This window comes from Protofrankia sp. Cas8 (genome assembly GCF_963555845.1).
Lineage (GTDB): Bacteria > Actinomycetota > Actinomycetes > Frankiales > Frankiaceae > Protofrankia.
In genome coordinates, this window is sequence record NZ_CAUVXI010000005.1 from 11606 (window position 1) to 56192 (window position 44587).

General features: G+C 67.9%; 46 protein-coding genes. 30 read left to right on the forward strand and 16 right to left on the reverse strand.

What is annotated here, in order from left to right; translation table 11 throughout:
• The first annotated feature begins 150 nt into the window (after nt 1-150).
• Nucleotides 151-369 carry a hypothetical protein gene (locus U9977_RS01855; RefSeq protein ID WP_322747446.1) on the forward strand — a complete coding sequence of 73 codons (219 nt, stop codon included), beginning with the start codon at nt 151-153 and terminating at the stop codon, nt 367-369.
• A 4-nt stretch (nt 370-373) separates the two neighbouring features.
• Here U9977_RS01855 and U9977_RS01860 read toward each other — a convergent pair whose 3' ends face one another.
• The 4 genes from U9977_RS01860 to nadA form a co-directional block, all read right to left on the reverse strand.
• Nucleotides 374-1351 carry an aldo/keto reductase family protein gene (locus tag U9977_RS01860; protein WP_322747388.1) on the reverse strand — a complete coding sequence of 326 codons (978 nt, stop codon included), beginning with the start codon at nt 1349-1351 and terminating at the stop codon, nt 374-376.
• A gap of 92 nt (nt 1352-1443) precedes the next feature.
• Nucleotides 1444-2487, reverse strand: coding sequence for a polysaccharide lyase family 1 protein (locus U9977_RS01865; RefSeq protein WP_322747389.1), 1044 nt, complete (start codon nt 2485-2487; stop codon nt 1444-1446).
• A 268-nt stretch (nt 2488-2755) separates the two neighbouring features.
• On the reverse strand, nt 2756-3394 hold the full coding sequence (locus tag U9977_RS01870; protein WP_322747390.1) for a DUF3043 domain-containing protein: 639 nt from the start codon (nt 3392-3394) through the stop codon (nt 2756-2758).
• Nucleotides 3394-4599 carry a quinolinate synthase NadA gene (gene nadA, locus U9977_RS01875; protein WP_322747391.1) on the reverse strand — a complete coding sequence of 402 codons (1206 nt, stop codon included), beginning with the start codon at nt 4597-4599 and terminating at the stop codon, nt 3394-3396. Before nadA ends, U9977_RS01870 begins: the two co-directional genes overlap by 1 nt.
• Before the next feature lie 495 nt (nt 4600-5094).
• Between nadA and erpA the strand changes: the two genes are divergently transcribed.
• Nucleotides 5095-5478 carry an iron-sulfur cluster insertion protein ErpA gene (erpA, locus tag U9977_RS01880; protein ID WP_322747392.1) on the forward strand — a complete coding sequence of 128 codons (384 nt, stop codon included), beginning with the start codon at nt 5095-5097 and terminating at the stop codon, nt 5476-5478.
• Between the two features lie 176 nt (nt 5479-5654).
• Here the strand turns inward: erpA and U9977_RS01885 are convergent, their stop codons facing one another.
• A complete protein-coding gene (locus U9977_RS01885; RefSeq protein ID WP_322747393.1) occupies nt 5655-5966 on the reverse strand; it encodes a sulfurtransferase TusA family protein in 312 nt (103 codons plus the stop codon).
• Nucleotides 5963-7111, reverse strand: a complete 1149-nt coding sequence (locus U9977_RS01890) for a cysteine desulfurase family protein (protein WP_322747394.1) — start codon at nt 7109-7111, stop codon at nt 5963-5965. Before U9977_RS01890 ends, U9977_RS01885 begins: the two co-directional genes overlap by 4 nt.
• Nucleotides 7112-7402: 291 nt before the next feature.
• Here U9977_RS01890 and coxB point away from each other — a divergent pair, with 291 nt between their 5' ends.
• From coxB to U9977_RS01905, 3 genes are read left to right on the forward strand one after another with little or no spacing between them, the layout of a single operon-like run.
• Entirely contained in the window at nt 7403-8293 is an 891-nt protein-coding gene (coxB, locus tag U9977_RS01895; RefSeq protein WP_416210444.1) for a cytochrome c oxidase subunit II, read from the forward strand.
• Nucleotides 8290-9966 (forward strand): cytochrome c oxidase subunit I, encoded by a 1677-nt coding sequence (gene ctaD / locus U9977_RS01900; protein WP_322747396.1) that lies wholly within the window; start codon nt 8290-8292, stop codon nt 9964-9966. The genes coxB and ctaD overlap by 4 nt, the downstream gene beginning before the upstream one ends.
• 36 nt (nt 9967-10002) lie before the next feature.
• Nucleotides 10003-10404 (forward strand): cytochrome c oxidase subunit 4, encoded by a 402-nt coding sequence (locus U9977_RS01905; protein ID WP_322747397.1) that lies wholly within the window; start codon nt 10003-10005, stop codon nt 10402-10404.
• Between the two features lie 52 nt (nt 10405-10456).
• Here U9977_RS01905 and trpD read toward each other — a convergent pair whose 3' ends face one another.
• Both trpD and U9977_RS01915 read right to left on the reverse strand, forming a co-directional pair.
• Complete coding sequence (gene trpD / locus U9977_RS01910; protein WP_322747447.1) at nt 10457-11524, reverse strand: anthranilate phosphoribosyltransferase; 1068 nt, start codon at nt 11522-11524, stop codon at nt 10457-10459.
• A 74-nt stretch (nt 11525-11598) separates the two neighbouring features.
• Nucleotides 11599-12021 (reverse strand): hypothetical protein, encoded by a 423-nt coding sequence (locus U9977_RS01915; protein WP_322747398.1) that lies wholly within the window; start codon nt 12019-12021, stop codon nt 11599-11601.
• A gap of 330 nt (nt 12022-12351) precedes the next feature.
• Between U9977_RS01915 and U9977_RS01920 the strand changes: the two genes are divergently transcribed.
• The 3 genes from U9977_RS01920 (at nt 12352) to U9977_RS01930 (ending at nt 14044) form a co-directional block, all read left to right on the forward strand.
• The gene (locus U9977_RS01920) at nt 12352-12774 is read left to right on the forward strand and encodes a Fur family transcriptional regulator (protein ID WP_322747448.1); all 423 of its coding nucleotides are present in this window, start codon (nt 12352-12354) and stop codon (nt 12772-12774) included.
• Between the two features lie 83 nt (nt 12775-12857).
• On the forward strand, nt 12858-13304 hold the full coding sequence (locus U9977_RS01925; protein WP_322747399.1) for a rubrerythrin family protein: 447 nt from the start codon (nt 12858-12860) through the stop codon (nt 13302-13304).
• Between the two features lie 143 nt (nt 13305-13447).
• A complete protein-coding gene (locus U9977_RS01930) occupies nt 13448-14044 on the forward strand; it encodes a DUF3501 family protein (RefSeq protein WP_322747400.1) in 597 nt (198 codons plus the stop codon).
• A gap of 62 nt (nt 14045-14106) precedes the next feature.
• Here the strand turns inward: U9977_RS01930 and U9977_RS01935 are convergent, their stop codons facing one another.
• Nucleotides 14107-15198, reverse strand: a complete 1092-nt coding sequence (locus tag U9977_RS01935) for a cytochrome c oxidase assembly protein (protein ID WP_322747401.1) — start codon at nt 15196-15198, stop codon at nt 14107-14109.
• A gap of 105 nt (nt 15199-15303) precedes the next feature.
• Here U9977_RS01935 and U9977_RS01940 point away from each other — a divergent pair, with 105 nt between their 5' ends.
• The 6 genes from U9977_RS01940 to U9977_RS01965 all read left to right on the forward strand — a co-directional run bounded on the left by U9977_RS01940 (nt 15304) and on the right by U9977_RS01965 (nt 21381).
• The gene (locus U9977_RS01940; RefSeq protein ID WP_322747402.1) at nt 15304-15942 is read left to right on the forward strand and encodes a heme-copper oxidase subunit III; all 639 of its coding nucleotides are present in this window, start codon (nt 15304-15306) and stop codon (nt 15940-15942) included.
• Between the two features lie 5 nt (nt 15943-15947).
• Nucleotides 15948-16751 carry a c-type cytochrome gene (locus tag U9977_RS01945; RefSeq protein WP_322747403.1) on the forward strand — a complete coding sequence of 268 codons (804 nt, stop codon included), beginning with the start codon at nt 15948-15950 and terminating at the stop codon, nt 16749-16751.
• A complete protein-coding gene (locus U9977_RS01950; protein ID WP_322747404.1) occupies nt 16748-17893 on the forward strand; it encodes a ubiquinol-cytochrome c reductase iron-sulfur subunit in 1146 nt (381 codons plus the stop codon). Before U9977_RS01945 ends, U9977_RS01950 begins: the two co-directional genes overlap by 4 nt.
• Nucleotides 17890-19506 carry a cytochrome bc complex cytochrome b subunit gene (locus U9977_RS01955; protein WP_322747405.1) on the forward strand — a complete coding sequence of 539 codons (1617 nt, stop codon included), beginning with the start codon at nt 17890-17892 and terminating at the stop codon, nt 19504-19506. The genes U9977_RS01950 and U9977_RS01955 overlap by 4 nt, the downstream gene beginning before the upstream one ends.
• A gap of 191 nt (nt 19507-19697) precedes the next feature.
• Nucleotides 19698-20549, forward strand: a complete 852-nt coding sequence (locus U9977_RS01960; RefSeq protein ID WP_322747406.1) for an ABC transporter ATP-binding protein — start codon at nt 19698-19700, stop codon at nt 20547-20549.
• The gene (locus U9977_RS01965) at nt 20506-21381 is read left to right on the forward strand and encodes an ABC transporter permease (protein WP_322747407.1); all 876 of its coding nucleotides are present in this window, start codon (nt 20506-20508) and stop codon (nt 21379-21381) included. Before U9977_RS01960 ends, U9977_RS01965 begins: the two co-directional genes overlap by 44 nt.
• Nucleotides 21382-21415: 34 nt before the next feature.
• Here the strand turns inward: U9977_RS01965 and U9977_RS01970 are convergent, their stop codons facing one another.
• Nucleotides 21416-22201: an SDR family oxidoreductase gene (locus tag U9977_RS01970; protein ID WP_322747408.1), complete on the reverse strand. Its 786-nt coding sequence runs from the start codon at nt 22199-22201 to the stop codon at nt 21416-21418.
• A 100-nt stretch (nt 22202-22301) separates the two neighbouring features.
• Entirely contained in the window at nt 22302-24077 is a 1776-nt protein-coding gene (locus tag U9977_RS01975; RefSeq protein ID WP_322747409.1) for a DEDD exonuclease domain-containing protein, read from the reverse strand.
• A 341-nt stretch (nt 24078-24418) separates the two neighbouring features.
• Between U9977_RS01975 and U9977_RS01980 the strand changes: the two genes are divergently transcribed.
• From U9977_RS01980 to U9977_RS02025, 10 genes are all read left to right on the forward strand, one after another.
• Nucleotides 24419-24814, forward strand: coding sequence for an HIT family protein (locus U9977_RS01980; RefSeq protein WP_322747410.1), 396 nt, complete (start codon nt 24419-24421; stop codon nt 24812-24814).
• Nucleotides 24815-24993: 179 nt separating this feature from the next.
• Complete coding sequence (locus U9977_RS01985; RefSeq protein ID WP_322747411.1) at nt 24994-25230, forward strand: hypothetical protein; 237 nt, start codon at nt 24994-24996, stop codon at nt 25228-25230.
• On the forward strand, nt 25227-26546 hold the full coding sequence (locus tag U9977_RS01990; protein WP_322747412.1) for an NYN domain-containing protein: 1320 nt from the start codon (nt 25227-25229) through the stop codon (nt 26544-26546). The genes U9977_RS01985 and U9977_RS01990 overlap by 4 nt, the downstream gene beginning before the upstream one ends.
• 624 nt (nt 26547-27170) lie before the next feature.
• A complete protein-coding gene (locus tag U9977_RS01995) occupies nt 27171-28040 on the forward strand; it encodes a hypothetical protein (RefSeq protein WP_322747413.1) in 870 nt (289 codons plus the stop codon).
• A gap of 42 nt (nt 28041-28082) precedes the next feature.
• Nucleotides 28083-29210, forward strand: a complete 1128-nt coding sequence (locus U9977_RS02000) for a glycosyltransferase family 4 protein (RefSeq protein WP_322747414.1) — start codon at nt 28083-28085, stop codon at nt 29208-29210.
• A gap of 132 nt (nt 29211-29342) precedes the next feature.
• Nucleotides 29343-30110, forward strand: a complete 768-nt coding sequence (locus tag U9977_RS02005) for a metallophosphoesterase family protein (protein WP_322747415.1) — start codon at nt 29343-29345, stop codon at nt 30108-30110.
• A gap of 220 nt (nt 30111-30330) precedes the next feature.
• A complete protein-coding gene (locus U9977_RS02010; RefSeq protein ID WP_322747416.1) occupies nt 30331-30765 on the forward strand; it encodes an SRPBCC family protein in 435 nt (144 codons plus the stop codon).
• Nucleotides 30766-30780: 15 nt separating this feature from the next.
• Nucleotides 30781-32031: an ArsA family ATPase gene (locus U9977_RS02015; RefSeq protein ID WP_322747417.1), complete on the forward strand. Its 1251-nt coding sequence runs from the start codon at nt 30781-30783 to the stop codon at nt 32029-32031.
• Complete coding sequence (locus U9977_RS02020; protein WP_322747418.1) at nt 32028-32582, forward strand: hypothetical protein; 555 nt, start codon at nt 32028-32030, stop codon at nt 32580-32582. The genes U9977_RS02015 and U9977_RS02020 overlap by 4 nt, the downstream gene beginning before the upstream one ends.
• Nucleotides 32579-33568: an ROK family glucokinase gene (locus U9977_RS02025; protein ID WP_322747419.1), complete on the forward strand. Its 990-nt coding sequence runs from the start codon at nt 32579-32581 to the stop codon at nt 33566-33568. The genes U9977_RS02020 and U9977_RS02025 overlap by 4 nt, the downstream gene beginning before the upstream one ends.
• Before the next feature lie 83 nt (nt 33569-33651).
• Here U9977_RS02025 and U9977_RS02030 read toward each other — a convergent pair whose 3' ends face one another.
• The 3 genes from U9977_RS02030 to U9977_RS02040 all read right to left on the reverse strand — a co-directional run bounded on the left by U9977_RS02030 (nt 33652) and on the right by U9977_RS02040 (nt 36451).
• On the reverse strand, nt 33652-34908 hold the full coding sequence (locus U9977_RS02030; RefSeq protein WP_322747420.1) for a TIGR00300 family protein: 1257 nt from the start codon (nt 34906-34908) through the stop codon (nt 33652-33654).
• A gap of 100 nt (nt 34909-35008) precedes the next feature.
• Complete coding sequence (locus tag U9977_RS02035; RefSeq protein ID WP_322747421.1) at nt 35009-35374, reverse strand: hypothetical protein; 366 nt, start codon at nt 35372-35374, stop codon at nt 35009-35011.
• A gap of 243 nt (nt 35375-35617) precedes the next feature.
• Nucleotides 35618-36451: an alpha/beta hydrolase gene (locus tag U9977_RS02040; protein ID WP_322747422.1), complete on the reverse strand. Its 834-nt coding sequence runs from the start codon at nt 36449-36451 to the stop codon at nt 35618-35620.
• Nucleotides 36452-36753: 302 nt separating this feature from the next.
• On the opposite strand from U9977_RS02040, the gene U9977_RS02045 reads away from it, so the two are divergent.
• The 6 genes from U9977_RS02045 to U9977_RS02070 all read left to right on the forward strand — a co-directional run bounded on the left by U9977_RS02045 (nt 36754) and on the right by U9977_RS02070 (nt 42573).
• Complete coding sequence (locus tag U9977_RS02045; RefSeq protein ID WP_322747423.1) at nt 36754-37602, forward strand: lysophospholipid acyltransferase family protein; 849 nt, start codon at nt 36754-36756, stop codon at nt 37600-37602.
• 148 nt (nt 37603-37750) lie between these two features.
• Nucleotides 37751-39148, forward strand: coding sequence for a hypothetical protein (locus U9977_RS02050; protein ID WP_322747424.1), 1398 nt, complete (start codon nt 37751-37753; stop codon nt 39146-39148).
• Between the two features lie 22 nt (nt 39149-39170).
• Entirely contained in the window at nt 39171-39695 is a 525-nt protein-coding gene (locus U9977_RS02055) for a polyadenylate-specific 3'-exoribonuclease AS (protein ID WP_322747425.1), read from the forward strand.
• A 124-nt stretch (nt 39696-39819) separates the two neighbouring features.
• Complete coding sequence (locus U9977_RS02060; protein WP_322747426.1) at nt 39820-40845, forward strand: 6-phosphofructokinase; 1026 nt, start codon at nt 39820-39822, stop codon at nt 40843-40845.
• A gap of 93 nt (nt 40846-40938) precedes the next feature.
• The gene (locus U9977_RS02065) at nt 40939-42303 is read left to right on the forward strand and encodes a class II 3-deoxy-7-phosphoheptulonate synthase (RefSeq protein WP_322747427.1); all 1365 of its coding nucleotides are present in this window, start codon (nt 40939-40941) and stop codon (nt 42301-42303) included.
• 63 nt (nt 42304-42366) lie between these two features.
• Complete coding sequence (locus U9977_RS02070) at nt 42367-42573, forward strand: hypothetical protein (protein WP_322747452.1); 207 nt, start codon at nt 42367-42369, stop codon at nt 42571-42573.
• On the opposite strand, the gene U9977_RS02075 is transcribed toward U9977_RS02070, so the two are convergent.
• Nucleotides 42474-42989, reverse strand: coding sequence for an LppP/LprE family lipoprotein (locus U9977_RS02075; protein ID WP_322747428.1), 516 nt, complete (start codon nt 42987-42989; stop codon nt 42474-42476). The two genes, U9977_RS02070 and U9977_RS02075, sit on opposite strands and share 100 nt — an antisense overlap.
• Nucleotides 42990-43132: 143 nt before the next feature.
• A partial coding sequence (locus U9977_RS02080) for an ABC transporter ATP-binding protein (protein ID WP_322747429.1) occupies nt 43133-44587 on the reverse strand: 1455 nt, incomplete at its 5' end.

Genomic DNA, 44587 nt, shown 5'->3' on the forward strand with positions numbered 1-44587 from the left:
CTCGGTTGTGTCGCGCTCTAACACGGGCCGGGAGGGTGGCCGGGATGGGCCGCCGGAGTGCTGACCGTGTTGGATGGAGCCTGCCCATCCAAGAGAAGATGACCCTGGCAGGAGGACGACATGGACGGGACGACAGAGGGGGACCATGCGGTGAGCTGGACGTGGCGTTTCGAGGCCGAGGACGGTGCCGCGGTCGCGGCCGGGCCTGCGGGTGCGTCCTTGTCAGAGTCGTTCCCGACCCAGAGCGACGCCGAGACCTGGTTGGGGGAGACCTGGCGGGAGCTGCTGGAGGCCGGCGTCCAGCAGGTGGTGCTGGAAGACGCCGGCCGCAAGGTCTACGGCCCGATGAGCCTCCGTTCCGTGGACTAGCCGGTCATACGGCATCCGGGTCGGTCACGATCACATCGCTGAGCACCGCGTCGATCCAAGCCAGGATCTCCTGGTCCAGCTTTACTCCCGACGCCTTGACGTTCTCCTCGACCTGCTCCGGTCGGGATGCTCCGATGATCGCCGAGGCCACGTTGTCGTTCTGCAGCACCCAGGCGACGGCCAGCTGTGCCGGGGACAGGCCGACGTCGGCCGCTACGGGTAACAGGTCCTGGACCCGGGCGAGAATCTCGTCCCGCAGCAGGCGTCGGATGACACCCGAGCCGGCCTCACTGACCGCGCGGGTGTGCTCGGGCCGCGGCGCTCCCGGCAGGTACTTGCCGGTGAGTACACCCTGCGCCACCGGTGACCAGACGATCTGGGCGATGCCGGCGGCGCGGGATGTCGGGATGACCTCGGACTCGATCGTCCGCCACAGCATCGAGTACTGCGGCTGGTTGGAAATGATCTGGTCGTAGCCGGCCTGCGCGGCGATCCGTACCGCGTCGGCGATCTGCGCGCCGGTCCACTCCGAGACACCGACGTAGAGCACCTTGCCGGCCCGCACCAGGTCGTCGAAGGCCCGCAGGGTCTCCTCCAACGGCACGGTCGGGTCGTAGCGGTGTGCTTGGTAGAGATCGAGATAGTCGGTGCGCAGCCGCCGCAGCGAGGCGTGGCAGGACTCGATGATGTGCTTGCGCCCCAGACCGCGGTCGTTCGGGCCGGGTCCGGTCGGCCAGAACACCTTGGTTAACAACTCGTAGGATTCGCGGCGTATCCCGTCCAGCGCCTCGCCCAGCACAACCTCGGCCTTCGTGCCCGCGTACACGTCGGCGGTGTCGAAGGTGGTGATCCCGTTGTCCAGAGCAGCGTGCACGCACGAGATCGCCTGATCCCGCTCGATCTGATCACCGTGGGTGATCCAGTTGCCGTACGCGATTTCACTGACGCTCAGTCCGCTGCGTCCCAGTCGTCGATGCTCCACATAACCACCCTATGATTTACGGCCCAGGGCCGAGGCTCGGGTGATACCCGGATGCCCCGGCCCCGGGCCGGGAACCCGGCGCGGCGAGCAGGTCAGCGTGGTCCGGCACCAGCCGGGACGGATGCGGCGATGGTCGCCGCCGGTTCGGCCAGGTAGGCATATGGCAGTTGAACAGTGGAACTGCTGGCGGCGGTTCCGGCCGGGGTGGCATTACCGAAGTCGTTCGGGTGGTCGGACGACAGGATGGCAGTCCCGGGCTCCGTGCTGTAGCCGGTTGTGATCACCGGGGTGCCGACGCCGCGGAAGACGTTGGACTCAAGGAGAACCACCGCACCCATCCGCGAGTTGACGGCGGTGTCGGCTGTCTGGAACACGTTGTCGTAGACGTGGCCGGTGCCAAAGCGCAGGCTCGGCAGCCGTGAGTTCACGTTGGTGAACCAGTTGTGATGGATGGTGACATGCAGTTTGCCCCGGTCGGCGGTGTCGTCGTCACTCGCGCTGATGAGCATCACTTTGTAGTGGTCGTGAAACCGGTTCCACGACACGGTGACGAGATCGGAAGCCTTCGTGATGTCGAGCAGGCCGTCGTAGTAGTCCTTGCCGTGCGTCATGTCGCTGGAGAGGTCGTTCTGAGTGATCCACACATGCTGGGAGCCGTAGACGCTGATCGCATCGGTGCCCGTTGCCAGGCTGATGGTCAGGTTGCGCACGATCACGTTGGTCACATTGCGGATGTTCAGCCCGCCACCGGTGAGACCAGCGCCCTTCGCAGCCCCGACGATTGTCTTGTTCGAGGCGACCTTGATCTGACCGGTGAGTGCGATCACTCCGGTGACCGTGAGTACGTACGGTTGGTCCGCGCCGGCGTACCTGGCGAGGTCCGCCGCGGTCGTGACCGTCACCGTGGCCCCGGCCGCGCCACCGGTCGTGCCGGCGGCAAAGCCGTCGGCCGTCGGTGCCGGCACGGCCGCGCCTGAACTGGATGGCCCTGCACTGGCTGATGTCATGCCGGTCGGCGGAACAGCTGTGGATGCGCTCGATGTCGCTGCTGGGCCGCCGGCCGGAAGATTCGGCTCGCATGCGGCCAGAACGACCAGAGCGACCGCGGTCAGCAGGTATACGGTTGTGCGTTTCACGTACTACCCCTCGATAAGGGGCGTCGCCCTCCCCCTGGACGGGGCCGCACGGCGGCCACCGCCCACGCCGCCAGGACGATGCGGTCCGGTCGTTGCCGGTCAGGACCGGCGTCCGTCCGAACAGCGTAACGTACCGAAGAGTAGTACTACGAGGTTTTTTAGACGCATCCAACCCCGTTGCCGCATTTGGTCCCAGATCTTCTTTGGCTGGGCCCGATGTGTCGCCCGATTTGTCGCCCGATGTGTCGCCCGGGCGAGTCCGGCCGGGTCAGCGGCCGCTGCCGGCGCGGGTGACCCGGGGCCGCGGCATCCGCCAGCGGGCCGGTAGTAGGGCGCGTTGCACGCTGTACGCGCGCACCTTGACCGGTGAGTCCGGGTACTTCTCGCCAACCCTGCGGCTGACCTGGCGGGACAGCACGATCGAGTCGACGGCCACGGCGAGGATGCCCAGCAGCATCAGGTAGGTGGCGATCAGCCGGATGTACACGTTGGGGACGAGCCCGCCGACGAAGTACACCGCGGCGGCGGCGAGGAAGAACGGCCCCACATTGCGGCGGGCGTCGACGAAGTCCCGGGCCAGTACGCGTTCGGGGGCACGCTCGCGCGGGGGCAGCTTGCTGACATCCCCCGACATCATCGCAGTCCGGTACTCCTGGGACTGGCGACGTCGCTCGCCGCGGGAGTTCGCCCGGGTGTCCTTACCCGACCCCGGGGTCGCCAAGGCGCTGCCGCCGCGGGCGCGGGCCGCGCGGGCGTCGCTGCGCTTGGGGGTGGGGCGTCCCTTACCCGACCCGTTCCCACTACCGACGGGGGCGCCCGCCTGGGCCGGCTCACCGCTGGTCGGGCCGGCGGCTGACGGGTCGGTGGGTGCGCCCGGCGCCGTCGTACGTCGTTTCAACAGGGCCATCAGGGGAGCGCCAGCATCTGGTCAAGGGCCTTTCGGGCATGTGTCGCGACATCGGGATCGACCGTGATGCGGTTGACCGTCTCGCCGCGCACGAGGGACTCGAGTGCCCACACGAGGTGGGGCAGATCAATACGGTTCATCGTCGAGCAATAGCACACCGTACGGTCCAGGAAGGCGACGGTCTTGTCGGGATGCCGGTTCGCGAGCCGTTGCACCAGGTTCAGCTCGGTGCCCACGGCGAACGCGCTGCCCGGCGGTGCCTCGTCGACGACTCTGATGATGTATTCCGTCGATCCGATCATGTCCGCAGCGGTGACGACCTCATACTGGCACTCCGGATGAACCAGCACGGTGACGCCGGGTATGCGGGCGCGGACGTCGTCCACGCACGCGCGACTGAACCGGCCGTGCACCGAGCAGTGGCCTCGCCACAGGATCATCCGCGCGTCGCGCAACCGGGCCGCCGCAACACCGCCACCCGGGCGGTGCGGGTTGTAGACCACGCAGTCCGCACGTGCCATACCCATCTCCAGCACCGCCGTGTTGCGGCCGAGATGCTGGTCGGGCAGGAACAGCACCCGCTCGCCGCGGCGCTTGGGCCCGAACGCCCACTGCAGTGCCCGCCGGGCATTGGACGAGGTGCAGATCGTGCCGCCGTGCCGCCCGGTGAACGCCTTGATCGCGGCAGTGGAGTTCATGTAGCTGACCGGGACGGTACCTTCGGCGAGCCCGGCGTCGGCCAGCGTCTCCCATGCCTGCTCGACCTGTTCGAGCGCGGCCATGTCGGCCATGGAGCAGCCGGCGGCGAGGTCGGGAAGGATCACCTGCTGGTGGTCGCCGGTGAGGATGTCGGCGCTTTCGGCCATGAAGTGCACGCCGCAGAAGACGATGTGGCCGGCTTCGGGGCGTCCGGCGGCCTGCTGAGCGAGCCTGAACGAGTCGCCGGTCACGTCCGCGAAGGCGATGACCTCGTCCCGCTGGTAATGGTGCCCGAGTACGAAGACGGAGGCGCCGAGCGCAGCCCTGGCCGCGGCGGCGCGCTCAACCAGGTTCGGATCGGATGCCGGCGGCAGCGCACCGGGGCAGTCGACCCCACGCTCGCTGTCGGGATCGGCACCGCGACCCAGCAACAGCAGCGTGAGCGGATTTGGTGGGAGTTGCAGCGGCGTGATGGCGGCGCGGTCGAGCGCGGGGTTGATCGTCATGCTCGCTCCTCCGGTCGACCGGCCGACCGGCTCGCTCGGGGCCTGCGGGCGCGCACCGTTGAGTCCTGATTGTGCGCCCGCCGGCCACCGGGAGGTGGTCTGGCAGCCTTCTCGTAGACGAATGGTCGACACGACTCTAACTCGCCGGGCACGCACGTGCCGTCGTCGACCGGAGGAGTTCACGATCACAGCTCTTCGCGCTGTGCTTGGTCGTCCGCTGAGGTCCTGCGTACGATGGGAAGGCGATCGCGGCATGCGGTGTTGTGAGTAGGTGTTGTAGATGACGGCTACCGCCGCGATGGCATGAACGGCGACATTCGTACGAATGGCGATATTTACCGACATCTCGTGCGGTTGCACACAGAGTGCACACGCAATGTGGGTAGACGAATACCGGCCACACTTGACAACAAGGGCTCGACCGGCCTTCGGATGCGCGATCATGAGTTCTTTCGCGCAGGCGCGGGCCCCAAGGGAACCTAGGGAGCAGTCTCCATGACCGTCCAGGACGCGACGACTGACACCGTGACCGGCACGGACACAGCGACCGGGCCGACCACCGTCATCCTGACCGACGTGGCCGCGAGCAAGGTGAAGAACCTGCTTGAGCAGGAAGGTCGTGACGACCTCCAGCTGCGGATCGCCGTGCAGCCCGGCGGCTGCTCCGGCATGCGCTACCAGCTCTTCTTCGACGAGCGTCAGCTCGACGGCGACACTGTCCTGGACTTCTCGGGTGTCAGGGTCGCGGTCGACCGGATGAGCACCCCGTACCTCGGTGGCGCGAAGATCGATTTTGTCGACACGATCGAGAAGCAGGGCTTCACGATTGACAACCCCAACGCGGCGGGTTCCTGCGCCTGCGGCGACTCCTTCCACTGATCCGGGCGCTGCGGGTCGGGATGCGTCCCGGTCTGACCTTCCAGCGGTAGTAGCTGGTGACGCCCGTGTCGACCGGTCACCGGTCGACACGGGCTCGGTCGCGGGCCTACGGGTCGGAGACTGTTGCGGAGATCACCCCGCATCTGCCGGTCGCTCTGGGAGAGCCGGTGGACGGCTTAAGAGAGCCGGTGGACGAGGTAGGCCGTCCCTCCGTCGGCCAGCTCGCGGGTCGAGATCAGCTCCTGGGCACGCATCCGGCACCAGGCAGGGACGTCATGCGCGGCTGCAGGGTCGTCCGCCCACAGTTGCAGGTCTGCGCCGACGTCGATGTCGCGGATGCGGCGTGCGAGTTCGATGATCGGTAGCGGGCACCGTCGTCCACGCGCGTCCACCGTGAGGCGGGCGCCGTTCCACGCAGCGTCCCAGGCGCTGTGGTCGCGGTCGCTGTGGTCGCGGTCGCTGTGGTCGTCACGGTCGGCCGATCTCACAGGCCGACGGCCCCGGCCCGCTCGCGGACCCGGGCAACCGCCTCGGGTAGGACCGCCAGCAGGACGTCCACATCCGCACTGTCGGATTCGCGGCCGAACGACACCCGGATGTTGCCCTGGGTCAGTACACCCATCGCGGCCAGCACGTGGCTGGGGGTGAGGGTGTCCGATGTGCAGCTGGAGCCGCTGCTGACCGCGATTCCCGCCCGGTCCAACTCGCCGAGCAGCGCTTCTCCGTCGACGTACAGGCACGAGAACGCGAGCAGGTGCGGCAGCCGGGCGGCCGGATCCGGGTCGCCGAGTAGCTCGAGGTCCGCAACGAGGTGGGGGAGACGGGTCCGCAGCCGCTCGACGTAGCCGGCCAGGCGCGGTGTCTCATCGGCGATCTCAATGGTCCGGGCGTGCAGGGCCGCTGCCGTCGCGACGATTGCCGCGACGTTGGGGAAGCCGCCCACCCGGCCACCCTCGCGTTCGTCGGTGGGTAGCGGGTTGCGCCATCGACGCCCGGTCCGCACGATCAGGATGCCCACTCCTGCCGGCCCGCCGAACTTGTGCGCACTGGCGCTGAGCAGGTCGGCTCCCAGCGCGGCGACGTCCACCGGGATCCGCCCGGCTGACATGGCGGCGTCCACATGCAACGGGACACCCGCGGTGTGCAGCACATCGGCGACCGCGGCCACCGGCTGGATGGTCGCGACCTCGTGGTTGGCATGTTGCAGGCTGGCCAGCGCCGTGCCCGGTGGGGGAGTGAAACCCGCCGGGTCGACCCGGCCGAATCGGTCGACGCCGACCGTGTCGACCGTGCCGCCGGCGTTTTCGTGCCATTGGGCGGCGTGCAGAACGCAGGAGTGTTCAACGGCGCTGATCAGCAGCCGCGTCCCTGACCGCCGCCGGGCGCCGGCCGCGCCGAGAATCGCCAGCTGTGCCGCCTGGGTACCCGACGATGTGAAGCTGACCTCGTCGGGGCGGGCGCCGAGCACCGCGGCGACCATCTCCCGAGAGGCGTCGAGCACCATGCGGGCCCGACGCCCATCGCGGTACAGGCGGGCGGGGTCCGCCCAGCCGTCGTCGAGGGCCGCCAGCAGGGCCTCGCGGGCCGCGGGGTGCAGGACGGCCGTGGATGCGTGATCAAGGTAGACCGGCACGTTCCTCACGGTATTCCGACGGCCGGCCGTGGCGCCCCGTCGGTCTTGGCACCCCGTCGGGTGGCCTGCGACCGCTGGGATGTGGTCCGAGTCTCGTCCTTTGGGACGCTGAGTCAGGCTCTGACGAGATGCCGGCGGTGCGGCTGGGATACGCTCCTGCCGCAGCATCTACAGCTTGTCGAAGAGCCTTGCGCCGACCGCTTGGTTCGGTCGGATCGGCGCATTCGTGGGAGGCAGGACCTGGTGACCCGATCCTTCGGCCGAACTCGGCCGTTGCCCGCCGATGTCGAGATGGCGACTGCCTCCGACGCTCCGTCGGTGGGGAGCACGAACCGCGCGAGGAGCGTTGGTTGGCGCCCTGGCCGATCCGGTTCCCCGTGGCGGGCGCTACGGCTGGTGACCGGCTTCGCGCTGCTGGCGGTGGCGGCCACCGCGTGTGATGTACCCAACTTCGGTTTTCCGGCCGGGGTGACGGACCTCACGCCCCGCATCCTGAACCTGTGGCGGGGTTCTGCGATCGCGGCGCTCTCCGTCGGCGTGTTCACCTGGGGTCTGATCTTCTATGCGGTCATCGTGTTCCGCAAGAAGTCGGACGAGCTGCCCCGCCAGGTGCGGTACAACCTCCCGGTCGAGATCCTGTACACGATCGTGCCGCTGGTGATCGTTGCCGGGCTGTTCTACTACACCGCCCGGGACGAGGTCGTGATCGACAAACTTCCGGCCAAGCCGGACGTCACGGTCAACGTGATCGGTTTCCGGTGGAACTGGCAGTTCCGGTACCTCGACACGGGCCAGAACGGCACGATCCCGGTGGAGGTCACCGGCCAGCCCGGCGAACCTGCGGTGCTGGTACTCCCGCAGGGCCGCACGATCCGTTTCATCGAGACGTCCCCGGATGTCATCCACTCCTTCTGGGTGCCCGAGTTCCTGTTCAAGCGGGACGTCGTCCCCGGTCGGATCAACCAGTTCCAGCTCACGATCACCAAGACCGGGACGTTCATCGGTCGCTGTGCGGAGCTGTGCGGGGTCGATCACGATCGGATGAACTTCTATGTGAAGGTCGTCCCGGGTGACGAGTACGACCGGTTCATCGCCGAGCGGACCCGGCCGGCCGCGCTGAGTGCGGCCGGGGCGACCACCCAGACATCCGCCGGAACTACCACTCGCGGGAGCGGACAGTGACACTGGTGCACGAGCCGCCAGCCGGCCACGTCGAGGAACGCCACGCCACGTTGCGCACCAACCTGCTCGGTTATGTGCGCACGACGTCGCACAAGGACATCGCCGTGATGTACGGCGTGACGGCCTTCGCGTTCTTCCTCTTCGCCGGAATCATGGCCGAGATGATGCGGGCGGAGCTGGCCCGGCCAGGTCTGCAGTTCCTGTCGAACGAGCAGTTCAACCAGCTCTTCACCATGCACGGCACGCTGATGCTGCTGATGTTCGCCACGCCCATGGCGTTTGCGTTCGCGAACTTCCTGGTCCCGCTGCAGATCGGCTCGCCGGACGTGGCGTTCCCACGGCTCAACGCCCTGTCGTTCTGGTTCTTCCTCTTCGGAAGCCTGACCGTCATCGCCGGCTTCCTGACCCCGAACGGCGCGGCGGACTTCGGTTGGTTCGCCTATGCGCCGCTGAACAACGCGGTCTACTCTCCAGGTTCCGGCGCCGACCTGTGGATCCTGGGCCTGACGCTGTCAGGACTCGGCACCATCCTCGGTGCCGTCAACATGATCACAACGATCCTCTGTCTGCGCGCCCCCGGCATGACGATGTTCCGGCTGCCGATCTTCTGCTGGAACTTCCTCGTCACCTCGATCCTGGTGCTGGTGGCCTTCCCGGTGCTCGCCGGCGCGCTGCTGGCCCTGGAAGCCGACCGGCGCCTGGGTGCCCACGTGTTCGACGCGGCCAACGGCGGCGCGATTCTGTGGCAGCACCTGTTCTGGTTCTTCGGTCATCCCGAGGTCTACATCATCGCCCTGCCGTTCTTCGGCATCATCAGCGAGGTGCTGCCGGTCTTTTCCCGTAAGCCGCTGTTCGGGTACAAGGGCCTCGTCTTCGCCACGATCGGAATCGGAGCGCTGTCGGTAGCGGTGTGGGCGCACCACATGTTCGTCACCGGCGCGGTCCTGCTGCCCTTCTTCGCGTTCCTGTCCTTCCTGATCGCGGTGCCGACGGGTATGAAGTACTTCAACTGGATCGGCACCCTGTGGCGGGGTCAGATCAGTTTCGAGACGCCGATGCTCTTCGCGTTGGGCTTTCTCGTGACCTTCCTGTTCGGCGGTCTGACCGGTGTACTGCTGGCGAGCCCACCGATCGACTTCCACGTCAGTGACAGTTACTTCGTCGTGGCCCACTTCCACTACGTGGTATTCGGGTCGGTCGTCTTCGCGGCGTATGCCGGGATCTACTTCTGGTTCCCGAAGGTGACCGGGCGTATGCTCGACGAGAAGCTCGGGAAGATTCATTTCTGGACGCTGTTCTTCGGTTTCCATCTGACCTTCCTGATCCAGCACTGGCTAGGCGTCAAGGGCATGCCGCGACGGGTGGCCGACTACTCGCCGACCGACGGGTTCACCACCTACAACACGATCTCCACGGCCGGGGCCTTCCTGCTGGCCACGTCGACCCTGCCGTTCATGTACAACGTCTGGCGCTCCTACAAGAAGGGCGAGCTGGCCGTTGTGGACGACCCCTGGGGCTATGGAAACTCCCTGGAATGGGCGACATCCTGCCCACCGCCGCGGCATAACTTCCGCTCGCTGCCACGCATCCGGTCGGAACGGCCTGCCTTCGACCTGCATTATCCCCAGGCAGCCGGAACAATCGATTATCACGCCGCACCCGAGAGCAGATAAGCCGGGCCCGGAAGAAGCTGGAGCGGAGCAGCAGCCATGAAGATCGAGGGCGTCGTCTTCCTCGTGTTTGCGATTTTCTGCACGGTGGTCGACATCGTTTACTGGTTCACGTCGAAGGACCCGACCGGCACGGTCGCACTCGCCCTGTGCGGCAGCCTCGGCCTGCTCGTCGGCGGGTACCTGTTGTTCACCGCCCGCCGGATCGGAGCCCGGCCGCAGGATCTCCCCGATGCCGAGATCTCCGACGGCGCCGGCGAGCTCGGGCATTTCACCCCGGGCAGTTACTACCCCTTCTTCATCGCCGCCGGTGCCTGTCTGGTGTTGTTCGGCATCGTCTTCGGGGTGTGGCTGGCCCTTATCGGGGCAATCATGACAGTGACGTTCGTCGTGTGCCTGCTCTTCGAGAACTTCTGGCACCCGCCCGTACCGGAGAACTAGTGCGACCGCGATGCGTCCGCGCCGCCGACGTGGCCGCCGCTGACGTGGTGGATCAGACCGCCGCAGCCGCGGCGGTCTGACTCGTCCTGACCCATCGCCCCAGAGCAGCTTCGGCCGCACCGGAATCCAGCGCCCAGGCGGCCCGACCAAGCTGGCGGCCTAGCTGTTCGGTCACGGGTGCGGCAGTGGGTCCGGTCGCGGCGACCAGCGCGGCCGCGGCGGCGAGCAGGACTGCGTCACGCACCGGCCCGGCACGTCCCCCCGCGAGCAGCTCCCGGGTCACCGCGGCGTTGTAGGCGGCATCGGCTCCTCGCAGCGCCGTCGGATCGCCGGGGACGATACCGACGTCGCGTGGGTCGAAGGTCTCCATCCGCACCGCGCCGTCCACGACCATCCATACGGTTGACGTGGTCGTGGGCGTGAGCTCGTCGAGCCCGTCGTCACCGCGGAACACCAGCCCCCGCGTCCCGCGCGCGGCCAGAACACCGGCGACGACGGGCGCAAGCCGTGCGTCTGCGACGCCGACCGCCTGGCTTGCCGGGCGGCCCGGGTTGGTCAGCGGCCCGAGGATGTTGAAGACGGTGGGCACGCCGAGGTCACGCCTGGGCCCGCCGGCGTGTCGCATGGCCGGGTGGAAGACCGGTGCGAAGCAGAACGCCGCACCGGCCTCGGCGAGGCAGGTCGCGACGCCGGCGGGCGGTAGATCGATGGCGACGCCGAGTTCCAGCAGAAGATCGGCTGACCCGCAGGCCGAAGACGCGGCCCGGTTCCCATGTTTGATCACGGGGATGCCGGAGCCCGCGACGACCAGCGCAGCCATGGTCGAGATGTTCACCGAATGTGACTGGTCGCCGCCGGTTCCGCAGGTATCCACCGCGCGTTCACGGATGTCGTCGGGGAGGTCCAGCGGTGCTGCGTAGTCCAGCATCACCTGCGCCAGACCGCCGACCTCCTCGGCGGTCTCGCCCTTGGCCCGCAGGGCGACCACGAAGCCCGCGATCTGGGCGGGGGAGGCGTTGCCGGACATCACCTGGGTCATCGCCCACATGGTGTCGGGCGCGCCGAGGGCCTCGCCGCGCAACAGCGCGCCGAGGAGTGGGGGCCAGCCCTGCGCGGCCAAGCGTGGCCCGTCGGGGGGCCCGCTGTCGGTGGCCCTCTCCTCAACGGCCTCGCCGAATCCGGTCACAGCGGGGCTCAGGCACCCACAGCGGGGGCCGACCCGACCCGGCGAGCGGGTGCGCGTCGGGCGCGCAGCAGCGCGACGACGACCTCGGCGAGTTCGGCAGGGTCCACGGGATGGGTGAGCACGGCGTCCGCCTGCGACCAGGTGCCCAGCCAGCGGTCATCGCGACGGGCCACCAGCAGGACGGTGGGCGGGCAGTCCGGGATCTCGTTCTTGATCTGTCGGGACAGCCCCATGCCACCGACGGGCGCCGCCTCCGCATCCAGGATGCAGATATCGGCTTCCCGATGGTCCACCGCATCGATGACGGCGGCGCCGTCGGCCATCTCCAGGAACTCGACCGGCCCGACCTCGGGGTCGGGTAGCGGACCGATGGCGAGCTTCACCCGCTCGCGGACGTCGGGCTTGTCCGCGTACACGAGAACCGTACTCATGCGACCGCGAGCCTTTCGATCAAGTGGAACGCCGGCTGGGTGATGCCCGGTGGCCGGCGACTGATCCATCTTCCGCGAACGACGGCGGGATCGGACCGGGCGCCGGACGATTGGGAACCCGCCGGCAGGCTATCCGATGGCGCCTGCCGGCGGTGGCCCCGCCCGGTTGCGCCATGCTGACGCCGTTCGGGTGGCACGGATGACATAGATGTGTCGTTGGGTGTTTTGCCAGTTGCGGAGCTGTCGGAGCTGAGAGATAGTGAGACTCGTTCTCACTGCTGGTGCTGAACGTCGCCGGTAGTGAACGTGGACACCAACATCGGACGTGTCATGAACAGTCAGCAGGATCTCCGCCTCACCCCTCAGCGCCGCGCAGTGCTGGAGGTGCTCCGAGCCGCCCACGACCACCCGACGGCGGCGGAGGTCTACGATCGCGTCCGAGTGGTCGCGCCGGGCATCGGCGCCGCGACCGTCTACCGGGCCCTGGGGCTGTTGGTCCGGGCTGGGTTCGCCCTTGAGCTCAGCCTCGGCAACGGCGCGGCCGCCCGGTACGACGCGAATGTCGGGCGTCACGACCACGCGGTCTGCGACCGGTGCGGGCGGGCGGTGGACATAGATCTTCCTGTGCCGGTGGAGATGGTGGCCGCACTGTCGCGACACACCGGTTTCGCGATCACAGGCTACGACCTGCAGTTCCGTGGTCTGTGTCCGTCCTGCCAGACCGCAGGCCCGACAGTCGTAGGCCCGACCTAGGTGTCCCGTACGCGGGCCGGTAGCCAGCATCCCGGCCGTCACCCCGACGGCTGGGTTGATCACGATCGACAAAGGAGAGCCACATGCCGCAGCTTGACGGCACGAAGACCCACGAGAACCTCAAGGAGGCGTTCGCGGGCGAGAGCCAGGCGAACCGCCGCTACCTGTACTTCGCCCGCAAGGCCGACATCGAGGGCCTCACCGACGCCGCCGCGCTCTTCCGCGACACCGCTGAGGGCGAGACCGGGCATGCGTTCGGTCACCTGGACTTCCTCGCCGAGGTGGGCGACCCGGCGACCGGGGAACCGCTGGGCAAGACCACCAAGAACCTGGCCAGTGCCGTGGCGGGGGAGACCTACGAGTTCACGGCCATGTACCCGGGCTTCGCCAAGACCGCGCGCGATGAGGGCTTCGAGGAGATCGCGGACTGGTTCTCCACGCTCGCACGGGCCGAGAAGACCCACGCCGGACGCTTCAAGAAGGCGCTCGACGCGGTCGTCGCCGACGAAAAGGCCGAGCAGGAGGTCTGACCGCCCCTCTTGCCGGGCGCTCTAACAGCCGGACGGTGCTGCCTGGCGGTGCGGACGTGGTTGCCACCGCCCCGCCAGGCGGCCTTGCCGGTAGCTTTCTGTGGTCGGCCCCGTACCCATTGGATCGTTTGGGAGTTCCAACGATGGCACTTACTGTCGCTGACATCGTCACCGATCCCGAGGTCTATGCCGCCCAGCGGCCGGCTGCGCGCACCCGAATCCTCCCGGTCCGGGCGGAACGGCGAATCCGGGTCGGTGACATGTTCCTCTTCGAGTTCGAGAACGAGGAAACCCTGCGTTACCAGGTGCAGGAGATGGTCTACGCCGAGCGCCTGCGCAGCCCCGCGGATGTCGCCCATGAGATCGAGATCTATTCGCGACTGCTGCCCGCCAGCCACGCCCTGACCGCCACCGCCTTCATCGAGCTCGATGTCGCCGAGACCGTCCGCTCGGAGCTGGAGCGCCTCGCCGGTGTCCAGCGCAGCATCCGGCTCGAGATCGACGGGGTCCCGGTGCCTGGCGAGGAGATCCCCGGGCCGGACGAGGCCCCGAACATCCCGAGCCCGACCGTGTCCGTGCACATGCTGCGGTTCCCGCTCAGTGACTCCACCCGCGACGCCTTCCGGGATCCCGCCGTGCCGGTTGAGCTGGTCGTCGACCACCCCGCCTACAACGAGGCGACACCGATCACCGGTGCGGCCCGTAAAAGCCTGATTGCGGATCTCGCGCTGCGCGGCTGAGAGCACCGGCTCAACCGGTTCAACCGGCCGACGGCTCCATGGGTCGGCGGGCGGGCCCGGTGTCACCGGCGGGCGGGCCCGGTGTCACCGGCGGCGAGCCTGGCCAGCCAGGCGTTGTACGCAGCCTCCCGGGCGACCAGTTCGGCCTCCGGGTCCGGCTCGGGGTCGGTTTCCGGGATCTGTTGCGGTTCCTGATCGGCGGTGGCCGACCCCGGGGCAGCGGACGCGGCCAGTCGTTCGAGTCGGTCCAGTCGGCGGTCCTCGCGGGCGGCTTCGCGCCCGTCAGCCCGCGACCACTGGATGAACAGGGCGACGAACACCATCGCACCGACCAGCTCCCCCGCGGCCCACATGAGCCCCGCGCCGGTCTGCTGGTCGCCCAACAGGCTCGACCCCCAGCTCCGGTCCAGCGAGGAGTACCAGGCCGCGGCGAAGACCTCGTTTGTCGTGAACATCGCCAGCGCCCACAGCGCGTGCAGCGGGAACGTCACGAACAGCAGGATGAGGCGTCCCCAGTAAGGCAGCCGGCCGGGGACGGGGTCAAGCCCGATGATCGGCCAGTAGAACAGGCAGCCGACCACCAGGAAGTGGATGTGCAGGAAAAGGTGCAGCACCGGATGCCGCAACGATGACTCGTAGAGACTGGTGAAGTACAAACCGTACAGGCTCACGATGAACAGGCCGAAACCGACCAACGGGAAGGCCATCACCCGGGCCACCTGGCTGTGCAACGCCGCCACCAGCAGCCCACGGGAGCGCCGCGGAAGGGCGCGCAGCGCGAGCGTGATCGGGGCCCCGAGCGCGAGCGGGATCGGGGCGACCGTGCCCAGCAGCATGTGCTGCATGGCGTGGGCGCTGAACAGCGCGGTGTCGTAAGCCGCGATTCCGCCCACGAGTGCGTACCCGACGACGAACAGACCGGCGAGCCAGGACGCCGTCCGCCACGGGTTCCAGGCGTCACCGCGATCTGTGAGCCTGCGCACTCCGAGCAGGTACAGCCCTGCCATCGTGGCGATCAGAAGCAGCGGTCCGGGTTCGGGTGTCAGGTGCAGGAGCATCCGTCCGACCGTCGGTGGGGGCGGCAGTTGTCCCTGGCCGGGCAGTGCAAACACGTCCTGGGGAGCTACCGGGACAAGCGTGCTGGGATTGGTCACAGGCTCCGTCACCTCGCTTCGGCCGGGGCACGCCAGCACCCTCGACAGCTCGTAGTCCTACCGAATGTCGAACCTACGGTGGCGCCTGGCCGAACGCGTGCCAGAATGACCGACGTGGCCTCCGCCCCCGTCCTTGAGAAGGCTCCGCCGCCGCACCCCACGGCCAACCGTCCCTCGATGGTTTCCGTGGGAACGATCGTGTGGCTGTCATCGGAGCTGATGTTCTTCGCGGCCCTGTTCGCGATGTACTACACGATCCGGTCGGTCAACAGTGACAACTGGCCGCCGATCACCGGCGATCCCGCGGGGTCCGAGATCGGCCCGGTTCACCTGCACGTCGGTTACGCGCTCGTCTTCACCACGATCCTGGTGTTGTCGAGCCTGACCTGTCAGCTGGGCGTCTTCGCCGCGGAACGAGGCGACGTCTACGGCCTGCGTCGCTGGTACCTCATCACGCTGGTGATGGGTGCGGTGTTCGTGGGCGGCCAGGCGTGGGAGTACTTCCGCGAGAACGAGTTCTCGATCTCGTCGCATGCCTTCGGGTCCGTCTACTACCTCACGACCGGCTTCCACGGGCTGCACGTGATCGGCGGGCTGGTGGCCTTCGTGATCGTCCTCGTCCGGTCGACCTACGGCAGATTCACCCCTGAGAAGGCGACCTCGGCGATCGTGACGTCGTACTACTGGCACTTCGTCGACGTCGTCTGGATCGGCCTCTACGCGACCATCTACCTCCTCCAGTGAGCGACATGACTGCATCCTTGGGCGCTGCCCGCGCATCCCGACGCCGGCATCGGCGTTCCTCCGCTGTCGTCCTCCTGATGGCGCTTGCGGCCACCGGGCTGCTGTGGACCGCGCTCGCGCCGCGCGGGACGGCCCAGAGCACCCCCGATGCCAACGAGGCCGTCCGGGCGGGCCGGGCGCTGTACCTCCAGGGCTGTTCAAGCTGCCACGGGTTGAACGCCCAGGGCGGTGGCCAGGCCCCGAGTCTCGTCGGGGTCGGGTCTGCCGCCGTGGACTTCCAGGTGAGCACGGGTCGGATGCCGCTCGCCGCACCGGGCGCGCAGGCCGAGCGCAAGGACCCGATCTACAGCCAGACCCAGATCGACCAGTTGGCCGCCTACGTCGACAGCCTCGGTGGCGGCCCGAAGACGGCGATTGTGACCAAGAACGCACTGGATGACGCGGACCTGGCCCAGGGCGGGGAGCTCTATCGGGCGAACTGCGCCCAGTGCCATCAGGCGGTGGGCGCGGGTGCCCCGCTCACGTACGGCAAGTACGCACCCGATCTGAGCAGGGCCACTCCGACACAGATCATCGATGCCATGCGGACCGGCCCCGAGTCGATGCCCGTGTTCGGCCCCGGACAGATCGACCCTGCCGGCGCTGTGGCAATCGCGAAGTACGTGAAGTACGTCACCGCGGCGCCGAGCGCCGGTGGTAGCACGCTCGGCAAGTACGGCCCGGTTCCCGAGGGACTGCTGGCCTGGCTGGTCGGAATCGGTGGCCTGCTCGCGGTGTGCATGTGGATCGGAGCGAGGCAGAAGGTATGAGCAAGCGAGACGACGAGACGTCCGGGCCGGACGTTCCCGCCGAGGGCGAGAGCATCTTCGACCGCGCCAAGCCCGAACCGCGCCCGGGCCGCGGCGACGGTCCCGAGCAGCTGGGTACCCCCCCGCACCAGACCGACTCGACTCAGGAGGGCTCAACGGTCCTGCTGGCCGAGCCCGATGAGCGGGCCGCGGCCATCCCCACGGCCCACGCCGAGGAGATCGACCGCCGGGCCGAGCGTAGGGCCGAACGGCTGGTGGCGTTCTGGTTCATGGTCTCGGTGGTCGGGACGATCGGTTTCGTGGTCACCAACTTCGTCGGTGACAAACATGCCGAGTACTACACCCCGTGCATGGGCACCGCACTGGGCCTGGCCATGGGCGGCATCGGATTCGGGGTCATCCTCTGGGCGAAGCGCCTCATGCCGCATGAGGAGGCCGTCCAGGAGCGTCATCCCTTCGCCTCCTCGGCTGAGGAGATCGCCGTCACCGAGGAGACGGTCGCACTCGGTTTCGCCGATACCGGCCTTGCCCGCCGACCGTTGGTTCGCCGCACCATGCTGGGCGCGGGAAGCGTGCTCGGCGCCCTGCTGGTGGTGCCGTTGCTGAATCTGAGCAACCGCAAGCCGGGCGATCAGCTCAAGCACAGCCACTGGGCCAAGGGTGCCCGGTTGGTGAACGGAGAAGGTAATCCGGTCGCGCTCGGTGACATCGCCATCGGTGGTATAGAGACCGTCTTCCCGGCGATCCCGGTGACCGCGGCCGACGGCAGCGTCCGGTTCGAGCCCCAGCTGACCCTGCACCAGAAGGCCGACAGCGTCACCATCCTCATCCGGCTCCCCCCGGATGCGAACCGACCGCGGCCGGGGCGGGAGGACTGGGCCTACGACGGCCACGTCGCCTACTCCAAGATCTGTACCCACGCGGGTTGTCCGGTCAGCCTCTATGAGGCGCAGACCCATCACCTGCTGTGCCCCTGCCACCAGTCGGTGTTCAACGTTCTGGACGGATGTCGAGCGATCTTCGGTCCGGCCAGCCGATCCCTGCCACAGCTGGCGATCGCTGTTGATGACGACGGGTATTTCATCGCACGAGACGGCGACTACACCGAGCCCGTCGGTCCCGCCTTCTGGGAGCGTCCATGACCACCGTCCCGCCACCCTCCCTGGTCAAGCGACCCGGTCCGGTCCGCAAACTCAACCGGGCCGTCGACGAGCGCTTCGGGTCCCAGGCCGCGCTGCGCCGCAACCTCAACAAGGTGTTCCCTGATCACTGGTCTTTCATGATCGGGGAAATTGCCCTCTACAGCTTCGTCATCCTGGTTCTGACCGGCATCTATCTGACGCTGTTCTTCGACCCGAGTAACGTCGAGATCCCCTACAACGGCTCCTTCATCCCGTTGCGGGGTGTGGAGATGAGCCGGGCCTACGCCTCGACCCTCGACATCAGCTTCGACACCCGGGCGGGGCTGGTCTTCCGTCAGATCCACCACTGGGCGGCACTGCTGTTCGTCGCCTCAATCGTGGTGCACCTGATGCGGGTGTTCTTCACCGGCGCCTTCCGCAAGCCTCGCGAGGTCAACTGGCTGATCGGCGTCGGGCTGCTGGTGTTGGGGATCCTCGAGGGTTTCGCCGGCTACTCGCTGCCGGATGACCTGCTGTCGGGTACCGGGCTGCGTATCGCGGCCTCGATCGCACAGTCGATCCCCGTCATCGGAACCTGGACGTCGTTCCTGGTCTTCAACGGCGAGTGGCCGGGTGACAACTTCATCCCCCGGCTGTATGTAATCCACATTCTGCTGGTGCCGGGGATCCTGCTGGCGCTGATCGGCGCCCATCTGGGCATCCTGTGGCACCAGAAGCACACAGATTTCCCCGGGCCGGGCAAGACCGAGCACAACGTCATCGGGCATCGCGTCTTCCCGATCTTCGCGGTGAAGTCCACCGGGTTCTTCATGCTGGTGTTCGCGATGCTCGCCCTGCTCGGTGGTCTGGCACAGATCAACCCGATCTGGAGCTTCGGCCCCTATGACCCGGGTAACGTCAGCTCGGCGTCGCAGCCCGACTGGTACATCGGCTTCCTCGACGGATCGACTCGACTGTTCCCACCGTGGGAGTTCCGCGGGCTCGGGCATACCGTCCCGGCGGTGTTCTGGCCGACCGTCGTGCTGCCCGGAATCCTGTTCACGCTGCTGGCGGTGTACCCCTTCCTGGAGGCGAAGTTCACCGGGGATTCCGCATCGCACAACCTGCTCCAGCGACCGCGCGACGCCCCGGCCCGCACCGGTTTCGGGGCCATGGCCATCAGTTTCTATCTGGTGCTGTGGATCTCCGGTGGTAACGACGTCATCGCGAAGACGTTCGACATCTCGTTGAACGCCATGACCTGGGCCGGCCGGATCGGTTGCATCATCGTCCCGCCGATCGCCTTCACGGTGACCAAGCGGCTCTGTGTGCACCTGCAGGCCCGTGACCGGGACGTCACCGAGCACGGTGTCGAGACCGGGATCATCCACCAGCTGCCCGACGGGGAGTTCGTGGAGCAGCATCGTCCGAAGTTGCCGCCGACGCCGGACCACCGGCGGGTACCGACCGACCGGGTGGCGTTGCCGGGCGGGGAAAACGGGCATGCCACGGGCGGTCTCGTCCGCCGCGCAGGCAAGGCGGTGACCGGGTTCTTCGTCGAGGGGGAGGAAGCGGAGGGCGGTCCGCGCGAGGCCACCGGCGAATCTCCTGACCAGCCTGCCGGCAGACACTGAGCACGACAGGTACTGAGCACGGCAGGTAGCGACCTGCTCCATCCCGGCCGAGGGCTGGTGCGTCCGAGACCCGGACGCACCAGCCCTCGGCTTTTCGCTGCCCGCCGGCGGGGGCCTGACCACCGACCAGGTGACGGGAGAGCCGGAAGAGCAGATAGTTAGTTGCACGAAGGAAACGATGTGGAGGTCGGATGTCTGTCGAGCACCCCGTGCCCGTCGCGCCCAGTGCGGCGTCGGGCGACCCACCAGCCCTTGCCGTGAGGGGCCTGACCTACCGGTTCGGTGAGCACACAGCGGTCGACGCGATCGATCTCGATCTCAATGCCGGCGAGATCATCGGGCTGCTCGGGCCGAACGGGGCCGGCAAGACCACGGCGATCCGTGCCATCGTCACGCTGCTACGGCCGGTCGCCGGGTCGGTGCACGTGTTCGGTGTGGACGCGGTACGCCATCCGATCCGAGCACGTCGCCTCATCGGCTACGTGCCGCAGATGCTCTCGGCCGACTCGGGGCTGACCGGACGGGAGAACGTGGCGCTGTTCGCGGGCCTGTTCGATGTGCCGCGGCGCCAGCGCCGGGCCCGGGTCAACGACGCCATGGCCGCGATGGGGCTGACCGAGGTCGCCGACCGGATGGCGCGGACCTACTCGGGCGGGATGGTGCGTCGTCTCGAGCTGGCTCAGGCGCTGGTCAACGCACCGCGCCTGCTGATCCTCGACGAGCCGACCGTCGGGCTGGACCCGATCGCCCGCGACAGTGTGTGGGAACACGTCCAGGGTCTGCGGGCCGAGTACGCGATGGCAGTCCTGCTCACCACCCATTATATGGAGGAAGCGGACGTCCTGTGTGACCGGGTTGCGCTCATGCATGCCGGCCGGGTACGCGCCGTCGGTGTTCCGAGCGAGCTAAAGGCTGCGCTCGGCGCGCAGGCGAGCCTTGAGGACGTATTCCGCCAGCACACCGGTGGTGCATGTGAGCCCGGTGAGGAAGGAGCTTTCAATGGCGTCCAGCACATCCGCCGTGTCGCCAGCCGGGTTGGTTGAGCGCGGCGGCCTGCGGGGTTCTCCTGCCGGAACCGGCTTCGATCAGGACCTCGACGGACCCCTCGGCGCGGCGCGTCTGCTCGTCCGGCGGCTCGCGACACTGTCGCTGGTCGAACTGCAGAAGCTGCGCCACGACCGGGTGGAGCTTTACACCCGGGCCGTCCAGCCGGCACTGTGGTTGCTTGTTTTCGGGGTGACGTTCAACCGGATCCACGCCATTCCGACCGGGTCCGTGCCGTATCTTGACTACCTGGCGCCGGGGATTCTCGCCCAGTCCGCACTGTTCATCTCGATCTTCTACGGCATCCAGATCATCTGGGACCGGGACGCGGGCGTCCTAGCCAAACTCATGGTGACACCGACACCCCGCACGGCGCTGGTCACGGGTAAGGCATTCGCGGCCGGCGTGCGCGCGTTGATACAGGTGGTCGTCGTCCTACTGCTGGCAGCGGTGCTCGGCGTGGGGCTGATCGCCAATCCGTTGAAGATCTTTGGCGCGATGGTCGCGGTCGTGCTCGGTTCGGGGTTCTTCGCGTGCCTGTCGATCGTGATTGCCGGGCTGGTGCTCTCCCGGGACCGGCTGATGGGGATCGGCCAGGCAATCATGATGCCGATGTTCTTCGCGAGTAACGCCTTGTACCCGGTGGCGATCATGCCGACCTGGGTCCGTGTGGCCAGCTATCTCAACCCGTTGAGCTATCTTGTCGACGCGTTGCGCGGCCTGCTTATCGGCACAGACAGCCATCTCATGCTGGATTTCACCGTCCTCACGGGCTCCGCGGTGTTGACGATCCTCACCGCCAGCGCCCTGCTCGGCCGACTGGCGCGCTGATCAGGAAGGCAGAAGATGCCGGTTTGACTCTGAGTCAGAACAGGCTCTTGCTGTAGCCACCGTCCAGACGAATGGTCTCACCGGTCAGAAAAGCGGCCTGCTCGGAGCAAAGGAACGCGACGAGGGCTCCCATTTCGGCCGGACGTCCCCAGCGACGGACGGGGACCTCCTGCGCGTAGTACGCCTCGTCCTTGACGTTCTGGGATCTGAGGTAATCTTCCGCCAGCTCGCTTCGGAAGGGCCCGGTTGCCACGATATTGGCTGTAATGCCGTGTTCGCCGTACTCCTCGGCGAGCGTCTTCATCATTCCGGCGACCCCCACCCGCAGGTTGGCGAGCACCAGCGGATCGCGGTGGTGCGGGGTCTTGAGGCAGATCGACGCGATGTTGACCAGACGTCCCCAGCCTTTTTCCATCATGTTCGGAATGACTTCCCGGGTCAGGTAGACCTGGCTCATGATGAACTGGTCGTTGGTGCGCAGGAAATCCTCGTCCGAACAGTTGAGGAAGCCCCGTCCGTAGTCGTCGCCGGGTAGCGGGCCGGGTGGGTTCGTCACGAGGATGTCAGGTGCTCCGAAGGCACGTCGCGCTGCCTCGATGATTTCGAGGGCTCCCGCGGTGGTGGTCATGTCCGCGACCACGCCCAGCGCGCTGCCGCCCGTGCTTTCGATCTGCTCGGCGGTCGCCTCCACGATGTCGGGTTGACGACCCGTCAGGACGACCGCGGCACCCTCCTTCGCCAGCTCGACCGAGATCGCGCGACCGCATCCGCGACTGCCGCCGGCGACGACGGCGACCTTGTCCTTCAGGCCCAGGTCCATGTGCTCTCCTCGATCGGATACTGGTCACAAGTGGTGCAAAAGTATGCCGATATGAGGCACGGGTCGAGGCGTTGGCCGAAATGTCCCTAATATATGCCTGTCAGCGGGCGCGTCCCAGCCGGAACACTTCCCGAGCGGCGCCGGTCGCGGGTGAGGCCCACTCGCCGTCCACGCTGACCAGACGTACACCGGGTCCGGACAGCCAGTGGTGGATGCGCTCGGTTTCCGCCGCGCTGGCGCACGGCGTGGGCCCGGGGCCCGGACGCACGGTCTCGGCGCTGGCCTGTGTCGCGGCGATCCAGGGACGCGGATCGGTGCGTGGCGGTGTGCTGGTCGCCGCGACCAGCCTGCCGTGGCGGATCACCGCGATGTCCCAACCGCCCTCGGGGGTCGGCGCTGCCGCCGTCATCTCGGCCACGCCGGCCAGCGCCGACAGCCGTTGCAGCCGCTGAGCGCCGTGCAGAAAGGCCAGCAGCCGGTCCCGCTCGACGGCGGCGTCCTCGAAGCGCTGCTGGGCGGCGAGGCTGTCGATGCGCGTCCGCGCGGCGGCAACGATCACGGACGGGTCGGTGGTCATGGCCCGACGGGCCGCCTCCACATGCCGGGCATAGTCCTGCAGGCTTTCCCGCCCGTCGCATGGTGCTCCGCACCGTCCCATATCCGCGAGAGCGCAGGCCGGCACCGACCGCCGTGGCGACAACCGGGCGGTGCACTGCCGCAGTGGAATCGCCGCGTGGATCGCGGCCGCGGCGAGATCGGCGGCGGCGGTACCTGAGAACGGGCCGAGATAGGTGCCGGCGTCGCGAACCGCCCGCACCCGGGCCAGCCGTGGAAACGGCTCGTCGGTGATCCGTAGGTAGACCGCCCGCTCCGGATGCCGCGACCGGCGGTTGTACGGGGGTTTGTGCTCGGCGATCAGTCTCAGCTCACGAACCTCGGCCTCCAGCGCATGCGCGCACGCGATCGCCTCCACCCGATCGGCCGCCGCCACCATCTCGGCCATCCGTGCCCGCGGCTCGCTCGCGGTGAAGTAGGAGCGGACCCGGGCGCGGACCGATCGTGAGGTCCCGATGTACAACGGCCGGCCGGCGCGATCGCGGAAGACATAGACCCCGGGACCGGTCGGCAGCCCGTCCGCCAGATGCCGCTTGCGCCGCTGCGCTGGGGAGACCTTCCGGGTGAAACCGTGGACGTCCTCCAGGGTGGTCACGCCGAGAGTGCCGAGCCGTTCGAACAGTCCGTGCAGGACGGCGACGGTCGCGCGTGCATCCGCGAGCGCCCGGTGACTCGGCTCGCTGTCGGCGCGGAAGAGGCGGGCCAGCGACGCCAGCTTGCAGTCCGGGCTTTCATCTTTGGTCACGATCTGGCGGGCGATGCGGACGGTGTCCAGATGTTCCCAGTCGGGGACCGGGTAGCGGCCGCGTGCGCACGCCGCCCGCAGAAAGCCGAGGTCGAAGGGGGCGTTGTGGGCGACCAGGACGCTGCCGTGGGCGAACTCCAGGAAGGCCGGCAGAACGGCGTCGATGGACGGCGCGGTGGCGACCATCGCGTTGGTGATTCCGGTCAGGACCGAGATGAACGGCGGTATCGGTGCGGCGGGCCGCACCAACGTGGCCATCTCCGCGAGGACCTGCCCACCACGGACCTTGACCGCGCCGAGTTCGGTGATCTCACTGTCGGCGGTACGGATGCCAGTGGTCTCCAGGTCCACGACGACAAAGGTGACATCCCGCAGGGGCCGGCCCAGTTCCTCGAAGCTGGCCTGCCGTGGTCCAGGTCCAGGTCCAAGCCCGGATGGGGCCGGGGCCGGGGACGTCGAGAACGGCGTCGGCGCGGTCCGATGGTGGCCTCCCGGCGCTGGCGAGAACGGGCTCATGCCCGCGCAAGGTACAGCCAGCCTCGGACAGCTTCAGCCTCGGACTGGTTCCGTGGCTGACAGGGACAGCCCGCGAGACCCTATTGCCAACCGGGCCTGCCGTCCGCACCCGTTCCGGTAGGTAGTTTTTGTCATGATAACGACCGTTTTTACCTACGCCCGGCCGGTGGCGGCACGAGGGGTAGGTGACTTTCGCCGCAATGGCAGCAGTTTTGACCTACGGCTGCGGTGTCGGCTAGTGAGGTATCACGCGCAGGGCGGGGCGAACCCCTCGCGACCACCTGTGGTGAGCACCGTACGGCCCCTCATCTGACCGGCTCGGATGCCGATAGTGTCCGGGCATGGCCAGCATCTTCACCCGGATCATCAATCGCGAGCTGCCCGGGCGGATCGTCTATGAGGACGATCACTGCGTGGCGTTCCTGACGATCGCCCCACTCACACCCGGGCACACACTGGTGGTCCCGCGGCTCGAGGTCGACCACTGGATTGATCTTCCATCGGACGTGCTGGGGGAGTTGTGGAGCGCGGCGGCCACGGTGGGCCGGGCTGTGGACAGGGCGTTCCACCCCCGGAAGGTGGCCGCGCTGCTGGCCGGCCTGGAAGTACCCCACGTCCACGTACACATCGTCGCGATCGACTCCGAGGCCGAGCTTTCCTTTGCCAGAGCTGACCAAAATCCCGACCCGGCAGCGCTGGATGACGCGGCTGACCGGATCCGGGCCGCCCTGAAGTAGGTCACGCCAGCGTATTAACATTTTGCCTGGACGAAGTACGTAAATCGAGCTATTCGGGCTATTGAGACTATCGGGGCTGGAGCGAATCGTCAGAGACCGCTGGCGATCCGGATGGGTCGGGCTGCGCCCTATACGCTGGTGCGTCATCGTTGTTCCCATCGCGCCCCGGAGTCTGCGCCGTGCCCGTCGACCTGCCCGGACCGCATACCCGCTGGCGGTGCGGGATATGCGGTAATCTGACCCGTTTCGATGTGGCGAGGACGGTGCGGTCACGGGACTACGTCCACGTCGATCTTGCCGGTGCCTCCCGCGTGGAGGAACGGGACGTCGTGGACGAGAAGATCGAACACGTCTGGTGTCGTTGGTGCGGTGCGGTGGACAGCGTGGTGTGCGAGCCTCGGCCGGCGTCCGGGTGAGCGAGCCACTGCCGCCCAACGTCCGGGCCCAGGTCGTCGCGTTTGCCGCTGACACCCTCGCAGACCTTGCGGAGCAGGATGTGCCGGCCCCGCTCATCGCGGTGCGGCGCTTCATCCCGTCGCGACGTGCCCGGCTCGGCGCTACGCCGTTGGCCGCCGCGATCGCGAACGACACGGTGTTTCGCGGGCGGGTGGCCGAGCGGGTCCGGCTCGCCCTGCCCGACCTCGTGGCCGCGCTCTCCTCGGCCGAGGGACCGCCGGAAGCTGCGCCACCGGAGGAGATCGCGGCCGTCGCCTATGTCCTGCGCCTACCTGGCTGGGAGCGGATGGTCGAGGCTGCGGCCCAGGAGCTGGCCGAGGCGGCGGCGGCGGCGCTCGCCGCGCAGGCTGCCGGGACCGCCGCGCGTCTGAGCGATCAACTTGAGGCGTTGAAGCGCAGCTCAAGGGTTGAGAGCGACCAACTGCGCGACCGCCTGGCGGTGGCCCGGACCGAGGTCGAGGATGCCCGCAGGCGGCTGCGATCGTCCGCTGACCGGATTCGTCGGGCCGAGCTGGACGCACAGGATGCCGTGCAAGCCGCTGAGCGGATACGTGACGAGGCGGTTACCGCGGCCCGTGAGGCCGAGACCGAATCCCGTCGGCTGCGACAGCGGGTCACCGAGCTTGAGGCCGCGCTGGCCGCGGCACGGCGCGGCAGCCGAGAAGCCAGATCCGTGGAGGATGTCCGCCTGCGCGTTCTGCTCGACACCCTGATGGCTGCCGCGAACGGATTCCGAAAGGAGCTCTCGTTGCCGACGGCGGTACGGCGGCCCGCCGATGTCGCAGGGCGCGAGGATGATGACGCGATACTGTTCGATCCGTTCTGCGGAGTGGGCGCGCGCGGCCTCGCCGAGGACGATCCCGGGGTTGTCGACGAGGTCCTCGCGATCCCCGGCGTTCACCTCATTGTTGACGGCTACAACGTGACCAAACGTGGCTATGGATCGTTGACTTTGCAGGCACAGCGTGCGCGGCTGTTGTCGGGGCTCGGTGCACTGGTCGGACGTGCGCCGGAGAGCGAGATCACGGTGGTCTTCGATGCGACCGCGGTGATCGCGCGGCCGGTTGGGGTGACCGCGCCTCGCGGGGTGCGGGTGGTGTTCAGCCGGTCCGGCCAGCTTGCCGACGAGGAGATCATCCGGTTGGTGCGGGCCGAGCCGGCGGGCCGTCCGGTGGCTGTGGTGACCTCCGACCGGGAGGTGGCGGAGACAAGCCGGATGTCAGGTGCCCGGCCGATCCCGTCCGCGGCGCTGCTGACGCGCCTCGACCGGTCCTGAGTCGGCTGGCCTGAGCTGACCGGGCCTGGGCGCTCCAACGGTCGCGAGAAGTTGTCGGACCCTGCGGCTACGTTGCGTCTCGGCGGCACACGGCGCTCGTGTTGCCGAAGGCATTGAGAAATCTCGACGTAGCCGGCCGGTAGCCGGCCGGAAAGGCGGACACGATGCTGATCGACTGTGACACCTGCGTAGTTCGCGGGGATGCCTGTGGTGACTGTGTGCTCCACCTCCTGCTCGCGCCCGAACGTGTGGCCGACTGGGACGAGGCCGAACAGCGGGCGCTGGCGGTGCTGGCGGATGCCGGCCTGGTGCGGCCGATGACGCCGTGGCCGCAGCCTGTGCCGGTCGCGTTGCCCCCTGCAGTCTCGTCCCCTGCAGTCTCGTCCCCTGCAGTCTCGTCCCCTGTTGCCTTGGCGCCCGTTGGGTCCGGGCCTTCGCGGCACTCGCACTCGCCCGTACAGCGCTCACGTGGACGTGCACGTAGAGCCGGCTGACCGCCGCGGCAGTGGCGAAGGCCGTCCGCAATCGGGCGCCTGGGCAGCGCCGCCGGGCGGCACGGTGGAACAACCGCCGCAGCCTGGCACGCCGGAACAGCTGAAACGGTGGCCGCGACGACGCTCGTTGGTGGCTGTGTCAGTGGCGCTTGTCCTCGCCGTAGCTGCCGTGGGGGCGCTGCTGGTCGCCGTGGCTCCCTGGGATCATGCCGGGGCGGTCCGGACGCCGCCGGTCGACCGGCTGACCGTCACGGGCGAGGGGGCGTCGTCCGTCACGGTCGCGCAGGTTCGCCACGATGCCGGTGACGCTCTGCGCTACGTACGTGGTGTCTGGGACGGCGAGTGGTCCGCTCATGTCGTGGTCGACGTTCCCCCGGACGGCGCCGGGTTCCGCAGCCGAGTAGGCCGCGCGAGCGTGGACGGTGAGGCGGCGGTCGCGCTGATCCCACGGGTGGGTGAAGCCGGGCCGTCGGCCCGGGAAGCCGCGCGTGTGATCATCAACCCCGATGTCTATGAACGGCTTTCAGCTGAGGGCCGACAGGTGGTGCTACGCCACGAGCTGACCCACCTGGCGAGCGCGAATGTGACCGGCCCTGGCACCCCTACCTGGTTGGTCGAGGGTCTCGCCGAGACCGTGGGCCATGGCGATGTCGCCCTGAGCGTGACCCGGGCAGCCACCGAGCTTGCGGCTGAGGTCCGCTCTGGTTGGCTGCCGGACGCACTGCCGGATGACGCGGCGTTCACCGCCGCGGACGGGACGGTTCCCCGCAGCTACCAGGAGGCCTGGCTCGCCTGCAGGCTGATCGCGGAGACGGTCGGCCTGGACGGGCTCATCGGTTTCTACCGGCGGGTGGGGTCGGGAGAAGGCGACCCGCGTATCCGGCTCGCCGCCGGTTTTCAGGCGTTCCTCGGCACTACCGAGGCCGGGTTCGTCCTCCGTTGGAGGTCCTATCTGCGTACGCGGTTGTCAACCGACGCCGACGTGCGACCACCGGGTTGAGCCGGCTGCCGAGCCGTCCGCGGAACAGGAGAATATGGCCCGATGCAGGTGCTTGTTGTGACCAACGATTTTCCACCCCGTCCGGGTGGAATTCAGGCGTATGTACATAATTTTGCCAGTCGGCTTCCCGGTACGCAGGTGACCGTGTACGCCCCCGCGTGGAAGGGCGCGGCGGCCTTCGACGCCGCCGCGCCCTTCCCGGTGGTGCGCCATCCGACTTCGATGATGTTGCCGACGCCGGACGTGCTGCACCGGGCCCGGGGGATCGCCCGGTCGCACGGCTGCGATGCGGTCTGGTTCGGAGCCGCGGCGCCGCTGGGACTGCTCGCGACCGGGCTGCGCCGCGATCCGGGAGTGCGCCGGATCATCGCGAGCACCCACGGCCATGAGGTGGGTTGGGCGGCGTTGCCGGGTGCACGCCAGGTGCTGCGCAGGATCGGCCGGTCGGTTGACGCCGTGACCTATCTCACCGACTACACCAAGGTGCGCCTCGCGCCGGCGTTCGGCCGTCACCCGACCCTGACCAGGTTGCCCAGCGGCGTTGACACCGAGTTCTTCCGACCGGGTGTCGGGCGCGACGACATCCGCAAGCGTCACGGGCTGATCGACCGCCCGGTCGCGGTGTGCGTGAGCAGACTGGTCGGGCGAAAGGGCCAGGACATGCTGATCAGAGCCTTGCCGGCCTGGCGTCGCAGGGTTCCCGGAGCAGTCCTGCTGCTGGTCGGTGGGGGACCACACCGAGCGTCGCTCGCCCGCCTGGCCCGCGAGGTCGGAGTGGACAAGCATGTGGTGATGACGGGTTCCGTGCCGTGGGAGGAACTGCCCGCCCATTACGCCGCCGGCGATGTGTTCGCCATGCCGTGTCGGACGAGGCTGGGCGGCCTGGAGGTCGAGGGGCTCGGCATCGTCTACCTCGAAGCGTCCGCCACGGGTCTGCCGGTGGTGGCCGGGCGCAGCGGCGGAGCGCCGGACGCGGTGCTCGATCGGCGGACCGGCATGGTGGTCGACGGTCGTGACCTGGGGCAGATCACCGATGCTGTCGGAGGTCTGCTGGCCGATCCCGAGCGCGCGCGGGCGATGGGTGCGGCTGGCCGCGCCTGGGTCGAGGTGGCCTGGCGCTGGGACGTTCTCGCGGCCAGGCTGCATGACCTGATCGCGTCCGCCGGATAACGGCCAGGACGGGCGTCGGCGGCGTTGTGCGCACCCATGCCCACACGTGGAGGGTTCCCACTTTCGTGGACAGTTTGAGATCAAAATGATCTATGATCGTGACATGAATCTTCGAGGCTAGACTGACCGGGCATGAGGGTACACGTGGTCAGTGACGTCCATGGGCGTGCCGACGCGCTTGCCGCCGCGGGGAAGGGCGCCGACGCCTTTGTCTGCCTGGGCGATCTCATTCTCTACGTGGACTACCGCGATTACGGTCGTGGGATAATGGGGGACCTGTTTGGTCCGACGGCGGTTGGACGAATGATTCAGTTACGGACCGAGCAGCGTTTCGACGAGGCTCGGGACTGGTCTCGTGGTCTGTGGGCGACGTTGGGTGACAATCGCCAGGAGGTCATCGAAGGGGCGATCCGCAAGCAGTACGAACAGATGTTCGATGCTTTTCCGACGCCGACTTTTCTGACCTATGGCAATGTGGATCTTCCGCATCTTTATCAGGACTACCTGCGCGACGGTGTCACGCTCCTGGACGGCCAGACGACCGAGATCGGTGGGCTGCGTTTCGGCTTCGTGGGCGGCGGTCTGCGTACTCCGATGCGCACTCCCTACGAGATCGACGATGATGTCTATGCCGCGAAGGTCGCAGCCCTCGGGGTGGTGGATGTGCTGTGCTGCCACATTCCGCCGCACCTACCCGAGCTCGTGTACGACACGGTCGCTCGGCGTTACGAACGGGGCAGCGTGGCGGTGCTGGAGGCCATCCACGAGATCCAGCCCAGGTATGTGCTTTTCGGGCATGTCCACCAGCCATACCGGGAGGTTCTCGAGATCGGACGCACACGGTGCGTGAACGTCGGGCATTTCAACGCCCGGGGGACGCCGTTCGTGCTGGAGTGGTAACGGCCGTACGGGCCTGCGGGCCATCCGGTAGCCTCGACGACCGGTCACGATGATTATCCTGGCCTCCAGCGGGCGGAAGGCTGTGCGATCATAGCTCTTCCCGCGTCGGGGTTCCCGAGCTCCGGGAGACTCCGAGGAACCTGGAGAACCGGTATGTCAGGCAACCGGTATGTCAGCGACGCCGGGCATGCCCGGATAGTTTGTGGAGGCACTGTCACCGATGGCGGATCAAGCCCGAGCCACCGTTACGATCAATGCTGAGCCAGTGAAGGTGATGGCCGCGATTGCCGACATCGCTGCGTATCCAACCTGGTCAGGGCCTGTGGAACGATCCGAGGTCGTCGCGGTCGGACCGGACGGTCGCCCGCACCAGGCCCGTTTTCTGATCAACGCAATGGTGGCGAAGGAAGAGTTCGTCATCGAGTACACCTGGTCGGGCGACGAGTCGGTGCGCTGGACGCTCGTCGAGGGACAAAACACGATCTCTCAGGACGGCGGCTACGCCCTGCGCGATCGTGGTGATGGCACGACCGAGGTCGTCTACGACCTGACTGTCGAACTTAAGATCAAAATTCCCGGTCTACTCCGGCGCAAGGTCCAGAATGGCGTGGTCGACGCCGCGCTGAAAGATCTCAAAAAGTATCTCGAGAGCTGACAGCGCGTGCGATGCGTGCTCTTTTCCGGTAAGGGGGGCGTCGGGACGACCACGGTCGCCGCGGCAACGGCAACGCTGGCGGCTCAACGCGGCAGCCGGACCCTGGTGCTGTCGGCGGATCCGGCGCGAGGCCTTGCGGCTGTCCTGGACCATCCGCTGGCCGACGTTCCCGTTGAGATCGAGTCCGGCCTGTTCGCGCAGCAGGTGGACGTTCAGCGGGTGTTCGAGGAGCAGTGGCAGGTTCTTCGCGGGTACTTCGGGCGCCTCTGGGAGGTGACGGGAACCGAACCGATCGACGTTGGTGAGCTGATGGTTCTGCCCGGCGCCGCGGAGGTGCTCACGCTGTTGCATCTGCTTGACCAGATCAGGTCCGGGGACTACGAGGTCGTCGTAGTTGACACCGGCCCCGTCGCGCAGCTGCTGCGGCTGCTGACGCTGCCCGAGACCCTGTCGTGGTATCTGCGCCGGATGGTCCCGGATGACTGCCGGGTTTCCCGCCTGCTGCGTTCCGGTCCCCGCCTGCTCGGGCGTGGCGAGCTGGCAGGCGCTGTCACGGAACCGCTGATCGAGGCTGCCGCACGCCTGCGAGAGATCATGAACGAAGTTCGGGAGGTTCTCTCGGACCCGTCGCGATCAAGCGTCCGGCTTGTCCTGACGCCGGAGAGCGTGGTGGTGGGGCAGACCCGCGCAGCGTTGACGGCGCTGGCGTTGCACGGCTTCGGCGTGGACGCGGTGGTGGCCAACCGGGTGCACACCCAGGCCGGCGCCGACGCCTGGCGGGCCGGTTGGGTGGCCGTCCACCGCGAGCAGCTGCTGGAGGTCGAGCGGTCCTTCGCACCGATCCCGGTCCTTCGCGCGGCCTACCGGGCTGGTGAGCCGATCGGCCTGGAGGAGCTGGCAGCCTTCGCGGCGGCCGCATACCCGGGCCTGGACCCGGTGGGTGTTCTCGGGACTGGCGGACCCGCCGCCAGTGGACCCGCCGCCAGTGGACCGGCCGACGGCGGACCAGGCGACGGCGGACCGCTGCGCGTCGAGCGCGCAGGTGACGGTTTCGCGCTCTCGCTGAGTTTGCCGTTCGTGGATCGATCCGAGATCAATCTTGCCCGGATCGGGGATGACGAGCTGATGGTGTCCGTCGGCTCCCAGCGGCGGCTGTTCACCCTGCCCTCAGCGCTGCGCCGGTGTGACGTGCGCGGCGCGGCACTGCGAGACGATCTCCTGATAGTCTCCTTTGTGCCTAATCCAGACCTTTGGGTACGTGTGTGACCCCTAACATGGCCGGGCCGCTGGCGCGGGAAGCTGCCCTGCTGGCCGCTGCCCTGCGGGACATGCTTGTCGACCCGACGCTGCACGACGGGGCCGCCGGCCACCGCGCGACCGGCGGTACCGACGCGACCGGCGGTACCGACGCGACCGGCGGTACCGACGGTGTGGGCAGTGATCCTGACGCAGCGGCGGCGGGGCTCGATGGTGAACCGTTGTCTGATCGTGTCGCGGGCAGTGGAGGTGGCAGTGGCGCCCATAATGGTTCTTCGGACGGCCATCAGGACAATCGATCTGGTGGGGTTTCGATCGCGGCGTGCCAGGTGTGTCCGGTGTGTCGGCTCGTCGCCATGCTGGCCGCGGGCCGTCCGGAGGTGACAGCGCATCTGTTCGCCGCCGCGACGTCGCTCACCGCGGCGTTGCGGGCAATCCTCGCAGGTCCCGTTTCGGACGTCACCGAAGGCGCCGACGGTCACGATGGGACAGACAGGCAGGCAGGCACCACCGAGCGACCGCGGCCCCGGTCGCGCGTTCAGAGGATCGATGTCGAATGATTGCCGCAACGACGTCGGGGCGGAACCGAACGGAGCCCGGCCTGGTGGTCGGCGTGGATGTCGGCGGAACCAAGGTTGCCGCGGGCGTCGTCGACGCAACCGGGGCGATCCTGGCTTCGGTCCGCTGGCCGACCCCCACCAAGGAGCCGGCCGCGGTGGTCGACTCGATCGTCGCGGCAGTTGATGAACTGCGGGTCGTCGTCGCGCCCCGGCCGCTGGAGGCGATCGGCATCGGAGCGGCCGGCTGGATCGACCGCGAGCGGTCACATATCCTGTTCGCGCCGAACCTCGCGTGGCGTAACGAGCCGCTGCGGGACGATGTGAGCGCCCGGACCGGCCTGCCGGTGGTCGTCGAGAACGACGCGAACGCGATGGCCTGGGGGGAGTACCGGTTCGGCGCCGGCCGCGGTCACGACGACCTGTTGTGCGTCACCGTGGGAACGGGCATCGGCGGCGGGATCGTGCTCGACGGCAGGCTGCACCGGGGACATTTCGGGATCGGTGGGGAGATCGGGCACATGCAGATCGTGCCCGGAGGTCAGCCGTGCGGCTGCGGGAACAGGGGCTGCTTCGAGCAGTATGGGAGTGGTCGCGCACTGCTCCGGACCGCCCATGAGTTGGTCATGGCTTCGCCTGCGGCCGGCCGGCGGATGTTGGAGCTGGCGGACGGCGACATGGCGGGTCTCACCGGTCCGACGATCACCGAGGCCGCCCGGGAGGGCGACCCGCTCGCGGTGAAGTGCTTCGAGGAGGTCGGCAGCTGGCTGGGCCGCGGGCTTGCCAGCCTTGCCAGCGTCCTTGATCCGAGCCGTTTTGTCGTCGGTGGCGGCGTGGCTGAAGCGGGTGATCTTTTGCTCGGCCCGGCCCGGGCGGAGTTTTACTACAATCTGTCAGGTAGCGAACACCGACCTGCGGCGGAAATTGTCGTGGCGGAGCTTGGGCCGCCGGCTGGGATCATCGGCGCGGCCGACCTGGCCCGAACCTGATCGTTTGTCGTCGCAGACCCCGGACCCGGGGTCGCGGCCGGGACCGGGACCGTCCAGGCACACTGCCGTCCGGGCGTGCTGCGTCAACGGTCGCGCCCTGGGACGGGACGGTAGTCGGCGACCAGTTCCTGGGCCAGCTGTTCCAGGAACAGGCCGGTGTCGGTGACGACACCGACAGCCTGGGCGAATCCACGGTCGACCAAGGTGGCGACGTTGCCCGGGTCAATGTCCACACAGGCCACCGGGATGGATGCGGGCAGGATGTTACCGGTCGCCACCGAATGCAGCATCGAGGCGATCATCATCGCGAATCCGACACCGTGCAGGGCCTCGCGCATTGCGCGCTGCCCGGCCAGCACATCGGTGTGGACGTCTGGCAGCGGGCCGTCATCGCGGACCGAGCCGACCAGGACGAACTTCTTGTCGGCTTTGACGATCGCATGCATGATCCCGCCCGTGAGGATGCCGTCCTCAACCGCCGTGGTGATCGAACCGGCGCGCCGGATCGTGTTGATCGCCCGGATGTGCTGTTCGTGACCGCGTTCGGCCGCAGTGCCGCGGGTCAACTCGTTGCCGATCGCCTCTCCGTAGAGGGCCGCCTCTATGTCGAGGGTGGCGAACGCGTTTCCGGAGAACAGCACGTCCACATAGCCCGCCTCGACCAGTGCAACCATGGCGGGAGTGGCCCCGGCCTGGACGACCGCGGGCCCGGTGACCCACAGCACCGAGAAACCCTCGGTCTTGAGCTCGCGGATCTGGCGGGCGATCGTGCGGACCAGAAGAGCCTGGCGTTGTGGTGACATCGGTGTCGTTGACGATGACAGGGACTGGAAGGTTCCATACATCCGCGTCGAGTGGTCGCTGACCGGTAGGACGGCCTTCACGCCGGCCACGCCGCACACGATCATGTCGCCGGCCCGGACCTCGGACACCGGGACGGTCCGCACCCGCCCGCCGGCGACGACCAGGCCGCAGTCCATCTCGGGATGTTCCACCGGCACCCACTGGCTGCCGATGCGGACCATGGTCTCCAGGTTCGTGGTCGCGTAGAAGTCCGAGGGGAACACGCCGTCACGGTCGGCGGGCCGCAGGACTGCCTCGCCCGGGCTCACGCTGTTGACGCCGTGTACCTGGATGCGCATGAGAATGCGGGAAAGCAGGTTCGCCGAGTCCGCACCAACGATGATCTTCGCGTGTGACTCGTCGTCGTGGCTCTTTCCGAGATCGATGCTCTCGACCTCGTAGTCGCCTCCGTAGCTCAGGACATCGTCGAGTACCCGAGCGAGAACTCCGGTGTCCATCAGGTGACCGTGAATCTCGACCGTTTCGTGGAACCGCACGCAGCCACCCCTTCCGTGACCTGGCCCTGGCGCCGAGGTCTGTCCATCCGAATCCGGGACTAGGGCCCTGTCCGATCGACCAATATCCATCGGACAGCCCCTAGAGGACCGCACCGTCGTCGCCGTCGTCGGAATCGGTGGGCGGTCGATCCCCCATCTGTGCTACCAGTGTGACGACTCCGCCCAGCACAAGCATGACTCCGGCTATGTCATGGCTCGTACCGTGCTCGATTCCGGCTACCACCGGCGCGAGCAGGATCCCGACGCCGAGCGCGATGGAGCCCAGCGCCCACCGGGTGACCGGACGCATCCGCGGCAGCGGTGGCGGTGGCGGTGGCTCGTAATGATCAGAGGGCTCGTAGGGGTCCGGCTCCTGGCGGGAGCCTGTTGCCTGATGGAAGTCGCTGGTATCCGCCTCGTCGGTCAGGCCCGCGACCAGCGCCGCAAACGCCGTGTCCCACTCCATCGCGTGACTGCCCACAGCGTCGGCCCCGGCTTGTGCCCTGCCCGTAGATCCCGCGTCATCAGCGCATTCTTTGCCAGCGCATTCTTTGCCAGCGCCTTCGTCAACCGGTCCCTGGCCGGCTGCGTGTTCGTCTGCGGACCGTTTGGCTGCGCAACCGTCATCCGAGGAATGCTCGGGTGCCCGATCCCGGCCCGAGCCATGATCGGGCCCTCTTCGATCGCCGGGCGTCATGTCAGCCATGGCTCAACCCGACAGCGATCCGGGCGGAACCCCGGGCGCGGCGGCACCACGATCGTCCAGCCTTCGGCTGTCAAGCACCGCGTGGGTCTGGACGAACGCGAGACTTTCGTCGAAGATCGTCTGGCGGTCGTTGTCCAGCGTGGCCACGTGATAGCTGTCCTCCAGGACGCGTTCGGAGATGTCGCACGATGTCGCGCCGGCCAGCAGGATCTGTCCGGACGAGGCTTCGACGACGTGGTCGACGCGGCTGCGGAAGGTCAGCACGGGGCACACGACGCGTCCCAGGTCCGGCACCGTCACCCGCCACAGGTCGGTCAGGGAGACGTAGGCCCGCAGCGGCACCCGCTGGTAGGCGATCTCCCGCACACCGCGAGCTTTGATGTCGCTGCTGACCCCGGGTATGCCGGGTATGATCCGGGAGAGTAGCGGGGTGATCGTTGAAATTCTCCGGTCGGTACCGAGGCTCGGGTTGACCGTGACCGCGCCGGCCACGGCCGGACCGTGCACCTCCGCGAGGCGCAGGGCCAGCGTTCCGCCCATGGACAATCCCATGACAAAAACGGTCTTGCAGCGTTCCCGGAGCTGATTGAACGCGGCGTCTGCCGCACCGAACCAGTCCCGCCAGGTTGTGGCGTTCATGTCCTGCCAGCGGGTGCCATGGCCCGGCAGCAGCGGACAGGACACTGTCAGGCCGGCCTGCGCGAGGAACTCGCCCCATGGGCGCATGCTGTGAGGTGTGCCTGTGAATCCGTGGATCAGTAGCACGCCGATACCACCACCGTCGCGCTCAAACGGCTCCGCACCCGGTGTGACCGAACGCTGCGGTCCGCTCGCCATGGTTTCCGCCCTCTCGTCACATGCGTGGGACCGTTCGCCCTCTGTGGGCGCGCGGTGTTTCTCCGTTATCATCGCGCAAACCAGCCTTGCTGCATGCTCGCACGCTCGGGAGACACAGGCCATGCTCGATGGGCCGCGCGGGCCGCGCGGGCCGGTGCGAGGCGGCTGTGACGGCAGCAACACGGCTGGGTGCCGCGGCGCATGTCGGTGGACGCCGCCAGCAGGGGTCCATAGGGTTATTCCGGCCACCGTGTGCGGGTGTGTCCGGCGGATATTGGTGGACGACCACACCGGGAGCTGACGTGTTGTACTGGGTCGTCAAGGCGTTTCTCACCCCCTTCCTGCGGCTCTTCTGGCGGCCGTGGGTCGAGGGGCTGGAAAACATCCCGGAGCGGGGTCCCGCCATCCTCGCCGGTAATCATTTGTCCTTCGCCGACCACTTCTTCCTCCCCTTGGTGGTGCCGCGGCGGGTCACCTTCCTGGCCAAAAGCGACTACTTCACCTCGCCGGGGGTCAAGGGGTGGCTTAAGCGGTTGTTCTTCAGCGGTGCGGGTCAGCTCCCGATCGACCGCAGCGGCGGGGCCGCGAGTGACGCTGCGCTGCGAACCGGGGTCAAGGTGCTGCAACGCGGCAAGCTGTTGGGGATCTATCCGGAGGGCACCCGATCGCCGGACGGACGACTCTACCGCGGCAAGATCGGCGTTGCCCGGATGGCGCTGGAATCGAAGGTTCCGGTGATCCCCATCGCGATGATCGGTACTTTCGAGGTGCAGCCGCAGGGAAGGCTAATTCCCAGGATCGGGCGCGTCGGCATCCGGATCGGGCGCCCTCTTGACTTCAGCCGGTATGTGGGAATGGCCGATGACCGCTTTGTGCTTCGATCCATGACCGACCAGATCATGTATGAGCTCATGGTGCTGTCGGGCCAGGAGTACGTCGACATGTACGCCCAGCGGGCCAAGGTCGAGATCGCCGCCGCGCGCGAGGCTGCGATCGAGGCGGCCGGCGGCTCGGGATCTCCGGATTCCGTCGGACGGACGCACGATCACACGACCGCCGTGATGCCCCACACCGCACGCGCCAAGGGTGGGAGCGCCGACCGCGACAGCCGCGACGTCGGCGACGGGACGGGTACCCGCCAGGCAGGCTGATGCCCGGTGCGGTGGGCACGGCAGGATGGTCGGTGTGTACTCATCGGGGGATCCTAGGGCGTCGGGCGTGCGCAGGGGCGGACGCCCGTTGGTCGGGTGTGCCGAGCGCATGCGTTTCACGAGGCTGGGTGCCCCGCGGTGGTCGGCCGTGAGGGGCACGGTCGTGACCATGACCATGGTCGCGGCGGTGGCTGTCACGGCCCTCCCGGGGGCCTTGGCGCAGCCCGCGCGCGCCGCGGCACCGGTGAGCCCGACTCCGACCCGGATCGCCTCGGCCGGCCCACCCGCTGGGACGGTGCTGCGCGCGGGCCGCTTTGTCGTTGATCCCGAGGGTCGGGTGCTGTTCCTACATGGCCCGTCGGTGCCGCCGGGCGGCACCGTTGACACCGCCACCGTGCGGCAGTGGGCGGCCGCCGGCTTCAACGCGGTGAGTATCGGCGTGCGGATGGAGGCTGACGGGACGTTCGCCGGTACCTCCGGTCGAGGGGGCGTGCCGGCTCGCGTAACCGCCGACGGTTTCGACCCCGGGCTCGACCAGCTCGCCGACGCTGTCGAAGCCGTCGTCGGCCAGGGTCTGCGCGCGATGATCCAGATTGTGCCGACGGCGTCGGCTGCGAAGGCTGGTGACGAGGCCTACGCCGAGGGCTTACGGCGTGTGGCTGGCCGGTTCCATGACGTCGTCGGACTCGTCGGCTTCGAGCTCACGACATCGACGGGTTCCCCCGGGCTCAACGGGGCTGTCCGGGCCACCGATGCGCACCATCTCCTGTGGCGGCAGAGCGCCGCGTCGTTCGACCCGACCGCGAACGTGGTGACCAACGACGAGGCGGCGCTCCTCGTCGGGTGGGCGGCTGGCGATCCCGCGACTGTGCTGCGGTTGGTGTCGGCCGCCGACACGACGCAGATCGGGTGGTTCTTCGACCGGCCACTGAGCGACGTGACTCTCGCCGCCATCGCCAGGCCCTACCCGGCCGCCGTCGCCGGTGTGCCGGTGGGCTTCACCTACAGTCCCTCGGGGCGGCTGCTGACCCTGGCCTACATACCGGCGCCGGCGGGGGGCGGTACTTTCGGTGGCCGGGTCGCGACCCAGATCCGTGTGCCGGCACGTGTGTATCCAGATGGTTACGTGGTGCGGGCGAGCGGGGCGACGGTCGTATCCGCCCCGGGCGCGGGCGTGGTCTGCCTGGTCACCGATGCCAGAGCCTCCCGGGTGGACGTCAGGGTCGAGCCGGCCACCGCCGAGCAGGCACCGCCGGTGGTGTCACCGCCGGCGGGTGACCCCTGCCCGGCCTCACCTGCGCAGTCGACGACCGCGTCCGCTCCAGGGCAGTCGGCCGGCAGCGTGGCCCGGACGGACGAGACCGCCGGACCAGTTGCTGACAAGGCTGCCGGCCGCGCGCAGGACGGGGTCAACGGCGTGCTGCTCTGGGCGCTGCCGCTGGCGGGTGCCGCGGGAATGGCGTCGGTCCTCAGCGGCCTGCGGTGGAGAATGCGCCGCGGCCGCGGTGGACGGGTGGCCGTTTCCAGCGATCAGCGCTTTCGCTGACGTGGCCAGGCAAACTGGACGGGTGGGCACCCGATATCTCTATGACACCGAGTTCATCGAACGTTCCGAGGCGGGTCACCACTGGTTGGACCTGGTGAGTATCGGAATCGTCAGTGAGGACGGCGCCAGGGAGTACTACGCCGTATCCACCGAGTTCGATCCGGCGTTCGCGGTGCTGTGGGTGCAGCGCAACGTCCTGGCCAAGCTGCCGCCGCCGGCGGATCCGTCCTGGCGGTCGCGGTCGCGGATCCAGTCGGACATCGCCGAGTTCCTCAGCGTCGACGGGCCGCCGGAGCTGTGGGCCTGGTATGCCGCTTATGACCATGTTGTGCTCTGTCAGCTTTTCGGCACCATGACGGATCTTCCCCGCCCGTTCCCCCGGTTCACCCGCGACCTGCGCCAGCTCTGGGAGGAGGTCGGCCGTCCAGCACTGCCCCGGCCACCGCACGACGCTCACGACGCGCTTGCCGACGCTCGCCACAACCTGGCCCGCTGGCGGGTGCTGGCACCGCTGCGGGCAGCGCTGTCGCCGGCAGCCGCGGGGTAGGTTTTCGCGGTGCCTCCGGCCGCGCCACGCTGTCAGATGTATTTCTGCACCGCTTCGCTGCGACTACGCTCCGCTCTGACGAGCCCGAAACGGGGCGTCCAGGCGGCGAAGAAGAGGTGCGGTCGTGCGGATCGGCGTGCTGACAGGCGGTGGGGACTGCCCAGGGCTGAATGCGGTCATACGGGCGGTTATCCGTAAAGGAGTAGATATCTATGGACATTCGTTCATAGGTTTTCGGGACGGCTGGCGTGGTCCCTTGGAAAATGCCGCGGTGCCGCTCGGCGTCGACGCGGTCCGCGGCATTCTTCCGCGCGGTGGGACGATTCTCGGTTCCAGTCGCACAAACCCTTACAAGGTGGATGACGGCGTCGCCCGCATCCGGAAAACTATTGACGACCTGGGGATCGACGCCCTCATCGCCATCGGGGGCGAGGACACCCTCGGCGTCGCCGCCCGGCTCCACACCGAAGGAATCCCGATTATCGGGGTTCCCAAAACCATCGACAACGACCTGTCGGCTACCGACTACACCTTCGGGTTCGACACGGCGGTCAACATCGCGATGGAGGCCATCGACCGCCTGCACACCACCGCCGAAAGCCATCATCGCGTCCTCATCGTCGAGGTCATGGGCAGGCATGCCGGTTGGATCGCCCTGCACAGCGGAATGGCGGCGGGCGCCAACGTGATCCTCATTCCGGAACGACCCTTCGACATCGACAAGGTCTGTGCCTTCGTCGAACACCGCTTCGCCTCGCACTACGCGCCGATCATCGTGGTGGCTGAGGGAGCGAGTCCGGTGGCCGGCAGCCTGGTGGTCAAGGAAGGGGAGCTGGACGCCTTCGGGCATGTCCGGCTGCAGGGAATCGCGTCCGTGTTGGAGACGGAGATCCGTGGCCGGACCGGGCGGGAGTCCCGCGCGACCGTGCTTGGCCATGTCCAGCGGGGCGGCACACCGACGGCGTTCGACCGGTGGCTTGCGACCCGCTTCGGTCTGCATGCCGTCGACGCGGCACACGACGGTGACTGGGGCACGATGGTGGCCCTGCACGGAACCCGGATCGACCGGGTACCGCTGGCGGAGGCGACCCGTGAGCTCAAGCTCGTACCGGAGGAGCTCTACACCGAGGCGGAGGTGTTCTTCGGCTGAGCCGGTGACAGGTCTGAGCCGGTGACAGATTCGCGAGGATGACATGGTTGAGATCCGACCCGACCCGACCGTCACACCGTAACCTATACTACCGTGGACGAATTGGATGTCTGGCGGACCCTGCCGGTCAAGCAACAGCCGAACTGGCCCGACCCTGCGGAGCTGACTGCGGCCCGCGACCGATTGGCGGCCCTCCCGCCGTTGGTCACCGCGCCGGAAATTCGGGTTCTGACCGAACGGCTGGGGTCGGTTGCCCGGGGCGAGGCGTTTCTGCTCCAGGGTGGGGACTGCGCCGAGACCTTTGCCGCGAACACCGCCGACAAAATTCGCGACAAGGTGAAAACGCTGCTGCAGATGGCGGTCGTGCTCACCTATGGGGCAAGCGTGCCGGTGGTGAAGGTCGCCCGGATAGCCGGCCAGTATGCCAAGCCGCGGTCAGCCGACATCGAGGCGAGCACGGGGCTGCCGTCCTACCGCGGCGATGCGGTCAACGACATCGCCGCGACGGCGGTGGCCCGCCGGCCCGACCCCGGCCGGCTGGTGGACGCCTACCATGCCAGCGCGGTCGCGCTGAACCTCGTCCGGTCCTTCGCCACCGGTGGGTTCGCTGACCTGTCGAAGGTGCACGAGTGGAACAAGACGTTCGTGCGGGACTCGGCGGCCGGGCGTCGGTACGAGATCATGGCGACCGACATCGAACGGGCGTTGTCGTTCATGGCCGCCTGCGGCATCGACCTCGAACGCACGTCCAATCTGCACGGCGTCGAGCTGTTCACCAGCCACGAGGCACTGTTGCTGGACTACGAGCGCGCCCTGACCCGGACGGAGGATGCGACCGGCGCGGTCTACGACGTGTCCGCACACATGCTCTGGATCGGCGAGCGTACCCGTGATCTCGACGGTGCGCATGTGGACCTGATGTCGCGGGTCGGTAATCCCATCGGGTGCAAGGTGGGTCCGAACGCGTCCCCGGACGACGTCCTGGCGTTGGTCGATCGGCTCGACCCCGAGCACATCCCGGGCCGGTTCACGGTCATCACCCGGATGGGCGCGGGACGCGTCCGCGAGGTGCTCCCCGCGATCGTCGAGAAGGTCAACTCCGCCGGCCATCCCGTGGTGTGGTCGTGCGACCCCATGCACGGCAACACCCGCGATGTGAACGGGGTCAAGACCCGGCACTTCGACGACGTCCTCGACGAGGTGTTCGGCTTCTTCGAGGTGCACAGGTCGCTGGGTACCCATCCCGGCGGTGTGCACATCGAGTTGACCGGTGACAACGTGACGGAGTGCCTCGGCGGCGGCGAACAGATCGGTGAGGCCGATCTCGCCGGACGGTACGAGACCGCATGCGATCCCCGGCTGAACACCGGCCAGGCGCTTGAGCTGGCCTTCCTGGTCGCGGAAAGGCTCCAGCAGGGCTCCCCCCGCCTCGCTCCCACCGGACCTGCCAAGCGCTGAATGCCTCAAGCCGGGAGCAGGTCCGGCAGGTCAGGATATGGGTGCGCTGAGGAGGAGCGCTTCATGCCCGCGTTGCTGTATGCGCGGGTGCCGCGGGACGCGGCCGAGGAGAAGAAGATTCGTCGGTTGGCGGGTGCCCGGCACACTCCGGCCGGCTGGATCCCGTATCGCTATCCCGTGCTGTTCACCGCTCGGCGGCTTACGGGAGCCGACCAGCTGGCGGGCGGAACGGGGTCAAGGGACGCGACCTTTATCTTGTCCCAGCGGTAGCGTACCGTCGCCGCACCCGCGGTCGGACAGCACAGAGGATCGTTGGAATGATACAAATCGTATCCGATGGCCACGACGTCGCTGGTGGACCAGATCCACCGAACGGTCGCACTCGGCCGTGCGGTGTCGGCTCCGACCAGGCGGCCGCGGTGGAAGAGGAAGGCGCGCTGCGGGTGCCCGTCCACGGAGCCGCTCCGCCGCGCGACGATCACGCTGAGATCGCCGTTCTGGTTGAAGCCGCCTGTCTGGGTGGCGGTGTACCCCTGTGACCGGATGGCGGTCAGGGCCTGATCAAGACTCAGCGAGGGCGTCGTCGACGGTGATACCGGCGCCGCACGGGCGACTCCGCCACCCCAGCCGGTAAGCACGACGGCGGCAATCATCATAGAAATAACGAAAGAGCGCCTTAAGATCATGAATAGCTCCTTGTCTCAGGCCTATCCGGCGAATCTAGACGCCTGCCTCGCTCCCGGCCACCTGGTTGTCCACCGCATCCCGCATATCCCTTTCGTCGGCCGTCGCAACGTCACACCGATATTTCCCGGTCAGCGGTCAGCGGTCAGCGGTCAGCGGTTATGCCGGATTCCGGCCGACTGGAAGCTAGCCGTCGGTAGAGAGAACTCGTCAGCAACAGTTCCTCGTGCCGGCCGGTGGCCACCACCTGTCCCTTGTCGAGCACGATGATGCGGTCCGCCGCCTGTACCGTGGAGATCCGGTGTGCGATAACCAGAAGTGCGCCGGTGGCTGAGATCTCCCGCATCGCCTGGGTCAGCGCGTGTTCGTTCATGGAATCCATCTGCGAAGTCGGTTCATCCATGAGCAAGACGGCGGGCCGGGCCAGGAGAGCCCGGGCGATGGCCACCCGTTGGCGTTCCCCGCCGGACAGCAGGACACCGTGGTCACCGACTTCGGTATCCAGGCCGGCGGGCACCCGCGCGAGCAGATCCGTCAGGCTCGCGGTGCGGACGGCCCATTCGAGATCTTCCTCGGTCGCGTGGGGTGCGGCATACTGGATGTTGTCGCGGAGGGTGCCCTGTAGTACCGGGGCCTGCTGCTCGACCAGGTTCACCCAGGCGCGGGCCGTCGAGCGGTCGATGGTGCGGACGTCCCGCCCGTCGAACAGAATCTCCCCACGGTCGGTGTCGTAGAATCGTTCGATGAGCTGGAGCACGGTGGACTTGCCGGCACCGGACCTACCGACCAGTGCGATGTGGCCGTGACTCGGCACTGTGAATGACACGTCGCGAAGTACCGGCTCTGTCCCGTAACCAAACTGCACGCCACGAAACTCGATCGCCGGTGTGTCGTGCGACCGGCCGACTACCTTGCCATTGCTGTCGGTGCGCGCAGCCTGGGCCACTGGCCGGCCGTTGTCCCAGCTGGGGTACCACTGCCCGGCTCCGTCCTGTTCATCGGCTTCGCGCGGGAGCGTGAAGACCGCGTTGACCCGTTGCAGCCCGCCCATACCCCGCTGGATCGTGCCCGCGGCCTCGAACAGTTCGGAGAGGGGCATGACAAGGTATGTGACGTAGAGCAGGAATGCGACGAGATCGCCCAGCGATGTCGAGCCTTTCGCGACGAGCACTCCACCGACGAGCAGTATCACCAGAATCGAACCGTGGATGGTCAACTCGACCGCAGGGGTGACAATCGAGTCCAGCTTGGCCATCCGCACCCCGGCGTGATAGGCCTCTTTGACATGCACGCCGATACGTTCGGCCTCTCGCTGCTCGGCACGGCTGGCCCGGACGGTACGAATTGCGCTGAGCGCCCTTTCGAGGTCGGCGGTCATGCTCCCGACGCTGGCCTGACTGCGTTCTGAGGTGACACGGATACGCACCAACACGCCCAGCACCATCGTGGCGGCTACCGCGACCGCGACCAGTACGATCAGGAACAGCAACGGGTTAAGCCAGATCATCGCCGCCACGGTCCCGATCACACCGATCGAGCTCGTGACGATCACCGTGAAGCTGTAGGCCACGGCCTCTCGGACGAGGGTCGTATCGGTGTT

Excerpts from the sequence above, each read along its gene's own strand:
- U9977_RS02010 (WP_322747416.1), top strand. The coding sequence starts at position 30,331 with ATGGCGGATCAAGCCCGAGCCACCGTTACGATCAATGCTGAGCCAGTG.
- U9977_RS02005 (WP_322747415.1), top strand. The coding sequence starts at position 29,343 with ATGAGGGTACACGTGGTCAGTGACGTCCATGGGCGTGCCGACGCGCTT.
- U9977_RS01975 (WP_322747409.1), bottom strand. The coding sequence starts at position 24,077 with ATGAGCCCGTTCTCGCCAGCGCCGGGAGGCCACCATCGGACCGCGCCG.
- U9977_RS01905 (WP_322747397.1), top strand. The coding sequence starts at position 10,003 with ATGAAGATCGAGGGCGTCGTCTTCCTCGTGTTTGCGATTTTCTGCACG.
- U9977_RS02025 (WP_322747419.1), top strand. The coding sequence starts at position 32,579 with ATGATTGCCGCAACGACGTCGGGGCGGAACCGAACGGAGCCCGGCCTG.
- U9977_RS01940 (WP_322747402.1), top strand. The coding sequence starts at position 15,304 with ATGACCGACGTGGCCTCCGCCCCCGTCCTTGAGAAGGCTCCGCCGCCG.
- U9977_RS01950 (WP_322747404.1), top strand. The coding sequence starts at position 16,748 with ATGAGCAAGCGAGACGACGAGACGTCCGGGCCGGACGTTCCCGCCGAG.
- U9977_RS01915 (WP_322747398.1), bottom strand. The coding sequence starts at position 12,021 with ATGAGTACGGTTCTCGTGTACGCGGACAAGCCCGACGTCCGCGAGCGG.
- U9977_RS02075 (WP_322747428.1), bottom strand. The coding sequence starts at position 42,989 with ATGATCTTAAGGCGCTCTTTCGTTATTTCTATGATGATTGCCGCCGTC.
- U9977_RS01870 (WP_322747390.1), bottom strand. The coding sequence starts at position 3,394 with ATGGCCCTGTTGAAACGACGTACGACGGCGCCGGGCGCACCCACCGAC.
- U9977_RS01930 (WP_322747400.1), top strand. The coding sequence starts at position 13,448 with ATGGCACTTACTGTCGCTGACATCGTCACCGATCCCGAGGTCTATGCC.
- U9977_RS01945 (WP_322747403.1), top strand. The coding sequence starts at position 15,948 with ATGACTGCATCCTTGGGCGCTGCCCGCGCATCCCGACGCCGGCATCGG.
- U9977_RS01965 (WP_322747407.1), top strand. The coding sequence starts at position 20,506 with ATGGCGTCCAGCACATCCGCCGTGTCGCCAGCCGGGTTGGTTGAGCGC.
- U9977_RS02000 (WP_322747414.1), top strand. The coding sequence starts at position 28,083 with ATGCAGGTGCTTGTTGTGACCAACGATTTTCCACCCCGTCCGGGTGGA.
- U9977_RS02070 (WP_322747452.1), top strand. The coding sequence starts at position 42,367 with ATGCCCGCGTTGCTGTATGCGCGGGTGCCGCGGGACGCGGCCGAGGAG.
- erpA (WP_322747392.1), top strand. The coding sequence starts at position 5,095 with ATGACCGTCCAGGACGCGACGACTGACACCGTGACCGGCACGGACACA.
- U9977_RS02035 (WP_322747421.1), bottom strand. The coding sequence starts at position 35,374 with ATGGAGTGGGACACGGCGTTTGCGGCGCTGGTCGCGGGCCTGACCGAC.
- U9977_RS01960 (WP_322747406.1), top strand. The coding sequence starts at position 19,698 with ATGTCTGTCGAGCACCCCGTGCCCGTCGCGCCCAGTGCGGCGTCGGGC.
- U9977_RS01970 (WP_322747408.1), bottom strand. The coding sequence starts at position 22,201 with ATGGACCTGGGCCTGAAGGACAAGGTCGCCGTCGTCGCCGGCGGCAGT.
- coxB (WP_416210444.1), top strand. The coding sequence starts at position 7,403 with ATGGCGACTGCCTCCGACGCTCCGTCGGTGGGGAGCACGAACCGCGCG.
- U9977_RS01955 (WP_322747405.1), top strand. The coding sequence starts at position 17,890 with ATGACCACCGTCCCGCCACCCTCCCTGGTCAAGCGACCCGGTCCGGTC.
- U9977_RS02040 (WP_322747422.1), bottom strand. The coding sequence starts at position 36,451 with ATGGCGAGCGGACCGCAGCGTTCGGTCACACCGGGTGCGGAGCCGTTT.
- nadA (WP_322747391.1), bottom strand. The coding sequence starts at position 4,599 with ATGACGATCAACCCCGCGCTCGACCGCGCCGCCATCACGCCGCTGCAA.
- U9977_RS01980 (WP_322747410.1), top strand. The coding sequence starts at position 24,419 with ATGGCCAGCATCTTCACCCGGATCATCAATCGCGAGCTGCCCGGGCGG.
- U9977_RS01925 (WP_322747399.1), top strand. The coding sequence starts at position 12,858 with ATGCCGCAGCTTGACGGCACGAAGACCCACGAGAACCTCAAGGAGGCG.
- U9977_RS01920 (WP_322747448.1), top strand. The coding sequence starts at position 12,352 with ATGAACAGTCAGCAGGATCTCCGCCTCACCCCTCAGCGCCGCGCAGTG.